The sequence below is a fragment of the Pseudomonas sp. 1D4 genome (genome assembly GCF_001728925.1).
Lineage (GTDB): Bacteria > Pseudomonadota > Gammaproteobacteria > Pseudomonadales > Pseudomonadaceae > Metapseudomonas > Metapseudomonas otitidis.
In genome coordinates this window covers 1-44,308 of sequence record NZ_LXJQ01000050.1, presented here as the reverse complement: position 1 = coordinate 44,308, position 44,308 = coordinate 1, and the positions used below count along the sequence as shown (strand labels likewise).

Genomic DNA, 44,308 nt, shown 5'->3' with positions numbered 1-44,308 from the left:
GAGCAAGTCACAGATCTATCGGCTCATCCGTAGCGGCGAGTTCCCGGCCCCGGTACGGCTTGGCCCGAATTCGGTCGCCTGGCCTGTCGAGCATGTCCAGGCTTGGATCGCAGACAAGATTCTCGCCTCAGCCGGGCAAATGCCTTGATGAATCGTATTGAGGAGCGCATTCGCGAGATTCGTCGCGGAGTTGGTAGCTCGGCCAAATCGACGCCGTTAGCATCACTCGCGCGCCAGGAGAAATCTCGCGGGGAAAGGGGCAAAGCCACTTCCCAGAGCATGTTCTTGCCCGGCTTTGCCCTCGGAGCCTTTCCCAACCACCTCAACCGGTCGAGCCTGATCGCCCCGATAGCTCGCAATAAGCGGAAAGAACACTCGAAGACCAGGATGGTGACACGCCGAGATTGCGTCCTGGAGTACAGGGGAGAGCAGCTGGATGAGGCGGATGGAGACTTAATCATGGCGTTGATCGCGTTCGCCCAGCCGTTCCCGCTTGGCGACCCCGTTCTGCTGAATCGCAAACAACTGCTCAGGAAGATCAAACGTGGAGTCATCGGCAGCTCGCAATACGAGTGGCTTTATCGAAGCATGAAGCGTTTACGCCAGGCCACGTTGTTCCTCGAGGCGCTCAAACCAGATGGGTCTACCCGATACACGGTTGGGATGATGGAGTCATTCAACATTCTTAAGAGCCTCAGCTATGACAACGAGACCTACTGCTACACGCTCGACCCGCATTGGATTCTGATGTTCGGAAATCGGGAGTACAGCCTGATTGACTGGGGAAAGCGTTTACAGATCCGCCGCGGGCTGGACATGGCCAAAACGCTACAGCGACTGATCGCCACGTCCTCTGACCGAGTGCAACGTTACGCCCTTGAGGGGCTCAGAGCCCAAATGGCATATGGTGGGCGCCTAAGAGACTTCCGTGACAGCCTTGGTCGAGCTGTATGCGAGCTGGAGCGTCTGGAGATCATCGTAAGGGGCTGCATTCAGGACAGCAGCCGGGGCAAGCCACAGTTGGTTCTATGGCTGCCTCCCGAGCGTTTTGACGCAGTGGCATAGCGCCGCGCTTCTGATGGCATAGCGTCGTTCCAGGGTGGCATAGCGTCGCGCAGCAGTGGCATAGCATCGCAGAGAGCGCTTATAACAATTTGATTTTATTAATAAAAAAAGAGAAAAACTGGCTACTACCTTTTATCTACCTTACTTCTACGCACAGAGCCTGTGGATAATCTCCTCCTCCTTCGGCTCACTTGCCCAAGACGCCATGAAAGGCCTCGAAGCACGCGTTTATTCGCGTCGAACCTTGTCCAGCAAAGCCACGACCTGCTCTTCAGTCATGTCTGCCAGGGCTGCTACACCGGCACGGACAACATCCGAACGAGAGGCCCGGAATCCACGCGGAATCAGACTGAGGCGATCAATTTCCTCACTAATTTGGTCTGTCAGCGAGAAGGTGACGCGCTTAAAGACTGCTGCGCTCTGTGTTGGGGTATTCGGTTTGACCATCGTGTTGCCCTGATTGTTATTTAAGAGCAGCAACTTACGTAAGTGAGGTGCGCTTTTCAACCTGTGAAGGCCTTAGCTCGGTTGATCGCACCGCAACAGACTGGCTTCAGGCCAAGCGGGTAGCATGTTGAAAACAACAAGCTTACGTAAGTTGCTTAAGTTAAGCGGATCACCTATGATTCCTCTATAGCAGGTCGCCCCATGTCTGCTCGCCGGAATCTGCCAGCCAGGAGGCGCATCATGGTTGTTGCTGAGTTCACGCTTGATGCAGGGCTCGTCGTGTCTAACGAGTTGCCGATCCTGGATGAAGGTGAGTCGATCATGTTCCGTAGGTGCAGCTACAAGGGTCGGACCTCAATGCTCATCGAGGTACTGAGCGATGGGCGCGTAGCAGACTCAATTGTCTTTCCGGGACTGGTCGCCGGCCGGTTTCCGATAGAGCTGTCTCAGTTGTAGGCGCGTTGGCTAAGTGGAGCGGACGGTGGCCCTGAATTCGCAGTTTCACGACATCTACCTGTCCATGCCAATGGACGCCACCCTGCTGCCCGAGCTCCAAGGCCTTTCGTACTGGGGGCGGACAGTCCACGAGATTCTTCAAGAGGTTAATCCGCGCCGCATGGGTCAACTGGCAGAAGGCCAGGGGTTGCGGACATATATCGAGCGGAAGCAGGGCTATCTCCAGATTGAGGCTGCTCGGCTTGAACGGCTGTGGCGGCGGCTGCACCCGCTGAGTGCTGATGCCGGCTACTTGGCTCGCGCCAATTGGCAGCGACACTGCAAGCTGGCTGTGCGGGAAATGCTGATCGATGAGCTCGCCAAGAGCCTGAGCGGCAGCACAGCCGATATGTAGGAATCGATCGTTCAAATCCATTGATGGCAAAGGAGTTGCGGCTATGTCGGCAGTCAGATCTTTCCTTGGGGCGGTTTGGTCGTATGGCGTTTCACTGCCGCTGTACGTGATGTGGAGCCTCATCGTCAGTTCCGTGAGAGCAGCCTTCGATTTCTTCTACCCGCGTGGCTACAGGCCTTGCAATGAGCTGGCGGATGCGTTCGTCGAGGAGTGCGCCAATCGCCCTGCCGGGCAGTCCGTCCGTTTGCCTTGGGTGGATAGCTCGGCAACCCACTCGGTGGTGATGAACAACACGGGGCGCCTGCTCTCCTATGTGGCTATCGCCAGCGGCTGGTTTGGGGTGGCAGTGAAGAATTCCGGTAACCAGTACCAGCCCAAGCGTACCTATCGCTACTACTACCGCCGCAGCCTGACCGGCAACTGGTTTGCCGAAATCTGGTCAGTGCCGAAGTCCAGCTTCATTGCTGCCGCGCTGGCCATTCCGTTCGTGGACATGGCACGGGACGTGATGCGGGGGCGCACTTTCGTCAAGCAGGACTCCTTCTCCATTGGAGAGTGGGTACCGCTGCCTGGATATGAGGGGCCGATGCTGCTGATGGCCGGGTTGCTGCTGGTGATCTGCTTCCTGCCTCGTGCCATCCTGGGGCGAGGCACACACTTCGCGGCGATAGCGCCGATCAACGGCGGTGCCTTTGGTGGTTATGGCTGTGCCCAGGTCATCAACTGGACGGCGGCAATGGCGGGGCTTTCCTACCTGTGGCTGGCGATGGGCGCAGAGTGGGATGTGAGGGCAGTGGTGAGCTTCATCATCAGTGGCTTCTCGGCCTTCGCGAGCGAGCTCATGGCAAGCATGGTCGATCCGGGACCGCAGGTTCTGTTGATGATCCCCGTCGTGATTGCAGTGGGAATCCTGTTTGGCATGGCCTGGACGGTGATCCCGGCAGCAGCTTTCTGGTACGTCTCCCTGCGCTTTATCGCTGCGCGCAACACCAAGGCACAGCTTGAGGCTCTGCCGTTCAACTCGACCCAGGCTGCCATGTACCTGGGTAGCGACTTCGAAAAGCTCGCCGAGCTGCGTGCGCCACAGGTAACTCTCGGCTACTGGGTATACATGGGCCTGATGGTCGGCATCATCCTCTATCCCATCCAGACTTGGATGCGGTCCCTTTTCTGATCTCTCCAGACGCGCTATGCGATGAAAGCCCCACACAGTGGGGCATTTACCGGGCTCACAGGTTCGGAAAATCAGCACCTTAGCCGGCCCCAGCTACTGGTCCGAAGCTATCCAACCGGTTAAGGTGCGGCATCAATCAAACATAGCTCGCAGGGAAGTGACGCGGCGCCGCCTTCCCCGCACCCGTGGAAGGAATACAGCGTGAACCAGCAAAACCTCGCCGACTTCATCTGGAACGTGGCCGACGTGCTGCGCGGCGATTTCAGACAGTCCATCTACGGTCGCATCATCCTGCCTTTCACCCTGCTGCGCCGGCTGGAGTGCGTGCTGGAGCCGACCCGCGACAAGGTGCGCAGCCAGTACGAGAGCATGAAGGCCAGTGGCGTGGACATGGACCTGATCCTGCCGACCACTGCAGGTGCCACCTTCTACAATGTCTCGCAGTTCTCGTTGGCGAGTGTGGGCTCCACCAGTACCCGCGCCAACCTGGAGGACTACGTCGCCAAGTTCTCCGCCAACGCCCGCCAGGTGTTCGAGCACTTCGCCTTCTCCGATTGGCTGGTTCAGCTCGACAAGGCCAACCTGCTATATCTGGTGACGCAGAAGTTCGCCAGCATCGACCTGCACCCGGAAACCATCAGCAACCACGAGATGGGCCTGGTGTTCGAGCACCTGATCCGCAAGTTCGCCGAATCCGCCAACGATACCGCCGGGGAGTTCTTCACCCCGCGTGACGTGGTACGCCTGGCCACCACCCTGGTGTTCGCCCCGGATCATCAGGCGCTCAATGGCGAAGGCGTGGTGCGCACCGTGTACGACTGCGCCGCCGGCACCGGCGGCTTCCTGTCCTCGGCCATCGAGCAGGTGGCCGAGTGGAACCCCAATGCCCGCCTGGTGCCTTACGCCCAGGAACTGAACCCCGAGACCTACGCCATCTCGGTGGCGGACAAGCTGATCCAGGGCTTCGAGACCCGCAACATCACGCTCGGCAACACCCTGTCCAACGACCAGCTGCCCCATGAGCAGTTCGACTACTGCCTGGCCAACCCGCCGTTCGGCGTGAAGTGGGAGAAGGTGCAGAAGCAGGTGCAGGGCGAGCACAGCCAGCAAGGCTACGCCGGCCGCTTCGGCCCCGGCCTGCCGCGCGTGGGCGATGGTTCGCTGCTATTCCTCATGCACCTGCTGTCCAAGCGCAAACCCATCGAGCTGGGCGGCAGCCGCATCGGCATCGTGCTGTCCGGCTCGCCGCTGTTCAATGGTGGCGCAGGCTCCGGCGAGTCGGAGATCCGTCGCTGGATTCTGGAGAACGACTGGCTGGAAGCGATCATCGCCCTGCCCACCGACCTGTTCTACAACACCGGCATCGGCACCTATATCTGGGTGCTGTCCAACCACAAGGACGCGCTGCGCAAGGGCAAGGTGCAGCTGATCGACGCATCCAGCATGCATGCCCCTATGCGCAAGAGCCTCGGTAGCAAGCGCAAGTACCTGTCGGACGAGCAGATTGCCGATATCGCCAAGCTGCACGAGGCCTTCGAGGAAGGCCCGAACTCGAAGATCTTCGCCACCACCGACTTCGGCTACCGCCGCATCACCGTCGAGCGTCCGCTACGCCTGCGTTTTTCGGTGACGCCGGACAAGCTTGCCGTTTACCGGGACACCAAGGGCGCCGATCAAGTCGAAGCCTTTGCCGCCGTGCAGGGCGAGTTCGACAACCTGCCGGCCTTCCTCAAGGCCGCCGGTATCAAAAAGCTCGGCAAGGGCGCACTGAAAGCCGCGCTGGCCTGCTTTGGCGAGCGCGACGCCAACGCCCAGTCGGTGCTGGACGACAAGGGTAATCTGCAGGCCGACTCCGACCTGCGCGAGTTCGAGAATGTGCCGCTCAGCCAGAACATTGACGACTACTTCGCCCGCGAAGTGCTGCCCCATGTGCCGGATGCCTGGATCGACACCGGCAAGACGGACGAGAAGGACGGTCTGGTCGGCATCGTCGGCTACGAGATCAACTTCAACCGCTACTTCTACGTCTACCAGCCGCCGCGCCCGCTGGCCGAGATCGATGCCGACCTCAAAGCCGTGGAAGCCGAGATCGCCGCACTGCTGGGCGAGGTCACGGCATGAGTCATTACAAGCCCTATCCGGCCTACAAGGACTCCGGAGTGGAGTGGTTGGGGCGGGTTCCGGAGCATTGGCAGATCAAGCGCCTCAAGCACATTGCCAATGTGCAAACTGGCGTAGCCAAGGGCAAAGATAACGAAGGCAAAGACACCATCGAGGTTCCCTATCTGCGCGTCGCCAACGTGCAGGATGGATATTTGTCGCTGGATGACGTGGCCACCATCGAGATTCCTCGGGAAGACCTGACGCGCTACAGCCTGCAGCCCGGCGATGTGCTGATGAACGAGGGAGGCGACTTCGACAAGCTGGGGCGTGGCAGTGTCTGGCAGGGAGAGATCGAGCCCTGCATCCACCAGAACCATGTTTTTGCTGTAAGACCTACTGCTGTGTCATCGGCCTGGTTGAACGCCTTCACCGGATCACTAGCTGCTCAGTTCTACTTCATGGGACGCGCCAAGCAGAGCACCAATCTGGCCTCCATTTCCTCCAGCAATATCATGGAGCTGCCGGTGGCAATACCGCCTGCAAATGAAGTTAATCTGCTGCTTGCCCACCTCGACCGCGAAACCGTCCGCATCGATGCGCTGATCGAAAAGAAAACCCGCTTTATCGAACTGCTGCGTGAAAAGCGCCAGGCGCTTATCACCCATGCCGTCACCAAGGGCCTCGACCCCAGCGTGAAGATGAAAAACTCCGGCGTGGAGTGGCTGGGGGAGGTGCCGGAGCATTGGCAAACGATGAGTCTGGCACGGGTCACAGTTGCTCGATGTGACGGGCCTTTTGGCAGCGCAATCAAGAGTGAAAACTATACGGACTCTGGTGTTCGGGTCATCCGACTACAGAACATTGGTATTGGTGAGTTCAAAGATGGTGATCAGGCGTTTCTTTCTCCTGAATACCGCTCCCAAGTTATTGGCAACAGCCATGACGTTGAGCTGGGGGATCTGCTGATTGCAGGGTTGGGCGACGAGAACAATCCGTTGGGGCGAACCTGTGTTGCTCCCGATTCGCTCGGGGATGCAATCGTCAAGGCAGACTGCTACCGCTTCCGGCTAGACAGGAGCAAGGCTCTTCCTTCTTTCCTTGCCTTACAGTTGACAGCGACTGCCCGAGTTGAGTGTGGATTTATCTCTACCGGATCTACCAGGGAGCGCTTGAATCTCGGACTGGCTGCGAGCCGAGTCATCGCATTGCCACCTTCAATCGAAGAGCAGTCAGCCATCGTTGAGCAGACGGCCATGGCCACCGTGAGACTGGATGCTCTGCTCAGTAAAACCGGGCGCAGCGTCGAACTCTTGAAAGAGCGCCGCTCCGCCCTGATCACCGCCGCCGTCACCGGCCAGATTGATCTGCGAGACGCCGCATGCCACTAGCCTGCGATGAGGATGGATCGCGCGATGAACTGCTGTGCTGCGATTTCATCGCCTGCTACGACTGTCTGTATCAAGGCGTGCCCGCCGATATCCGCCACTGGGCGGATGGCGGACAGACGGCGCTCTGCCCGCAGTGCGGGCTGGACTTCGTGCTGGGTTTTGACGGGACAGTGGATCGTGACCTGCTGATCGAGGCCAACAAGGCTCGATTCCCATGGCGCTGGAAGGATGCCCCATGAATTATTTGTCCATGCCAACCCGGCCAGTGAAGATGGAGGTAGCAAGATGAGCCAGGGCCGCAGCCTGCGCCTATTTCTGGTGGATGGCACGCCCAATGGCCTGCTCACCGCCGAGATCATGAACTGGACCGGCCATGTGCTGACCGGTCCGCGTTCCAGGCTGGCCGAACTGGTGCAGCGCCCCGAGTGCGCGCGCACCGGCGTGTACTTTCTGGTCGGCCCTGACCCGGACAACAGCCTGCGTTCGAAGGTGTATATCGGCGAGTCAGACGATGTGGCCAAGCGCCTGAAGAGCCATAACCGCCCGGAGGATGCCGGCGGCAAGGACTTCTGGGAGCGCGTCTGCCTGGTCACCAGCAAGGACCAGAACCTGACCAAGGCCCATGTGAAGTACCTGGAAAGCCTGCTGATCGGCATCGCCGGCAACCTCGGCCGCTGCGAGCTCGTCAACGGCACCGCCCATGAGTACGTCAGCCTGCCTGAGTCCGACCGCGCCGATATGGCCTTCTTTCTGGAGCAGATCCGCACCGTGCTGCCGGTGCTGGGCTTCGACTTTTTGCGTGAGCTGACCAAGCCTTCCGCGCCGGCTGCGACCAGCACGGCCGCACCGGTCAGCCGCTCGCCGCGCTTCAGCCTGGAGGTGCCACGCTATCGTCTCAGCGCCCAGGGCCAGGAAATCGACGGCGAATTCTTCGTGCTCAAAGGCTCCAAGGCCCGCGCCGAATGGGTGGGCACCGAGCGCGGCTACCAGGGCTTGTTCAAACAACTGGTCGACGAGGGTGTTCTGGTCGCCGATGGCGGTGAGCACCTGACCTTCAGCGACGACTACGCCTTTAGTAGTCCCAGCGCGGCAGCGGCGGTGGTCTGTGGTCGTTCTGCCAATGGTCGAACCGCCTGGGTGGTGGAAGGCACAGGGCAAACTTATGCCGCCTGGCAAGATGTGCAGGTGGGTGAAATTGAGACCAGTGCCAGCAGTGAATAGCCAGGTAGTGACTTTATTGATCGGAGTCTTGGCTTTGATACCAAGCTTGAGAGGCAACGCATGACGTTGGAACGAAACGCCGACTATCTCATCAGCCTGGTGCGTGAGCTATGCAAGCTCCCGGCTGAAACCTCATGGCTGGAGTTCAAGCGCAATAATGCCGACCCGCAGGAGATCGGTGAGTATCTGGCGGCCCTGTCCAATGCGGCTGCACTGGACGGTAAGAGCAATGCCTATCTGGTCTGGGGCGTAGATGACAAGACCCACGAAATCGTGGGCACGACCTTTGTACCGCAGGCCGCCAAGAAAGGTAACGAAGAGCTGGAAAGCTGGCTGCTGCGCCTGCTAAGTCCGCGTCTGCATTTTCGTTTCCATGCGTTTGAGGTAGATGAAAAGCCTTTGGTGCTGCTGGAGATTCCCGGCGCCCACAGTAAACCCACGAGTTTTGAAGGGCGCGAGCTGATCCGCATCGGGTCGAACAAGAAGCCCTTGAAAGACTTCCCCGAGCAGGAACGGGCGCTCTGGCGTGTATTTGACCGGACGCCCTTTGAGGAACTATCGGCAGCCAGTGATCTGGATGCTGCTGAAGCCCTTGCGCTGCTGGACTACCCCGCGTATTTCGATCTGCTCGGTTTGCCACTGCCGACTGACCAAGCAGGGATTCTCAGCCGCCTGCAAGAGGACGGCATGCTGCGCTGTGATCAGGCCAGGCGCTGGGAGGTTACCAATCTCGGTGCGATTCTCTTCGCCCGTGAGCTGAAGAAGTTCAAGGGCCTGGCGCGCAAGGCCGTGCGCTTGATCGTGTATGAAGGAAAGGGGCGGCTGAAGACTTTGCGTGAGCAGGTGGGGCACAAAGGCTATGCCAGTGGCTTCGAGGGGCTGATCGAGTACCTCAGCGCGTTGTTGCCGCGTAATGAGGTGATTGGCAAGGCGCTGCGCAAGGAGGTGCCGATGTACCCGGATCTGGCAGTGCGCGAGCTGATTGCCAATGCCCTCATTCATCAGGATTTCTCGGTCTCGGGTGCGGGGCCGATGGTGGAGATCTTCGATGATCGACTAGAGATCACCAATCCGGGGGAGCCGCTGGTCGACGTGGACCGCTTTCTCGACAGCCCTCCGCGCTCACGCAATGAGGCACTGGCCTCCTTCATGCGAAGGGTCGGTATCTGTGAGGAACGTGGCAGCGGAGTGGACAAGGTGGTGGTTGAATCCGAGATCTTTCAGCTGCCGCCACCGCGCTGGGAGCGACCAGATGGTTCGCTGCGCGTGGTGCTTTTTGCCCACCGGGCGCTTAAGGAGATGGACAAGCAGGAGCGCGCCCATGCCTGCTACCTGCATGCCTGCTTGCGATATGTCCTTCGCGATCCGATGACCAACACTTCGTTGCGCGAGCGCTTTGGCATCGATGCGAAGAATAGTGCGATGGCCTCGCGCATCATCAAGGATGCCCGGGAGGCGAAGCTGATCAAGCCCTATGAAGAGGGGCAGGCCAACAAGAATTCGCGCTACCTGCCTTATTGGGCCTGATGATTTATTTGACGGGTATTTGATCGGAGACCTGCCGCAAGGTGCATTGCTCCAGCGTAAGCCCTCTGTCTCGCGGGTTTGCGGTCTTGGCAGGAGCTGTTTTTTATTTGATGGGTATTTGACTGGCCGCCCGGCAGCTTCGATTACGCTGCTTTGTCAGGTCGGTAATACCCCGCAGTCCAAAGGAATGACCATGAGCCACATCCACCACGAATGCGAACTGGAACGCCATATCGTCGAGCAGCTTGAGGCTGCCGGCTGGCGGGTGGGCAAGTCTGCCGACTATGACCAGGGAAGGGCGCTATTTCCCGAGGATGTGCTGGGTTGGCTGGAAGACAGCCAGCCGCAGGCTATGGCCAAGATCCTTGCCATGAATGGCGTCGGAACTCGTGATGTGGTGCTGGATCGCCTGGCCAAGCAGCTGGAGAACAAGGTCGATGGCGGCACGGTGAATGTGCTGCGTTATGGCTTTGCCGTGGCGGGTGGCGGCACTCTGGCTATGAGCCAAGCACTGCCTGAGGACGAGCGCAACGACACTGTCATTGCCCGCTATGCGGCCAACCGCCTGCGTGTGGTGCCGCAGCTGCGCTACTCGCTGGATAAGGCTGACGAGATCGACCTGGCCTTTTTTATCAACGGCATCCCGGTGGCTACGGTGGAGCTGAAGACCGATTTCACCCAGTCGGTGCAGGCCGCTATGCAGCAGTACCGCATGGATCGCCGACCTGAGCGCAAGAGTGGCGGCCTGGAGCCGCTGCTGACTTTCAAGCGAGGCGCGGTGGTGCACTTCGCCATGAGCGACAGCGACATCCGCATGACCACCAGGCTGGCCGGGGATTCGACCTTCTTCCTGCCGTTCAACCGGGGTAACGATGGCGCTGCTGGCAACCCGCCGGGCGAGAACGGCCACTACCCGGTGAGCTATTTCTGGGAGCGGGTGCTGCAAAAGGACAACTGGCTGCACATCTTCCACCGCTTCGTGCTGCAGGAGCGCAAGGAAGCCCAGGACGTCAACGGCAAGACCTATTTCAAGGAAGGCCTGATCTTTCCGCGCTTCCATCAGTGGGAAGGCGTGACCAAGATGATCGACGCGGTGCGGGTTGAGGGGGCCGGGCAACCGTACCTGATCCAGCACAGTGCCGGCTCGGGTAAGACCAATACCATCGCCTGGACCGCGCATTCGCTGATTCGCGTGCGCCGCCCGGATGGCGAGCCGTATTTCCACAGCGTGATTGTGGTGACCGATCGGCAGGTGCTGGACCAGCAGCTGCAGGACGCCATCCAGCAGATCGAGCACCAGGCCGGCGTGGTCTGCGCCATCGACCGCCAGCAATCGAGCCTGCCCAAGAGCCAGCAACTCGCCAAGGCCATGCTGGATGGCGTGCCGATCATCGTCTGTACCCTGCAGACCTTCCCTTATGCGCAGAAGGCCATCCTTGGCGAACAGAGCCTGCGTAACCGCCGCTTCGCCATCATCATCGACGAGGCGCACAGCTCTACCGGGGGCAGCACAGCGGACGATCTGCGCTATGTGCTAACCGGGCAGAGCGAGGCGGAGTGGGAGAAGCTTTCCAAGGAGGAGCGACTGTCCGTATGGCAGAGCTCGCGTTCGCGTCCCGAAAATGCCAGCTATTTCGCCTTCACCGCCACGCCCAAGCATTCGACGCTGAGCCTGTTCGGCCGCCCGCGCAATCCGGCGCAGCCCGTCAGCACAGAAAACCCGCCGGCACCGTTTCACCTCTACACCATGCAGCAGGCCATCGATGAAGGCTTCATCCTCGATGTGCTGAAGAACTACACCAGCTACGAGGTGGCGTTCAAAATCGGCAGCGAGATGGTTGATGACAAGCGCGTGGATGAGAAGAGCGCCGGGCGCAAGCTGGCCAAGTGGCTCTCGCTCAACCCGGTGAATGTGGGGCAGAAGGTCGAGCTGGTCGTCGAGCATTTCCGCAAGAACGTGGCGCACCTGCTCGGTGGCCAGGCCAAGGCCATGGTGGTGACCAGCTCGCGTGCGGCGGCTGTGAAGTACCACCTGGCGCTGGAGGATTACTGCAAGCGCAAGGGCTACGACAACGTGCAGGCGATGGTGGCCTTCTCCGGTGAGGTGCCCAACACGGATGTGCAAGCACCTAGTCTGCCGGCGGATCACCAGTTCAGTGAAACCAACCTGAACCCCGGCCTGCATGGCCGCGATATGCGCAAGGTGTTCGACACCCCGGATTACCGGGTGATGATCGTTGCCAACAAGTACCAGACTGGCTTCGACCAGCCCAAGCTGGTGGCCATGTACCTGGATAAGAAGATATCCGGCGTGGAGGCGGTGCAGACGCTGTCGCGCCTGAACCGCACCTTCCCCGGCAAGGACAAGACCTTCGTCATCGACTTCGCCAACAAAGCCGAAGAGATTCTCGCGTCGTTCAAGACCTTTTACCGCGATGCCCAGGTGGCGGACATCCAGGATCCGAACATCGTCTACGACATCAAGCAGCGTCTGGATGGCATGTTCATCTACGAGCAGGCCGAAGTGGAGGCCTTCGGCGATGCCATCGTCGATCCGAAGGTGACGCACCAGAAGCTGTTCTCGCTGACCCAGGCACCCACCGACCGCTTCAACGGAAAGCTGAAGACGCTCAACGACGCCATCGACCAGTGGGAAAAGGCCTGGGAGAAGGCCCACGACGAGGGCAACGACAAGGACATGGAGTACGCCGACGTCCAGCGCTCGGAGTACTGCAAGGCCCGCGACGAGCTGATGATCTTCAGCGAGAGCCTGACCAAGTTCGTGCGCAGCTACGAATACATCGCCCAGCTCATCGATTTCGGCGACCCGAGCCTGGAGGCCTTCGCCAGCTATGCCCGCCTGCTGCGTAAGCGGCTCAGGGGCATTACGGCGGAGCAGGTGGATCTCGGCGACCTCAAGCTCAGCCACTACAAGATCAAGAAGGGCGGCAACCTCAGTGGCGTTGGTGTGCAGGCGGAAACGCCTGGACTCTACGGTATGACCGACAACGGCCTGCGCGATGCCCGTGACCGCGAGAAGAAGTACCTCACCGAGTTGATCGAGAAGCTCAACAACGCCTTCGGCAAGGACATCACCGACACCGACCAGGTGGCGTTTGCCGTGCACGTTTCCGAGAAGCTACGCGCCGACAGCGTGGTGATGGCCCAGGTGCAGAACAACACCATGGAGCAGGCCATGAAGGCCGACCTGCCCACGAAAGCCATCTCCGCCATCGCCGCCGCCATGAACAGCCACACCAGCATGGCGACCAAGCTGCTCAGCGACGAGTCGATGCGGGATGTGTTCTTGACGGTTGTCTACGAGTTGCTGAAGAAGGATGCGGGAACGGATTTGCTGGGTGCTGCGCGAGATTGATTGCGTACGCACTCGCTCTGCTAGGGAAGGATGGCTCTTCGTTCTTGAGAGATCAGCTCACCCATGACATCTGTGTCCGCAAGCCTACTGTCACGCGCTGTGTGAATCAGTCTCTCGCGGCCTGTACTTGCCCACCCCTTAGCGTCGTCATCGATAGCTAGGTGGTACTCCGTCGAACTCGGGGATCAGCAGTCGCTTCAAGAATGAGGTAATGCACGGCGGGATCTCATAGTGTTACGGAGATAACCTGCCAATCATTGCCATTTAATGGCAATGATTGGCAGGTTATGGCGCAATTGTGGATCTTCAGGAAGTAATTAGATGGCAATCATTGGCAATGATTGGCTTTCATTGCCAATGATTGCCATCAATTCGGCTGCCAGCAGCTGTCTTGCTCGCGCCTGAGCGCGGCTCTTCGCTTACCAGGGCTGCTCTGTCGATAAATGTCTTCGAGGCTGGCCGAATTACCGTGTTTAGGCGGCATAAATGCCGCTGTATCACAGGCTGAACGCTGTTGGTGTATCACACGTTGCACGCGGTCCCTGTATCACACGCTGCACGCTCAAAAATCAGTGCGAGACTATTACGGGTAGACAAATAGGGTGATACACCGAGACCTGAAAATGGCCGCTCAGCGTAGGAGTGAGATCGGGTTTACGTGTCGATCCCGGCTGTAGAGTTTGTGTTGTCGGCAGTGAAGCGAAATCCGCGTCTTGGTGTGTCATCCATCGATCCACGGCCGGCCGCACTGACTACAAAACGAAACCCTCGGCCAGCTGTGTGAGCAGTTCCTCGACGAGCCAGGCCCCTGCCGTAGATATCAGCATCTGAATTGGCGAGTTGCCGGAGAACCTGTCTTGGGGCTTCGAGAGCCAGCGCTGCGCCTTATCACGAGAGCCAAAAAGGATCTCGGCCACCACGATCGTATGCACGACGCGAAAGAGTCGGTCGCTCTCATCTGCAGACAGTCGATTATCTGGTGAAGCGTCCGGAACCGTAACTCTGTCTGTTGGGCGTTGCTTTTGCCCAAGGGCTGGCGTGACTTGCTCACACGCATGGGCATTGATGTCACCGTTCCTGAGCAGCGTTGCCAAGTGAGCTACAGTGATGTCACCGTTCCTGAGCAGCGTTGCCAAGTGAGCTACAGGGATGCCGTTGATGATGTGCGAATGCACGTCTACATCAGTTGCGTGCTCTGGTAGGCCTAGCAGCCTCGCCCTGCGTTGGCGGTAATCCTCCGCCTGGATTCCTAAAAGCATGGAGCACCTCAGATGGCAGAAATCACGCGTCCTACGTAAGCCAGCTCGTTGAGCTGGATATCAAGAGGCTCGTGCAAATCGGGCAGTAGCGGGTGCAGTAGCAGCTGAGACTCACCCGGATGCTCGACCCTGCCGATATAGGCTGTGCCAGCCTTGTGGCTGAAGTAGCAATGGATCTGATCCCGCCGCTCGTAGAAGTCGTCGACGTTCATCGCGTACACATCGGTGCTGATCAAGAACAGCATCGCCGTGTGATGTACTCGATAACCAGGCCTCAGCCAGAATCCGCGCTTGCGTACGACCTTGCCAGGCGGCACCTCCAGATATTCCGCGAAGCTCGGGACGGCCCCTTGATCCAGATAGGGCCCAATCTGTGTCGCCATCAGCACAGGGCATCCGCTATAGGTGCGCTCTCGGTTTCGCATGAGTCCCTCACTATCGGCGCTTTCGGTGAAAGGCTAAAGCGTTGCTATTCGCTCACAGCTCGGTGTTTTGGTCGCCCCCCAAGCTCCCGTGAACAGTCTGATCACTGGGGACGAGAGACGTTGCTTTCATCCAGGCAATCACGCCACCGATGATGAGGCTGGCGATTGCCGCCAAAGGAAAAGGAATAATCCTGGTGAGCAGAACGAGGGCGAGCGCGCCGGCAGTGCCGCCCCCGGCAATTGCCCCAAGCATAGGGGTTCTGCGAAACGCAGCGATGAGGCAACAAATGCAGTCAACCAAGAGCAGCAGCGCGCCAAGATAGAGCACCTCCAGTTCGGTTTCGATCACGCTTTGCTGGCCTGTTGGCGATACTTGTAGAGGGTGCTTCGGCTGATCCTCAGCGCCTTGCATATCTCGTCGGGCGTACGATTCTGATCACCTGCCAGGGCTTGTATCGCAGCAATCGTTTCTGGCGGCACACCAGGCCGCCCGCCTTGCCGCCCCCTGGCACGTGCCGCTTCGAGGCCGGCAAATGTGCGTTCTCGAATCAGGTTTCTCTCGAACTCCGCCATCGCAGCGAAAACATGGAAAACCAGGCGGCCGGCAGCGCTGGTGGTGTCGATCTGTTCCTTCAGGCTTTCCAGGCCCACGCCAGTGGATTCGAGGTTGGCAGTGAGGCGCAGCAACTCGGACATCGAGCGGCCCAGGCGGTCAAGCCGCCAGACAACCAAAACATCGCCAGATCTTGCAAATGCCAGCGCTTCATCAAGGCCGGGGCGCGATGCTTTGGCACCACTCATCTTGTCGCTGAAGATCCGCTCGCAACCGGCAGCGGTCAGCGCGTCATGCTGAAGATCGAGCTGCTGATCATCCCGTGATACTCGCGCGTACCCAATCTTCATTGTCCGAATTCTCGTCAGCATGGAGGGTTTACGTATTTTGATTTAAAGACGAGTTTAAATCAATCGTAAGCGCTGACTATTGGGCGTCGAGAGAGGTAGCTGTACGTGTCCGTAAAACAACCGTTTAAAAGACTCGAAAGGTTTTGCTAGATTGGTATTGAGGAGGGGGTGAACTGATTGGAGGGGCTACCAGTCACGGTGATTTTTGTGGCGATACTCAGGTCGAGTTGTGCGTAGTGCGTGATTATCCTGAATCGCGACGCCGAATTCCTTGAGTTGTTAACATTAGGCCAGTAGCCTGCGATGACAGGGCGATTGTAGGTGTCACTTTACGTGGTTGGCCTAGTAGGCAAGTACTGTTGTGTGTTAATAGAGTGTTGTTTAACTCATGGGCTGACTTTTGTTGGGCTCACATAATGTATCGCTAAGCTAGCAACATAGCTTATAGTTGATATGAATTGATATTAGGATTTGTGTGGAGGGGTTATGTATGGGATTGTTCGACGGTGAATTAATAGTTCCTGAGCGCGAAGTGATAGGCAATGTCACTCTGTCAGACGAAGAAATAAATAAAAAATACAGGGATGGAGAGATTAGGATCGTGACTGAGCAGGCACGCTATCCACTCAATACCATATCTGCAATGGTTCATAGTGAGCAGTACAAGTTGAATCCGGAGTATCAGCGGCGACATCGCTGGGATAATGCGAAGAGATCGAAACTGATTGAGTCGCTGATAATGAACGTGCCTTTGCCCCCCATTTTTTTGTATGAGTATGAATATTCTAATTACGAAGTGATGGATGGTTTGCAACGCCTAACGGCTATTTCCTCATTCTACGAGGATGAGTTTGCCCTTGAGGGTTTGACTAAGTGGCCTGAGTTGAATGGTAAGAAATACAGTAACTTGCCAATGCTTGTTCAGCAGGGTGTAGATAGGCGCTATATTTCCTCAATTATTTTGTTGCATGAGACTGCAAAGAGTAAAGAGGAAGCCGAAGTTTTAAAACAGATGGTTTTTGACCGAATTAATAGTGGGGGGGAGAAGTTGACTCCTCAAGAGAAAAGGAATGCCAACTACGATGGGAGATTAAATCGTCTTTGCATCAAGCTGTCATCAAACAATTACCTGTGTGATATGTGGGATATTCCGCGGGATGGCAATGGCTTAGACCTTGTCCATTCCGAACGGGCTGGCAATAAGCTATTTAAGACAATGGCTGATGTTGAGTTGGTATTGAGGTTCTTTGCGTATAGGCAAAGAAAGGAGCTTCAAAAGGGGTCTTTGGAGTCTTACTTGGACTTCTTTCTTGAGAGGGGAAACTACTTTCCTGATGAGGTTTTAACTAGGTTCGAGGTGTTGTTTGAAGACACAATAAAGCTTGCATATGACATTTTTGGTGATTCTGCATTTTATTTGTATAGGCAAAGAAAAACAGGGTGGGGGTGGTATGAGAGGCCTACCACGGCAGTCTATGATCCAATGATGATGTCGCTGAGCGAGCGTCTTTCAAGTAAAGATATACTGGTGGGGCGTAGAGAGGAAATTTGCGATGAGCTAATCGAATTTTACAAGGTGAATTACGATAAGTTTGAGGGTAGAAATACCAATCCTTCTGCTCTAGAGGAGAGAGACTCAAAATTTAATGAGTTCTTTGATAGGTTTGTCTAAATGCTGCGCTCATTGGATGACTTTAACTCAAGTGTCGAAAAGCTCCTTGCGCATCTGGCTTACGAAAAGGAAAGCCAGTTGTTTTTCAGGGATGGATTGAGGTTGTGTAAGGGAGGTTCTGAGCTTGAGGTCGAATTCAGAAAATTTGTTGAAGGGGTGGTGGGTGGTTCAGCGCTCAGGACAAAGATTTTCTCTTATCAGAATGCAATCATTTCTATCTATGGTTACTTGGAAAGATTTGTTGAAGAAGTAATTGTTGAGTATTTGAAGCGTGTGTCTGAGGTTTGTCCCGAATATGGCAAGCTACCGGTTGCCGTAAGAAAAAATCACCTTGGACTTTCCATGGACTTGATCAATAAAATTCAAAAAAATAAGGGGTGGTCTGAAGCGGATAGGAAAGCAAGGCTCAGTGATGCTGTGAGTAATATGAATCACTTTTTAAGTGAGCAGGGTGAGTTAAAGGTAAATCATGATGCGTTTACAAGCCATACTTCGAATTTTCGTTATGACACCATACATGAAGTATTTTCACGAATAGGAATTGATGCCATATCAAGGCAATGTCTAAGTAATCGGATTTTGCTGGCTGCTCTTTGTGGTAGGCATGGGCTGGAGGAGGACGCTAGTCACAAGGTTTTAGTCTCACTTCTAACTGCTGAGTTGGATGATTTGGCGCAAAGAAGGAATGAAATCGCACACGGTGTTAGAATTGACGAAATTGAATCATCCGAGCTGACAAACTTTAGGGTTAGATTGATTGCTGCCTACGTTTGGGCTGTCGCTGAAGTTGTTGAGGGGCATCTTTGGCAGTATATTTTTGAGGTCTCGTCGAAGATTCCATTAGGGAAGCCTGATTGTATTTTTCCGAAAATTAAGGTGATTGGTTTTGAGGGTGTTGCTCTGCAGGCTGATTACAGCGGTTCTCGTAGAGTCTCTGTGGGGGATATGCTGTTTGCTGTTAATGAGAAATCTTCGGAGCAGTGTCTCTACGGGCGAATAATTTCATTGCAGTACGATGGTGCTGCTCAAGAGTTCATAGAGCTCCCCTGTGATGGCGATGTTTCCATGAAGGTAGAGCTTGAGCTGTCTGAAAACTTTAAAAAGCGTTCACTGTTCGTTGTCGTGAGAGCGTGAATAAGCATATTTGTGGCTGCTCTTAACCCCTTGCTCTCATTCGATACCAATGGGCTCGTTTTGAATGGCTTCATCCTGGCCTTGTGCTGCATGTGGCTTGCCCATGCCTGTTTTCGCATTGCGAAATGAGCATTTAATTTCGCAATGCGAAATTGGGTGGCGTGTTGTTGGTGAGGCCTTCTATCTCTCTCGCTGAATGCCCAGCGATTTTGCATGCGTTGCGGGGTAAGGCTAGTAGGTGAGTGCCCAAATGAGTACCTTCATCGCTGTAATGAAGGCTAGATTGCCCTAGTCACATGGGTTTTAGCTTTGACATTAGATTCCTGTTTCCGCACCAGCTCAACAAAAAGCCCCGCAATCGCGGGGCTTTTTGCTTTCTGGTGGTGGGGCCTCAGAGGCTGAGCCGCATGGACAGGTCCACCGCCCGGACATCCTTGGTCAGGGTGCCGATGGAGATGTAGTCGACCCCCGTCTCGGCGATGGTGCGCAGGGTGGTGTCGTTGATGCCGCCGGAGGCTTCCAGCTTGGCGCGGCCGGCGGTAAGGGTGACTGCGGTACGCATGTCGTCGAGGCTCAGCTCGTCCAGCATGATGATGTCGGCACCGGCATCCAGCGCCTGTTGCAGTTCGTCCAGATTTTCCACTTCGACTTCAACCGGCTTGCCGGGTGCAATGCGGTGGGCGGCGTCGATGGCCTGGGCGATTCCGCCGCAGGCGGCGATGTGGTTTTCCTTGATCAGGAAGGCGTCGTACAGACCGATGCGGTGGTTATGGCCGCCGCCGCAGGTTACTGCGTACTTCTGTGCGAGGCGCAGGCCGGGCAGAGTCTTGCGGGTGTCCAGCAGCTTCACCGAGGTGCCTTTCACCAGGTCCACATAGTGAGCGACGCGGGTGGCGACGCCGGAGAGGCATTGGAGGAAGTTCAGCGCACTGCGCTCACCACTGAGCAGTGCCCGCGCCGGGCCTTCCAGGTGGAAGAGGGGCTGGTTGGGCTGGACGCGATCACCGTCCGCCACCTGCCAGTGCACGGCCACGCGCGGGTCGAGTTGGCGGAACACCGCGTCGACCCACGCGGTCCCAGCAATCACAGCGGCTTCGCGGGTGATCACCGTGGCATGGGCAAGGCGCTCCTCGGGGATGAGCTGGGCGGTGATGTCGCCGCTGCCGATGTCCTCGGTCAGCGCGCGTCGTACGTTGGCTTCGATTTCCGCGCTCAGGTCGGCAAGGGTCAGGTTGGGCATGGGAGGCTCCGCTGCGAGATGGCGCGATTATAGAGGCCGGCGGACCGCCGGTGCAGCGGCGGTGGTAACGGTCGCTGGCTTTCTGCTAGATATTCAGAACGGCACCGGCTGTCAGTCGCGTGCCTACAAGGGTTGGGTTCTGTGTGACATGCGTCATAACTGCAGGAAGTGTCCCCTTGGTTGCAGAGCGAGTATCCCTATAATGAGTCTGAATTTCTCTATTTGACGCCAGAGGCTTGACGTTGAGGTGATCCTTCGACGTAGCTGAGCAGTCCGAATCCCCTGTCCCAGGTAGTCGGCTGCGGGAGACTCGCTATGCAGACCGACGCGAACGTGGTGCCTCTCAAGGGCGCCTCCGAGCAAACGCCAACTTCGCCGGTAGGAAGGCTGCCCGTGGCACTCATCCAGGTGCGCGACAAGGCTGCACAACAGCTCAAGCAAGCGCTGCAGGCGCTGTTCGACAACGCGGACGACACCCTCTTCCAGATGGCCGACCGCGCGACCAGCAACGCCGAGCAGAATGCATTCTTCGAAGCCATGCGCGACCTGCGCCTCAAGCGCAAGAGCATCGAGCGTGGCTTCCTGCAAAAGGTCTTCGAGACCTTCTCCAACCTCAACCAGTACGAGATCGGACGCGCGCCGCAGCTCGACGCGGTGTCGTTCGAGAGCCTGAGCCTGGTCCAGAACGACGATCTCGAAGAGTCCGTCGCCCAGGACACCATGGTGTCCAAGGTGATGAGCCGTGACGCCGTGGCCCTCGGCCACCTCACTACCCGCATCAATACCCTCGTTACCAAGAAGATCGACGACCGCACCAACCCGCTCGGCCCGCGCGCTCTGTGCGGGGCTTTCCTCGACGCCTGCCGCAGCCTGGGCGTGGAGATCAAGGTCAAGCTGATCATCTTCAAACTGTTCGAAAAGTACGTGCTGACCGAACTGGACCAGCTCTACGCCGAAGCCAACCAGCTGCTGATCGCCGCCGGCGTGCTGCCGGAGCTGAAGTCTGCGCCACCGGCTCGCCGTCCCCAGGGCCGCACCCCGGGTGCCGTGCGTTCCGCCGCTGTCGGCGGGGAGGCTTCCGGTGTCGTGGCCGACATGGCCAGCGAAGAGGTGCAGGAAGTCTTCGGCGCCCTGCAGGCGCTGCTCTCCGAAGTGCGTGGCAGCGGCCTGCCCCGCCGTGAGGTGCCGGTCGACGCTGTGCCCATCACCAGCAACGACCTGATGCGCCTGCTGTCGCACATGCAGCAGCACCTGTCCGCCCAGAAGGTGGACGATATCGACGTGCGCTTCCAACTGGACAGCCTGCTCACCCGCGCCAGCGCCAAGAGCGGTCGCTCCCGTGTGGTCGGCCAGGTGGATGACGACGTCATCAACCTGGTGTCGATGCTCTTCGAATTCATCCTCGACGACCGCTCCCTGCCGGATTCGCTCAAGGCCCTCATCGGCCGTCTGCAGATCCCGATGCTCAAGGTCGCCGTGCTGGACAAGACCTTCTTCAGTCGCGGCAGCCACCCGGCGCGCCGCCTGCTCAACGAGATCGCCTCGGCTGCCATGGGCTGGAGCGAGCAGGACGACCTCCAGCGTGACGTGCTCTACCAGCGCATCGAACAGGTGGTACTGCGCCTGCTGAATGATTTCGTTGACGACCCGGGCATCTTCTCCGAGCTGCTGTCCGACTTCCTCGCCTACACCGGCGACGAGCGTCGCCGCAGCGAGTTGCTGGAGCAGCGCACCCGTGATGCCGAAGAAGGCCGCGCCAAGGCCGAACTGGCCCGCCAGCAGGTGGAACAGGCCCTGAACGAGCGCCTGCTGGGTCGTACGCTGCCCGAAGTGGTGGTGCGCCTGCTGCAGGAAGCCTGGAGCAAGGTGATGCTGCTTACCTGCCTCAAGCACGGTGCCGAGTCCGAAGAATGGCGCGCCACCCTGGCCACCATGGACGACCTGATCTGGAGCGTGGAGCCCCATGAGGCGCCCGAGGCCCGCATGCGCCTGCTGGAGCTGGTACCCGGCCTGCTCAAGTCGTTGCGCGAAGGGCTGACCAGCGCCGCGTTCGACCCGTTCTCCACCAGCGAATTCTTCAGCCAGCTGGAATCCCTGCATGTCCAGGCTTTCCAGCGCTTCAAGCGCCCCGAGCCGGAGCCGGTGGCGGACGACGTCGCCGAGCCCGATGCGCCGGTCGCCGCGGATGCTGCCCTGGTCGTGGACCTGCCCGAACTGGAGCTGGCAGCCACTGTAGAAGCGCCGGCCATGGTCGAAGTGGTGGAAGAGATCATCCTGCTGGCACCCGGCGAAAGCCGCGCCCCCGAGCCGGAAGCCTCGCTGCCCGAGGGCGACGAGGCCCTGGACCAGGTGGACAACCTGCGTGTCGGCAGTTGGGTCGAGTTCCAGGAAGACGAGGACCACAAGGTCCGCTGCAAGCTGGCAGCGATCATCAAGCCCACCGGCAAGTACATCTTCGTCAACCGCACTGGCATGAAGGTGCTGGAGAAGACCCGCATGGGCCTGGCCGTGGAGTTCCGCCGTGGTGCCATCCGCCTGCTGGACGATGCCCTGCTGTTCGACCGGGCTCTGGAGTCGGTGATTGGCAACCTGCGCAAGCTCAAGGGGGCCTGATCCAGGCGCTTCACCCATGACGCCCGGCCCCGGCCAGGCGTCTGCGTTTCCGGGCCTTGGCCCCGGCAGCAGGCTGCTCTAGAGTGTCGGCGGACCAAGGAGCCGCCATGCAACCGGACATCGCCACCGGCTGGTGTGAAGACGCCCGCCATTGCCCCTCGCCCAACTTCAATGCCCGTCCGCACGGGGAAATCTCCCTGCTGGTCATCCACAACATCAGCCTGCCCCCGGGCCAGTTCGGCACCGGCAAGGTGGTGGAGTTCTTCCAGAACCGCCTCGACGCCGACGAGCACCCCTACTTCGCCGGCATCGCCGACATGCAGGTGTCCGCGCACTTCCTCATCGAGCGTGACGGCCGGGTGACCCAGTTTGTCTCCTGCCTCGACCGTGCCTGGCACGCCGGCAAGTCCTGCTTCGAAGGCCGCGAGAACTGCAATGACTTCTCCCTGGGCATCGAACTGGAGGGCACCGACGACCTGCCCTACAGCGATGCCCAGTACGACGCCCTGGGCCGCCTGGCCCGTGGCCTGTTGCTTACCTACCCTGGCATAACCCCCGAGCGCGTCTGTGGCCACAGCGACATCGCCCCTGTTCGCAAGACCGACCCGGGGCCCGCCTTCGACTGGGCGCGGTTGCGCGCCAGCCTGCTGCATAAGGAGATGACCCCATGAGCTTTCTGGTACTGCTGCTGGTGCTGTGGATCGAGAAACTCTCCAACTGGCGCCAGCGCCTGCAACGGGATGCCGCCTGGCTGCGGCAACTGGACGGTGCGGCTGCCAGCCGCCCCCTGGCCGGTCGCCCCTGGCTGGCACTGGGGATCTGGGTGGTGCTGCCGCTGGTGGCCCTGGCGCTGCTGCTGACCCTGTTGCAGCCCCTGGCCTATGGCTGGCTGGCCCTGCCGGTTCACCTGCTGGTGGTGGTGTTCGCCCTCGGCCGTGGCGATGTCCAGGCTGATCTCGGCTCCTTCCGCGACGCCTGGCGCCGGGGGGACATCCAGGGTGCCCTGCACGTCGCCGAGCGCGACCTGGGCCTGCAGGTGGAGGAGGGTGACGACCTGCTGATGCGCGTACAGGAGTACCTGGTGTGGCAGGCCTACCAGAGCTTCTTCGCGGTGATCTTCTGGTACTTCCTGTTGGGCCCGGTGGCGGCTCTGGCTTACCGCCTGCTGGCACTGGCCGAGGAACACGCTGCGTCCCCCGCTATTCGCGAGCAGGCCCGCCAGGTGCGGCACGCCTTCGATTGGGTGCCGGTGCGGGTACTGGCCGCCAGCTTCTCCCTGGTGGGCAATTTCGTCGCCGTCAGCCGTGTCCTGTTGCACGAGCTGCTCAACTGGGAGATGCCCGCCGAGCGCTTCGTGGTGATCGCAGGGCGTGCTGCCGGTGAATTGCCCGAATCCAGCGCAGGCGAGGAGGGCGTGGCCAGCCTGGACGCCTTGTGGCACCTGCTGGTCCGGGCCGCCGTGCTCTGGTATGCGGGTTTTGCCTTGTGGACGCTGTTCCTCTGACGGCGATTCCCGCGTTGATCTGTAGCCGTTCTTAACCTTAAGTTACAGAACACCCCGCCGATATCGGGTACACAGGTCCTGCGTTGAGTGGAGGGCTTTTGTGATGCCCGTCACCCTGATCGCCGGGCGTAGGATGTCCGGAGCGGCCTGCCGCAGGTCGGGCGATGCAGGTGGTCATGCTGTCAGCGTGCCATCCTGACTCCATCCAAGACGCGCATAACAATAAATAAGCAAGCCAGGAGACGTCGTGTGAAGACTCTGCTGTATCCGGCCATCGCGCTGATGAATCGACTCAGCTTCGGCATGAAGTTCAGTCTTATCAGCGTGCTTTTCTTCCTGCCGATGATCGTCACCAACTACTTCCTCGTGCGCGAGTCCTACGGGCAGTTCCTCAGCACCCGCAACGAACTGCAGAGCCTGGACCTGCTGCATGCCAGCCTGGGCCTGCGGCGCAACCTGGAAAGCCTCAACGATCTGGTGCTGATCAACTCCCTGATCGGGCAATCCGGGCAGGCCGGCGACCTCGACAGCCGCATCACCCGTGTGGAGCAGGACGTGCTCGCCGCGCTCAAGGCGCTGCAACCGGTCACCACCGACGCTGACCAGGTCACCGAGTTCAACACCAAGCGCGACGAGATGCTCAACGGCCTTCAGGCAGCGCAGAAGGAAACCTCCCTGCAGAGCAAGAGCGCCATGATCGAGAAGCTCCTCGGCAATGCCCAGGTGTTCATCAAGCTGGTGGCCAGCCAGGCAGGTCTCAGCCAGGACACCCAGCGCGACGTTCGCCAAGTGGCCGAGCTGATCACAACCGTCACCCCCGACATCACGGCCGGCATCAGCCAGGGGCGTGCCATCGGTTCCTACTCCCTCGGCCAGGGCTTCCTCAATTCCGCCGCCAGCACCAAACTCGACGACCTGCTGCTGGACCTGGAGAAGCTCGGCAGCGAGTACGGCCTCAAGCTGCAGGATGCTCTCAGTGGCAACCCGCGTGCCCAGGCCGCCCTCAGCCAGCAGGCCGATGCCAGCCGTGCCACCCTCAAGGAGGCCGCCACCCTGTTCGAGGACCAGGTGATCATGGCCGACACCCTCGACACCCCCTGGGCCACCTTCTACGACCAGGTCAGTGCGCTGATGGACAAGACCTATGCGCTGAACGACACCGCCCTGGAATTCCTGCGCAGCGACCTGAACAAGCGCCTCGGCGAGAAGCGCGTCCAGACTGTCTTGCTGATGGTGGCGCTGGTGGGCGTCTTCCTCGCCATCGTTTACCTCTACAGCGGCTTCTACGTGTCCACCCGCACCACCCTCAAGCGCCTGGGCAAGGTGCTCGACCAGGTGGCCGCCGGCGACATGACCGTAAGCTTCCGGGCCGATAGCCACGACGAACTGGGCGAGCTGGGGCAGGTGTTCAACGCCACCGTGGCCAAGATCCACGACCTGATCCAACTGGTTGGCCAGACCGTCTCGGAAGTGGAGCGCCAGGCCATCCGTGTCCAGCAGGTGTCCGAGGAGAGCAACCTCGCCGTCGCCGGGCAACGCAACCAGATCGAGCAGGTCGCCACCGCCATGAACCAGATGTCTGCCACCGCCCAGGAAGTGGCGCGCAGCGCGGCGGCCGCCGTCGGCAGCGCCCACAGCGTCAACGAAGAGACCGTCAACGGCCGCAGCCTGGTGGAGTCCCAGCTGGGCAGCATCGAGCGCCTGGCCCACGAGATCGAACAGTCGGTGAACGTCATCAACCAGTTGGCGGCTGACAGCGCCTCCATCAGCCGAGTGCTGGAAGTGATCAAGGGCATCGCCGAGCAGACCAACCTGCTCGCCCTCAACGCCGCCATCGAAGCTGCGCGCGCTGGTGAGCAGGGGCGCGGGTTCGCCGTGGTCGCCGACGAGGTGCGCACCCTCGCCAAGCGCACCCAGCAGTCCACCGAGGAGATCGAACAGATGATCGCCCGCCTGCAGGGCGGTGTCGGCGCGGCCGTGAAGGCGATGAACACCAGCCACCAGATGGCCGACGGCACCGTCAACCAGTCCGGCCGCGTGCAGCAGGCACTGGAGAACATCCTCGGCGCCGTGGGCATGATCGTCGATCAGAACCAGCAGATCGCCGCCGCCGCCGAGCAGCAGACCGCCGTCGCCCACGACATCGACCAGAACATCGTCGAGATCAACAGCGCCGGCGAGCGCACCGCCCAAGGCGCCAGCCAGACCGAACAGGCCAGCCGTCAGTTGTCCGACCTGGTCGCGCGGCTCAAGCAACTGATCGGCGCGTTCCGCGTTTAATCGAGGGTGCCACGCCAGAGCCCGCCAACCGGCGGGCTTTTTCGTTTCCTGGGGGCTGGTGTGCTGAAGCGGAGCGCCCTCCGTGCTGTGGATAAGGTGCAGCCGGGCTTCAGCCCGGGAAAGGCGCCCAGCCGAACAGCTCGCAGGCGTTCCGGCTGCTGGCCGCCGCCAGGGCATCCGGCGTCAGCCCCATCAGTTCGGCGAGGTTGGCGCAGATCGCCGGCAGGTATTCCGGGCTGTTGCGCTGGTGCGGGTGCATGGAGGGCGCCATGTCCGGCGCATCGGTCTCCAGCACGATGGCGTCCAGGGGCAGGCGTGGCACCACCTTGTGCAGGCGGTTGGCCTGGGGCCAGGTGGGCGCGCCACCCAGGCCCAGGCGGAAGCCCAGCTTCAGGTATTCGCGGGCTTCCTCGTAGCTGCCGGCGAAGGCGTGGACGATGCCGCCCCGGGCAGGGCGGATGCGCTTGAGGGTGGCGATCACCGCCGCGTGGCTGCGGCGCACGTGCAGCAGGGCCGGCAGGTGCAGATCGACGGCCAGCGCCAGTTGCGCCTCGAACAGCGCCTGCTGGGCGTCGCGGTCGAGTTCGGGGAGGAAGTAGTCGAGGCCGATCTCGCCCACCGCACACAGCTTCGGGTGGCCTGCCAGGGCCTCCAGGCGCTGGCGCAGGGCCGCCAGGTGCTCGGGGCGGTGGTCGGCGAGGTAGATGGGGTGCAGGCCGAAGGCGGCGTACAGGTCCGGTTCGGTCTCGGCCAGGTGCCAGATGCGCGCCCAGTTGGCCTCGAACACCCCCATCAGCACCTGCCGCACCACGCCCAGCGCACGGGCGCGCTGCAGCACGGCCGGGCGGTCGGCGTCGAACTCGGGGAAGTCCAGATGGGTGTGGGTGTCGATCAGCATGGCGGTCGGTCGCCTGGGTGGCTGGCTGTCAGCCTAGCCCAGAGGCGCCGCCAGCGGGCGGCGCCTCCGTGCCGAGGGGGCGAATCAGTGGTGTTCGCGGGTGGCGCGGAATTTCACGTCCGGCCAGCGTTCTTCCATCAGGCTGAGGTTCACGCGGGTCGGCGCCAGGTAGGTGAGGTGGCCACCGCCGTCCACGGCGAGGTTCTCGAAGGCCTTGTCCTGGAATTCCTTGAGCTTCTTCTCGTCCTTGCACTCGATCCAGCGCGCCGACCAGACGTTGATCGCCTCGTAGGCGCACTCCACCTTGTATTCCTCCTTCAGGCGGCTGGCGACCACGTCGAACTGCAGCACGCCCACGGCGCCGAGGATGATGTCGTTGTTGCGCTCGGGGAAGAACACCTGGGTGGCGCCTTCCTCGGCCAGCTCCTGCAGGCCCTGGCGCAGTTGCTTGGACTTCAGCGGGTCTTTCAGGCGCACGCGGCGGAACAGCTCCGGGGCGAAGTGCGGGATGCCGGTGAAGCCCAGGGCCTCGCCTTCGGTGAAGGTGTCGCCGATCTGGATGGTGCCGTGGTTGTGCAGGCCGATGATGTCGCCGGCGAAGGCCTCTTCCAGTTGCTCGCGCTCGCTGGAGAAGAAGGTCAGCGCGTCGGCGATCTTCACGTCCTTGCCCAGGCGCACGTGGCGCATCTTCATGCCCTTCTCGTACTTGCCCGAGCAGATGCGCATGAAGGCGATGCGGTCGCGGTGTTTCGGGTCCATGTTCGCCTGGATCTTGAACACGAAGCCGGAGAATTTCTCCTCGGTGGGCTCGACGCTGCGCTCGTGGGTGGCGCGGGGCAGCGGCTTGGGCGCCCAGTCGACGATGCAATCGAGTACCTGGTCGACACCGAAGTTGCCCAGCGCGGTGCCGAAGAACACCGGGGTCATCTCGCCCTTGAGGAAGGCGTCCTTCTCGAAGACGTGGCAGGCGCCCTGCACCAGCTCCAGCTCTTCGAGGAAATTGTCGTACAGGTCGCCCAGGTGCGCGCGTGCCTCGTCGGAGTCCAGCTTCTCGATGACCTTGGTCTCGATGCGCTCATGACCGTGGCCCGGCACGTAGACGATGATCTTGTCCTCGGCCAGGTGGTACACGCCCTTGAACTCCTTGTAGCAGCCGATCGGCCAGGTGATGGGCGCGGCCTTGATCTTCAGCACCGCCTCGATCTCGTCGAGCAGCTCGATGGGGTCGCGGATGTCACGGTCCAGCTTGTTGATGAAGCTGACGATGGGCGTGTCGCGCAGGCGGCAGACTTCCATCAGCGCAATGGTGCGCGGCTCGACGCCCTTGCCGCCGTCGAGGACCATCAGCGCCGAGTCCACCGCCGTCAGGGTGCGGTAGGTGTCTTCGGAGAAGTCTTCGTGGCCGGGGGTGTCGAGCAGGTTGATCATGTGCTCGCGGTAGGGGAACTGCATCACCGAGGTGGTGATGGAGATGCCGCGCTGCTTCTCCATTTCCATCCAGTCGGAGGTGGCGTGACGGTCGGACTTTCGCGACTTAACGGTGCCGGCGACGGCAATCGCCTTGCCCATCAGCAGCAGCTTCTCGGTGATGGTGGTCTTACCGGCGTCCGGGTGGGAAATGATGGCGAAGGTGCGGCGTTTGGCGACTTCGGCGGCCTGGATGGTCATGGGTGCTTGCCTGGCTGGAAACGAGGGCGGGCAGGGAGCCCGGAAAAGCGCGGGATTATAGCGGATCGCCGGCCTCAGTAGAGGCCGACGGTCCGTTGCAAAGGGCTAGTGTGCTTCGTGTTCGCCGCGAGGCGCCTGGCCGGGGTAGATCCAGCGCACCAGCGAGCCGATCGACAGGCCCTGCACCAGGATCGACACCAGCACCACGATGTAGGTCAGGGTCAGCAGCAGGTCGCGTTCGGGGCCGGCGGGCAGGGCCAGCGCCAGGGCCACCGAGATGCCACCGCGCAGGCCGCACCAGGTGAGGATGCGGACCGCACCCTTGGGGACCTGGCGGCGACCGAGGGCCTTCTGCCGCAGCAGGACGATGGCCGGTGCCAGGGTCAGCAGGCGCGACAGTTGCACCGACGCCCCCAGGGCCAGGGCGGCGGCGACGTGCAGCCAGGTCAGCGGCAGCAACAGCAGCTCCAGGCCGATCAGCGCGAACAGCAGGGCGTTGAGGATCTCGTCGATCAGCTCCCAGAACTTGTCCAGGTAGCGGCGGGTCTCGTCCGACATGGCCAGGGTGCGGCCGTGGTTACCGATGATCAGGCCCGCCACCACCATCGCCAGCGGTGCCGACACATGCAGGTGGTTGGCCAGTGCCGCGCCGCCGATCACCAGCGCCAGGGTCAGCATCACCTCAACCTGGTACTGATCGATGCTGCGCATCATCAGGAACACCCCGTAGCCCAGGGCCGCGCCGAACAGCACGCCGCCCACCGCCTCGTGCAGGAACATCCCGGCCACGCCGGCTACCGTGGGCGCCTCGCCCAGGTTCAGCACGCTCAGCAGGATGGCGAACACCACCACTGCCGTACCGTCGTTGAACAGCGACTCGCCGACGATGGTGGTCGCCAGCGGCTTCGGCGCCCCGGCGGACTTGAGGATGCCCAGCACCGCGATGGGATCGGTGGGGGAGATCAGCGCCCCGAACAGCAGGCAGTAGATGAAGTCCACCTGCCAGCCAAACAGCCCGAAGCTGTAGTACGCCAGCAACGCCACCGCGAGGGTGGACACCAGCACCCCGGCGGTGGCCAGCAGGCCTATGGGCCACTTGTAGCTGTGCAGGTCGCGCAGGTCCACGTGCAGCGCCCCAGCGAATAGCAGCGCGGGGAGGAACCAGGTCATCAGCACCGAGGAGAAGTCGATGCGCCGCAACAGCTCGCGGGACTCCTCATGGAGAATCGGGAAGCCCAGCTCGGACAGGCCGATGGCGATGGCCGAGAACAGCAGCGCCGTGGCCATGATGCCGATGGTCGGTGGCAGTCGGGTGAAGCGGTAGTTGAGGTACGTGATGACGGTGGTGAAGACGATGAAGCTGGCAGCAAGATCGAGCATGCGGTTCCTTCTGGTTGAGTCTGTCCGTTGAGTGGACGGGGAAGGATACGTAAGCGACCTGGCGAGGCCAACGCAAAATCCGTGAAGGGGCTCAAGAATGCGGTTTTGTGCAGCATTCCGGACGCTTCGTTGAGGATAAAAAACAATCAATCATGCAAGCGACAATCGGATGCGAAACGGCGGCATTTTCTGGTTGCCATGTAGGACATGCGGTCCTAAAGTGCGCGCCCGAACGTCCATGCTGGAAACGATCCATCCGGCTCAAGTACTGACGACGAGAGGTTGCCGGCGCCCTTGCCCGGTACCGGTGATGCTCGGCGACATGCCTTGGGAAGTAGGCGAACCAAAGTGGGGAAACTGTCAGGCGTTCGCGGTTTCGTATGTCACGAAGCCACTCCACCTTTTCAGAACCGTTCAGCCATTTGGAGTCCCTAGCATGTCGATCAAGGTCGAAGACTATTTCGCACCCGCCACGTTCCAGCGCATGAAGGCCTTTGCCGATCAGCACGAGACCCCCTTCGTGGTGATCGACAAGCAGACCATCGCCGACTCCTACGACCAACTGGTCAGTTGCTTCCCCTTCGCCAAGATCTACTACGCGGTGAAGGCCAACCCGGCCACCGAGATCACCGAGCTGCTGCGCGAGAAGGGCTCCAACTTCGACATCGCCTCCATCTATGAGCTGGACAAGGTGATGAAGACCGGCGTCGGCCCGGAGCGCATCAGCTACGGCAACACCATCAAGAAAGCCCGCGACATCCGCTACTTCTACGAGAAGGGCGTGCGCCTGTTCGCCACCGACTCCGAGGCCGACCTGCGCAACATCGCCAAGGCCGCCCCGGGGGCCAAGGTCTACGTGCGCATCCTCACCGAGGGTTCCACCTCCGCCGACTGGCCGCTGTCGCGCAAGTTCGGCTGCAACCCGGACATGGCGCTGGACCTGCTGATCCTCGCCAAGCAACTGGGCCTGGACCCCTACGGCGTGTCCTTCCACGTCGGCAGCCAGCAGCGCGACATCGACGTCTGGGACGCCGCCATCGCCAAGGTCAAGGTGATCTTCGAGCGCCTGAAGGAAGAGGACGGCATCACCCTGAAGATGATCAACATGGGCGGCGGCTTCCCGGCCAACTACATCCAGCGCACCAACAGCCTGGAGACCTACGCCGAGGAGATCACCCGCTTCCTCAAGGAAGACTTCGGCGACGAACTGCCGGAGATCATCCTCGAGCCGGGCCGCTCCCTGATCGCCAACGCCGGCATCCTCGTCAGCGAGGTGGTGCTGGTGGCGCGCAAGTCCCGCACCGCCGTCGAGCGCTGGGTCTACACCGATGTGGGCAAGTTCTCCGGCCTGATCGAAACCATGGACGAGTCCATCAAGTTCCCCATCTGGACCGAGAAGAAGGGCGAGATGGAAGAAGTGGTCATCGCCGGCCCCACCTGCGACAGCGCCGACATCATGTACGAGAACTACAAGTACGGCCTGCCGCTGAACCTGGCCAGCGGTGACCGCCTCTACTGGCTCTCCACCGGGGCCTACACCACCAGCTACAGCGCAGTGGAGTTCAACGGCTTCCCGCCGCTGAAGTCTTACTACCTGTAAGGGCTTCACCCCCGACAAGGCCCGCCTTCGCGGCGGGCCTTGTCGTTTTCGTGTAGGTGGAATCCGTTTGCCGCAAGGGCATTTCCCAAGCGTGCTTTTGCGGATGTTCATGAGAATCCTTATCAAATGGGTTGCCTCCCCCTCACCACCGGGAGCACCTTCCATGAAACGCCTTGCCTTGCGCCCGCAACCGGGCCCACGCACCCTGCTCGCCGTCGGCATCGGCCTGGCCGCCGGCCCCCTCGTCGCCGCCGAGCCATCGCGCAGCAGCACCAGCCTGGAGCTGGAGACGCTGCACGTCGAGGAGCGGCGCAGCGAAAGCTACCGCACCGAACGCTCCGCTTCGGCGAAGAACGCCGTGCCCCTGCTCGACACCCCCCAGACCATCACCGTGGTGCCCGCCGAGGTGATGCGTGACCAGCAGGCCCTGAGCCTGCGCGAGGTGCTCTCCAACGTCTCCGGCATCACCTTCAACGCCGGGGAGGGCGGCGGCGGCTCGGGGGGCAACCTCAACATCCGTGGCTTCTCCGCCAGCACCAACCTGCAGATCGACGGGCTGCGCGACAGCGCCCAGAACAACCGCACCGACACCTTCAACATCGAGCAGGTGGAAGTCATCAAGGGCCCCAACTCGGTGTTCGGCGGCGCCGGCACCACCGGCGGCAGCGTCAACCAGATCAGCAAGCAGCCAGGCTTCGAAGCCTTCAGCCGGCTCGGCCTGGGCCTGGGCAGCGACCACTACCGGCGCCTTACCCTGGACACCAATCAGCCGCTGCAGGACCTGGGCAGCGGCAGCGCCTTCCGCCTCAACCTCATGGCCCACGACGACGAGATCCCCGGCCGCAAGCGCCTGGAGCGCGAGCGCTGGGGCATCGCCCCCTCGCTGCTGCTGGGCCTGGGCGAGGACACCAGCCTGACACTCAGCTACTTCCACCAGCGTGACGACAACGACCCGGACTACGGCGTCCCGGCCTTCGACGGCAAGCGTGTCGCCGGGGTCAAGCGCAACGCCTACTTCGGCTGGCGCAACCTCGATCGCGAGCGCATCGACAGCGACGCCTTCACCGTGCGCCTGGAGCACCGCTTCAACGACCAGTTGAGCCTGCAGAACCTCACCCGCTACAGCGAGGTCGAGCGTGACACGGTGATCTCCGCCGCCCACATCAACCTCGACCGCCGCCGCAGCAGTGGCCAACCCCCGGGCCCCGTCCTCGCTCCCGGCCAGTACCTGCCCGCCGGCCCCCAGGCCTAAGGCCGCGACGTCACCAGCCGCATGTGGATCAACCAGACCAACCTCACCGCCGAGTTCGACACCCTCGGCATCGGCCACACCCTGGTGACCGGCGCAGAGTTCTCCCGCGAGACCTACCACCGCACCACCTATGACTACGGCCTGAAGTTCCCTGACGAGGGCTACCCGCTGGCCGATCCGCCCGGCTACTGGAGCGGGCCGGCCCAGCGAAGCAACTCCGGCTACCTCGCCACCCGCCTTTACGACCGCGCGCTCTATGCCTTCGACACCCTGGCCCTGAGCCCGCAGTGGGACCTCAACCTCGGCCTGCGCTACGACTGGCTCGACGGCGACGCAGACGACTACAGGCTCACCAAGGGCAACTGGGTGGCCACCGACAATCGCTCCAGCGACGAGCACCTCAGCGGCCGTGCCGGGCTGGTCTACAAGCCGGTTGAGAACGGGTGCTTCTACCTGGCCTACGGCACCTCCTTCAACCCCAGTGCGGAGAACATTGCCACCAGCGGCGGCGGCCTCAGCGCCGACACCGAGAAGCTCGACCCGGAGAAGAACCGCACCTGGGAACTGGGCACCAAGTGGGAGCTGCTGGAGCGGCGCTTGCAGTTGGACGCCGCGCTGTTCCGGGTGGAGAAGCTCAATGCCCGCACCAAGCTTGTCGACGGCACCACTGTCCTGGCCGGCAACCAGCGCGTGCAGGGGCTGGAACTGGGGCTGACCGGCGAGCTCAGCGAGCGCTGGAAAGTGTTCAGCACCTTCACCTTCATGGACAGCGAGACCCTCAAGGTCGTCAACGAGCGCGTCGGCGTCTCGGCCAAGGGCCAGGCCCTGGCCAACACCCCGCCGCAGTCGTTCAACCTCTGGTCCACCTACGACTTCGACGGTGGCTGGCGCGTCGGCTACGGCGCGCGCTACGCCAGCCAGCGCAACCTCACTGCCGGCAATGACGGCGTCAAGCTCGCCGCCTACTGGGTCCACAGCGCCATGCTCGGCTACCGGGTCAGCGACTCCTTCGACCTGCAACTGAACCTGGACAACCTGTTCGACCGCCAATACGTCGAGCGCGTCCGCACCCAGCTCGGCACCCAGCAGGGCACGGGTAGCCAGGGCGCCCGCTCCTCTGCCATCGAGTACGGCGACGCCCGCGCCGCCACCCTCAACGCCACCCTGTCGTTCTGACGGCTCCGCCGCGCCTGCGGGCGCGGCGCTTTGTCCCGGTTCCTTGGCTGCCGGCAGGCGAGTAAGATGAGCGCCTCATTTGCGAACGCTTATCAGCAGCCTTTGTTCGGCCCGGGAGGGTAGCCCGCGTGATGTTCCATATCCCCGACGTCCTCACCGCCGACGAAGTGCGCCAGTGCCGCGAAGCCCTGGAGCGCGCCGCTTGGGTGGACGGACGCAGCACCGCCGGACACATGGCCGTGCGCAGCAAGGACAACCAGCAACTGGCCCCGGACGACCCCCTCGCACAGCAGATCGGCGACTTCATCGTCGACCGCCTTGGCAGCCACCCGCAGTTCATCGCCGCCGCCCTGCCACTCAAGGTGCTGCCGCCGCGCTTCAACCGCTACAGCGGCGGCGGCACCTACGGCAACCACATCGACAACGCCATCTTCAGCGTCCCCGGCACCCACCACCGGGTGCGCAGCGACCTGTCCGCCACCCTGTTCTTCTGCGACCCGGACGACTACGAGGGCGGCGAACTGGTGGTGGAAGACACCTACGGCAGCCACCGGGTCAAGCTGCCCGCCGGCCACCTGGTGCTCTACCCCGGCAGCAGCCTGCACCGTGTCGAACCGGTCACCCGTGGCGCGCGGCTGGCCGCCTTCTTCTGGATCCAGAGCCTGGTGCGCGAGGACAACCAGCGCGCCATGCTGCTGGAGCTGGACGGCGCCATCCAGCAGCTCGGCCAGAGCGTGCCCGAGCACCCTGCGCTGGTGCAGCTTTCCGGCGTCTACCACAACCTGTTGCGGCACTGGTCGACCACCTGAGACCTGAGGAACGCCCCATGAGCCTGCCGCCGTTGCCGCGGATTCCCGCCGAGATCGTCGCCGTCGGCGACTACGAGGCCTTTGCCCGTGAGCGCATGAGCCCCGCCGCCTGGGCCTACCTCAGCGGCGGCGCGGCGGACGAGCAGACTCTGGCCGACAACCTCGCCGCCTTCCGCCGCGTGCGCCTGCTCAACCGGGTGCTGGAAGACCTGGGCAGCGGCGACACCCGCGTGCAGATCGGCGACCTGACGCTGGACTACCCCATCCTGCTCGCCCCGGTGGCCTTCCAGCGCCTGGCCCACCCGGACGGCGAACTGGCCAGCGCCCTGGGCGCCTCGGCCATGGGCGCTGCCCTGGTGGTCAGCACCCAGGCCAGCGTCAGCCTCGAAGCCATCGCCCGGGCCGCCCAGGCGCCCCTCTGGTTCCAGCTCTACATCCAGCCGGACCGCGACTTCACCCGCGAGCTGGTGCGGCGCGCCGAAGCTGCGGGCTACCGCGGCCTGATGGTCACCGTGGACGCCCCGGTCAACGGCCTGCGCAACCGCGAGCAGCGTGCCGGCTTCCAACTGCCCGACGGCATCGAGGCGGTGAACCTGCGGGGCATGCGCACATTGCCCCCCAGCGTGGCCCAGCCCGGCGCCAGCCCGCTGTTCGGCAGCGCCCTGCTGCAGCACGCGCCCACCTGGCGTGACCTGGAATGGCTGCAATCCCTGACGCACCTGCCGGTGTGGGTGAAAGGCGTGATGAACCCCCTCGACGCCGTGCGCGCGGTGGAGCAGGGCGTGGCCGGCATCGTCGTGTCCAACCATGGCGGGCGCACCCTCGACGGCCTGCCGGCGACGCTGGACGTGCTGCCGGCCATCGCCGACGCCGTGGGCGGGCGCGTGCCGCTGATCCTCGATGGCGGCATACGGCGCGGCAGCGACGTGTTCAAGGCCCTGGCCCTGGGCGCCCGCGCGGTCATGGTGGGGCGGCCCTACGTCCAGGCCCTGGCCACGGCCGGGGCATCCGGCGTCGCCCATGTGCTGCACCTGCTGCGCACCGAGCTGGAGGTGACCATGGCGCTCACCGGCTGCTCCCACCTGGCCGCCATCGACCTTTCGCGGCTCTGGCAAAACTCCTGACATTCGCCCACTCCGTTGCCGTTTCGTGACCGGACGCCCAGGTGGTTTGGCGTGGATGGCGTGCGTTCGATCTCTTTGTTATTGATTTTTGCAATGATGTGGGTGCGGTTTGATCTATAGGTCTTTTCCGATATTTTTAAAGATTGTGTAAAGATTGTGTAAAGATGGGTGGGTAAATATTTACTGATAAACATTCGCAAATAGAATCGCGCCCCATCTTCAGTGGGGAGTGATTCTTATGAGCAACAAGAACGGCCTACCGCAACGCGCGCTGCTGGCTTCCGCCATCGGCCTGGTTTCCGCCTCGGCCAGCGGCCTGGCCCTGGCGGCTGATACGAATAAACTCGAACTCGGCACCGTCAACGTCGACGGCAAGGCCGAGAAGACCTACAAGGTCACCGAGTCGGCCTCCGCCAAGTACACCGCACCGCTGCTGGACACCCCGCAGACCGTCACCGTCGTCCCCAAGGAGATCATCCAGGAGCAGCAGGCCCTGAGCCTGCGCCAGGTGCTCTCCAACGTCTCCGGCATCACCTTCAACGCCGGCGAGGGCGGTGGTGGCTCCGGTGACAGCATCAACATCCGTGGCTTCTCCGCCAACAGCAACATCCAGATCGACGGCCTGCGCGACAGCGCCCAGACCAGCCGCACCGACACCTTCAACATCGAGCAGGTCGAGGTCATCAAGGGCCCGAACTCGGTGTTCGGCGGCGCCGGCACCACCGGCGGCAGCATCAACCTCATCAGCAAGCAGCCCATGGGCCGTGCCTTCACCCGCATCGGCGCGGGCCTGGGCACCGACAACTACCACCGCCTGACCCTGGACACCAACCAGCCGCTGGAAGACCTCGGCACCGACAGCGCCTTCCGCCTGAACCTGATGGCCCACGAGAACGACGTCCCCGGCCGCGACCAGATCGACCGCGAGCGCTGGGGTGTCGCCCCGTCCCTGCGCCTGGGCTTCAGCGACGCCACCCGCCTGACCCTCAGCGCCTTCCACCAGACCGACGACAACCTGCCCGACTACGGCGTACCGGCCCTGGACGGCAAGAAGCTGGCCGGCGTCGACCGCAACGACTACTTCGGCTGGAAGAACCTGGACAAGGAAGAAATCGAGCAGAACGCGTTCACCGCCAACCTCGAACACGACTTCAACGAAAACCTGCGCCTGCAGAACCTGACCCGCTACAGCCGCGTGGACCGCGACACCGTGGTGTCCGCCTCCCACGTCAACCTGACTGGCGTACCCGCCGGCAACTACAAGCCCGCCGGCCCGCAGGCCTACGGCCGTGATGCCACCACCGAGCTGTGGATCAACCAGACCAACCTGCGCATCAGTGCCGACACCGCCGGCCTGCACCACGAGATCGTCACCGGCGCGGAAATCTCCCGCGAGGAGTACGCGCTCAAGACCTATAACCATGGCCTGGGCACCGCTGCCGCTCCGTATCCGAACACCGGCTTCGGCGTCTCCAACCCGCCTGGCTACTGGAGCGGTCCGGTCGCCAAGGCCACCACCGGCTACACCGAGAACACGCTGGACAACAAGGCCGTGTACGTCTTCGACACCATCGCCCTGAACGAGCAGTGGGACCTGAACATGGGCCTGCGCTACGACTGGTTCGACGGCAAGAGGAAGACCTTCTCCGGCGCCAAGGCGCAGACCGGCAGCTTCTCCTCCAACGACAAGAAGCTCAGCAGCCGCGCCGGCCTGGTCTACAAACCGGTGGAGAACGGCCGCTTCTACGTCGCCTGGGGCAACTCCTTCAACCCGAGTGCCGAAAGCATCGCCTCCAGCGGTGGCGGCCTGACCGCACTGACCGAGAACCTGGACCCGGAGAAGAACGAGACCTGGGAGCTGGGCACCAAGTGGGAACTGCTGGCCGGTCGCCTCGAACTGGACGGCGCGCTGTTCCGCGTCGACAAGACCAACGCCCGCGAAACCATGGCCGACGGTTCCACCCAACTGGCCGGCAAGCAGCGCGTGCAGGGTGTCGAACTGGGTGTGACCGGCCACATCAGCGAGCGCTGGGACGTCTTCGCCAACTACACCTTCCTCGACAGCGAGACCCTCAAGGCTGCCGACACCGCCGCCGGCATCGCCCGTGAAGGCCAGGCGCTGGGCAACACCCCGCCGCGTTCGCTGAACCTGTGGACCACCTACGAGCTGCCCGCCGGCTGGACCCTGGGCTACGGCGCCCGCTACGTCAGCGAGCGCAACGTCAGCTCCAGCACCACCGCCAAGCTGGACGCCTACTGGGTGCACAACGCCATGCTCGGCTACAAGGTCAACGAGAACCTCGACTTGCAGCTGAACGTCAACAACCTGTTCGACAAGGACTACGTGGAGCGTGTGCGCCAGCAGAACGGCACCAACGCCCGCTCGTCCGCCATCGAATACGGCGACGCCCGCTCGGCGATCCTCTCTGCCACCTACTCGTTCTGATAGGGGGGCCGTGAGCCGCGCACCAGAGCGGCTCACGGCCTGGCTGTAAATAAAAGGTAAAACTTCGGAAACGCGATCTAATGCGTCACGTTCTCAAATAGAATCGCCGCGTTCCGGCATGGTTGCCGTTCCGATCCAGCGATACGGCAGGCCGCCCGGCCTGCTTCCGAGGACTGACACGTGTTCAAGAAGATCCTGTTCCAGTTGCACTGGCTGCTCGGCATCAGTGCAGGGCTGGTGCTCTCAATCATGGGCGTCACCGGGGCGGCCTACAGCTTCCAGGAGGAGATCCTCGAGCTGTTCAACCGCGACACCCTCCAGGTCGAGGTGCGCGAGGGCGGCGTGTTGCCCCCTGCCGAGCTGGTCAGCCGCATCGAAGCCGTCGCAGGCAAAACGGTCGCCGGCCTCTGGGTACGCACCGAAGGCGGCGAAGCCGCACGGGTCTTCTTCACCCCGCCACCGGGCGAACGCCGTGGCCCCATGCGCTGGTTCGACCCCTACACCGGCGAACTGCTGGGCGAACCTTCCGGCGAGGCGTTCTTCGGCCTGATGCTGCAACTGCACCGCTTCCTCGCCATGGGCGAAACCGGCAAGCAGATCACCGCCGCCAGCACCCTGGCCCTCATCTTCTTCTGCCTCTCCGGCCTTTACCTGCGCTGGCCGCGCCAGGCCGCGAGCTGGCGTGCCTGGCTGACCCTGGACTGGTCGCGCAAGGGCCGCAGCTTCAACTGGGACCTGCACGCCGTGGCCGGCACCTGGTGCCTGCTGCTGTACCTCCTGGCCGCGCTGACCGGCCTGTTCTGGTCCTACGAGTGGTACCGCGAAGGCCTCAACCGCCTGCTCGCCGACGCCCCCGCCGGGCAGCAGGGCAAGCCGGGCGAGCGCCGGGGCGAAGGCCGTGGTCGTCCCGGCAGCATGCAGGCCCCCGCCGGCCCGCCGCTGGTGGTGGACTACGACGCCGTGTGGGCGAGCATCCGCGACGCCGCAGGCCCGGAGCTGAGCGCCTACAACCTGCGCCTGCCCCCGGTGGGCGGCCAGCCGGCCACCGTCTTCTTCCTGCTCAAGGACGCCGCCCACCCGCGTGCCCTCAACCAGATCACCCTCGACCCGGCCACCGGCACCGTCAGCCGTGTGGAGCGCTACACCGACAAGAGCTTCAAGGCCCAGTTGCTCACCAGCGTCTATGCCCTGCACGTGGGCGAGTACTTCGGCCTGCCGGGGCGCATCCTGATGATGCTGGCGAGCCTGGCCATGCCACTGTTCTTCATCACCGGCTGGCTGCTCTACCTTGACCGCCGCCGCAAGAAGCGCGCGGTACGGGCCGCCCGTGGCGACCTGGGCGGGCAGGGCGGGGCCGATGCCTGGCTGGTGGGGTTCGCCAGCCAGAGCGGCTTCGCCGAACAACTGGCCTGGCAAACCGCCGGCCAACTGCAGGCTGCCGGCGTGCCGGTGCGCGTGAAATCCCTGGGCGAACTGGACGCCGGACAACTGGCCCAGGCCCGCAATGCCCTGTTCGTGGTCAGCACCTTTGGTGATGGCGAGGCGCCCGACAGCGCCCGCGGTTTCGAGCGCCGCGTGCTCGGCCAGGCCTCGGCCCTGGGCGAGCTGCGCTACGCCGTGCTGGCCCTGGGAGATCGCCAGTACCAGCACTTCTGCGGTTTCGCCCACCGCCTGCAGGGCTGGCTCGCTGACCAGGGCGCGCTGACCCTGTTCGACACCGTCGAGGTGGACAACGGCGACGGCCAGGCCATCCAGGCTTGGCAGCGGCACCTGGCGACGCTCTCCGGCAGCGACGTGGTGCCCACCTGGGAAGAGGCGCCCTTCGAGACCTGGACCCTGAGCGCCCGCGAGCACCTCAACCCCGGCAGCCAGGGCGCTTCCACCTGGCGACTGAGCCTGAGCGCCCCGGCAGGGGCTGCGGCCCAGTGGGATGCGGGCGACCTGGTGGACATCCTGCCCTGCCAGGGTGAACCGGTGGTGGCCGCCTGGCTGGCCCGCCACGGCCTGGACGGCGAAGCGGCGGTGCAGCTCGACGGCCGCACCCTGCCGCTGCGCCAGGCGCTGGAAGGGCGCGCACTGCCGGACAGCTTCGAACACCTGGTCGGGCTGCACGCCCAGGCCCTGGTGGATGCCCTGGTACCGCTCGCCCAGCGCCAGTACTCCATCGCCTCGCTGCCGGCCAACGGCACCCTGGAGCTGATCGTGCGTCAGGAAAGCCGCGCCGACGGCGCCCTCGGCATAGCCTCCGGCTGGCTCACCCACTACCTGCCGGTGGGCGCCAGCGTGCCGCTGCGCCTGCGCCGCAACGCCCGCTTCCACCTCGCCGAAGCCGACACGCCGGCCATCTTTATCGGCAACGGCACCGGCCTGGCCGGCCTGCGCAGCCTGCTGCAGGCCTCCATCCGCGCGGGCCGCCGCCGTAACTGGCTGTTGTTCGGCGAGCGCAACCAGGCCCACGACTTCTACTGCCGCGAAGAGATCGAAGGCTGGCTCGCGCAAGGTGAGCTGGAGCGCCTGGACCTGGCCTTCTCCCGCGACCAGGCGCAGAAGGTCTACGTGCAGGACCGCCTGCGCGAGGCCGCCGACCAAGTGCGCGCCTGGGTCGAGGCGGGTGCCGTGTTCTACATCTGCGGCAGCCTGGAGGGCATGGCCGGCGGCGTGGATACCGTGCTGCGCGAGATCCTCGGCGACGAGGGCCTGGAGCGCCTGGCCAGCGAAGGGCGCTACCGCCGCGACGTGTACTGATCGCCAGGCCGGTTCCGCTGTCCGTACCCGGGCAGCGGAACCCCGGACTGAAGTCCGGGCCACGGCGCTCCGCTGTGGATAACTGCACAAACGCCACCTCGCGTGGGGCGCACTCTGTCGCCATAATCACGCGATGAAAAATCGAATCCTGCTGAACTGCGACATGGGCGAAAGCTTCGGCGCCTGGACCCTGGGCGACGACGAGCACGCCATGCCCATGGTGGACCAGGCCAACCTGGCCTGCGGTTTCCACGCCTCCGATCCCCTCACCATGCTCAACACCGTCGAACTGGCGGTGGACCATGGCGTCACCATCGGCGCCCACCCGGCCTACCCGGACCTGGTGGGCTTCGGCCGGCGGCGCATGGAGCTGTCCCCCGAGGAGGTGCGCGCCGTAGTGCTGTACCAGATCGGCGCGCTGGACGCCTTCTGCCGCGCCGCCGGCACCCAGGTCGCCTACGTCAAGCCCCACGGCGCCCTGTACAACGACCTGGTGCGCAACGACGCCCTGCTCGAAGCGGTGCTCGATGCCTGCGCCAGCTACCGCAAGGGCCTGCCGCTGATGGTGCTGGCCCTTGCCGATAACCGCCGCGAGCTGCAACTGGCCGATGCCGCCGACGTGCCGCTGATGTTCGAAGCCTTCGCCGACCGCGCCTACCTCTCCGACGGCCAGCTCGCCCCCCGGCGCCTGCCCGATGCGGTGCACCGCGACCCCGAACAGATCATCGACCAGGCGGTGGCCATCGCCCGGGGCGAGTCCTTCCCCGACATCGACGGCAAGCCGCTGCAACTGGTGGCCGACAGCCTCTGCGTACACGGCGACAACCCCGAGTCCCTGGCGGTGCTGCGGCGCCTGCGAGCCCACCTGGACGCCTCATGATCCGCCTTGAGCCGGTCGGCGCCGAAGCCCTGTTGCTGGTGCTGGCCGACACACCGGACGCCTACCTGCCGCAGCGCATCGCCTGCCTTGCCGAAGCCATCCACCAGCGGCTCGGCCCGCAGCTCCGGGAGCTGGTGCCGGGCTGGACCACCCTGCTGCTGCACTACGACCTGCTGCTGACCGACCCCACCCGGCTGGCCGCCGACCTGGCACCGCTGCTGGAGCATTGGCAGTCGGCTCCGCCGCCCGACGAGCAAGGGCGCCTGCACCGCCTGCCGGCCTGGTACGGCGGTGAGGACCTGGGCGCGGTGGCAGAGGCCTGCGGGCTGCGCCCCGACCAGGTGATCGAGCTGCACTGCGCGGTGGAATACCGCGTCGGTGCCATCGGCTTCGCCCCCGGCTTTGCCTACCTGGGCGAACTCGACGCCCGGCTCGCCCTGCCGCGCCGGGCCACCCCGCGCACCGGCGTTCCCGCCGGCAGCCTGGCCATCGCCGAACGGCAGACGGCCATTTATCCACAGGCCTCCCCGGGCGGCTGGCACCTGCTGGGCCTGTGCCCGCAGCGCCTGTTCGACCCCGCCCAGGCGCCGCCTTGCCCGCTGGCGCTGGGGGATCGGGTGCGCTTCGAACCCATCGACGAGGCCACCTACCGCCGCGCGTGCGTAGCGCCATGAGCGGCCTGCGCGTCATCAAGGCCGGCCCGCTGAGCCTGCTGCAGGACGGCGGCCGGCACGGCTGGCAGCACCTGGGCGTGTCCCCCTCGGGCCCCATGGACCGCCATGCCGCCGCCTGGGCCAACCGCCTGCTGGAAAACGCACAGACGGCACCGCTGCTGGAGATCGCCCTGGGCGGCGTCGAGCTGGAAAGCCTCGGCGACACCTGGCTGGCCCTCTGCGGGGCGGAGCTGCCCATCCACCTGGACGGCGTGGTGCGGCCGAACTGGTCGCGCTTTCGCGTGCGCGCCGGGCAGCGCCTCAGGCTCGGTTTCGCCCGCAGCGGCCAGCGGGCCTACCTGGCCATTGCCGGTGGCTTTCGCGTCGAACCGGTGCTGGGCAGCGTCGCCTGCCAGGCCCGCGAAGGCCTGGGCGGGCTGGACGGCCGAGGCACGCGCCTGGCCGACGGCGACCTGTTGCCGGGCGGGGGCGGGCAGTTCGCCCGTGGCGCCAGCGTCCCCTGGCCCTGGCAGCCGGACTACCGCGCCGAACGCCCGCTGCGGGTGATGCTGGGCGGTGATGCCCCGCTGTTCACGCCCTCCGAGGTGCAGGCCTTCTTCGCCCAGCCCTGGCAGCTCAGCCCGCAGTCCGACCGCATGGGTGCCCGCCTCAAGGGCGCGCCGCTGAGCCCGCCCAAGCGCCAGTGGTCCCTTGGCGTGGTGCGCGGCACCGTGCAGGTGCCGCCGGACGGGCAGCCGATCATCCTCCAGGCTGACCACCAGACCATGGGCGGCTACCCCATCCTCGGCTGGCTTCACCCCCGCGATTGTGATCGCCTGGCCCAATGCAGCGCCCACCAGACGCTGCGCTTCGAGCCTGTGGATATCCCCACCGCCCAGGCCGACCTGCCCCAGTTCCGCCGCTTCTTCGAACCCGCAAAGCCGTAGTGTGGGTCGGGCGGCGTTCCGCTTCAGCCCACCGCCCCCCGCGCCGGGCACCGCCCGTAGGATGCGGTGAGCTCGGCGAACCGCATCAATCCCGGCCACCCACGCAACGATAGGCTTCGCACAGCTCAGCCCATCCTACGGTTGCCGCCGCCGAACCCGTTGAGTAGCGATTCATAGCCGTAGCCCGGACTTCAGTCCGGGGAGGGGATTCCCGGGCTGAAGCCCGGGCTACAAGGCTGTGCTACAGAGCCGTAGGGTGGGCTTCAGCCCACCGCCTCCGCGCTGGGCGCCGCCCGTAGGATGCGGTGAGCTCGGCGAACCGCATCAGTCCCGGCCGCCCACGCAACGATGGGCTTCTCACAGCTCAGCCCATCCTACGGTTGCCGCCGCCGTACCCGTTGAGCACCGATTCGTAGCCGTACCCCGGACTTCAGTCCGGGGAGGGGATTCCCGGGCTGAAGCCCGGGCTACAAGGCTGTGCTACAGAGCCGTAGGGTGGGCTTCAGCCCACCGCCCCCCGCGCCGGGCACCGCCCGTAGGATGCGGTGG

34 protein-coding genes and 2 pseudogenes are annotated in these 44,308 nt (G+C 62.7%); 27 read left to right on the top strand and 9 right to left on the bottom strand.

What is annotated here, in order from left to right; translation table 11 throughout:
• Positions 1-13: 13 nt before the first annotated feature.
• Entirely contained in the window at positions 14-148 is a 135-nt protein-coding gene (locus A7D27_RS27440) for an AlpA family transcriptional regulator (protein WP_165679105.1), read from the top strand.
• 311 nt (positions 149-459) lie between these two features.
• Entirely contained in the window at positions 460-1,065 is a 606-nt protein-coding gene (locus A7D27_RS21605) for a hypothetical protein (RefSeq protein ID WP_256557196.1), read from the top strand.
• 228 nt (positions 1,066-1,293) lie between these two features.
• Here A7D27_RS21605 and A7D27_RS28100 read toward each other — a convergent pair whose 3' ends face one another.
• Positions 1,294-1,572 (bottom strand): hypothetical protein, encoded by a 279-nt coding sequence (locus tag A7D27_RS28100; RefSeq protein ID WP_139134158.1) that lies wholly within the window; start codon positions 1,570-1,572, stop codon positions 1,294-1,296.
• Between the two features lie 180 nt (positions 1,573-1,752).
• On the opposite strand from A7D27_RS28100, the gene A7D27_RS21600 reads away from it, so the two are divergent.
• The 9 genes from A7D27_RS21600 to A7D27_RS21560 all read left to right on the top strand — a co-directional run bounded on the left by A7D27_RS21600 (position 1,753) and on the right by A7D27_RS21560 (position 13,151).
• Positions 1,753-1,968: a hypothetical protein gene (locus A7D27_RS21600; protein WP_069566053.1), complete on the top strand. Its 216-nt coding sequence runs from the start codon at positions 1,753-1,755 to the stop codon at positions 1,966-1,968.
• A 25-nt stretch (positions 1,969-1,993) separates the two neighbouring features.
• On the top strand, positions 1,994-2,362 hold the full coding sequence (locus A7D27_RS21595; protein WP_069566052.1) for a hypothetical protein: 369 nt from the start codon (positions 1,994-1,996) through the stop codon (positions 2,360-2,362).
• Between the two features lie 43 nt (positions 2,363-2,405).
• Positions 2,406-3,536, top strand: coding sequence for a hypothetical protein (locus tag A7D27_RS21590; protein WP_069566051.1), 1,131 nt, complete (start codon positions 2,406-2,408; stop codon positions 3,534-3,536).
• Positions 3,537-3,737: 201 nt separating this feature from the next.
• Complete coding sequence (locus A7D27_RS21585) at positions 3,738-5,657, top strand: class I SAM-dependent DNA methyltransferase (RefSeq protein ID WP_069566050.1); 1,920 nt, start codon at positions 3,738-3,740, stop codon at positions 5,655-5,657.
• A complete protein-coding gene (locus A7D27_RS28485) occupies positions 5,654-7,027 on the top strand; it encodes a hypothetical protein (protein ID WP_177343742.1) in 1,374 nt (457 codons plus the stop codon). Before A7D27_RS21585 ends, A7D27_RS28485 begins: the two co-directional genes overlap by 4 nt.
• Entirely contained in the window at positions 7,018-7,266 is a 249-nt protein-coding gene (locus A7D27_RS21575) for a hypothetical protein (protein WP_069566048.1), read from the top strand. Before A7D27_RS28485 ends, A7D27_RS21575 begins: the two co-directional genes overlap by 10 nt.
• A gap of 46 nt (positions 7,267-7,312) precedes the next feature.
• A complete protein-coding gene (locus A7D27_RS21570; RefSeq protein WP_069566047.1) occupies positions 7,313-8,248 on the top strand; it encodes a GIY-YIG nuclease family protein in 936 nt (311 codons plus the stop codon).
• A 60-nt stretch (positions 8,249-8,308) separates the two neighbouring features.
• The gene (locus tag A7D27_RS21565) at positions 8,309-9,775 is read left to right on the top strand and encodes an ATP-binding protein (RefSeq protein ID WP_069566046.1); all 1,467 of its coding nucleotides are present in this window, start codon (positions 8,309-8,311) and stop codon (positions 9,773-9,775) included.
• Positions 9,776-9,968: 193 nt separating this feature from the next.
• Positions 9,969-13,151, top strand: coding sequence for a type I restriction endonuclease subunit R (locus A7D27_RS21560; protein WP_069566045.1), 3,183 nt, complete (start codon positions 9,969-9,971; stop codon positions 13,149-13,151).
• Positions 13,152-13,903: 752 nt separating this feature from the next.
• Here the strand turns inward: A7D27_RS21560 and A7D27_RS21555 are convergent.
• The 4 genes from A7D27_RS21555 to A7D27_RS21540 form a co-directional block, all read right to left on the bottom strand.
• Complete coding sequence (locus A7D27_RS21555; protein WP_240923004.1) at positions 13,904-14,326, bottom strand: antitoxin Xre/MbcA/ParS toxin-binding domain-containing protein; 423 nt, start codon at positions 14,324-14,326, stop codon at positions 13,904-13,906.
• A 92-nt stretch (positions 14,327-14,418) separates the two neighbouring features.
• Positions 14,419-14,793 carry a hypothetical protein gene (locus A7D27_RS21550; protein WP_240923003.1) on the bottom strand — a complete coding sequence of 125 codons (375 nt, stop codon included), beginning with the start codon at positions 14,791-14,793 and terminating at the stop codon, positions 14,419-14,421.
• Positions 14,794-14,887: 94 nt separating this feature from the next.
• Positions 14,888-15,184 (bottom strand): hypothetical protein, encoded by a 297-nt coding sequence (locus tag A7D27_RS21545; protein WP_069566042.1) that lies wholly within the window; start codon positions 15,182-15,184, stop codon positions 14,888-14,890.
• Positions 15,181-15,738, bottom strand: coding sequence for a recombinase family protein (locus A7D27_RS21540; RefSeq protein ID WP_069566041.1), 558 nt, complete (start codon positions 15,736-15,738; stop codon positions 15,181-15,183). The genes A7D27_RS21545 and A7D27_RS21540 overlap by 4 nt, the downstream gene beginning before the upstream one ends.
• Positions 15,739-16,228: 490 nt before the next feature.
• On the opposite strand from A7D27_RS21540, the gene A7D27_RS21535 reads away from it, so the two are divergent.
• Together A7D27_RS21535 and A7D27_RS28090 are read left to right on the top strand one after the other, a co-directional pair.
• On the top strand, positions 16,229-17,410 hold the full coding sequence (locus A7D27_RS21535) for a DUF262 domain-containing protein (RefSeq protein ID WP_069566040.1): 1,182 nt from the start codon (positions 16,229-16,231) through the stop codon (positions 17,408-17,410).
• Complete coding sequence (locus A7D27_RS28090) at positions 17,411-18,544, top strand: MAE_28990/MAE_18760 family HEPN-like nuclease (protein ID WP_139134157.1); 1,134 nt, start codon at positions 17,411-17,413, stop codon at positions 18,542-18,544.
• 391 nt (positions 18,545-18,935) lie between these two features.
• Here A7D27_RS28090 and nadC read toward each other — a convergent pair whose 3' ends face one another.
• Positions 18,936-19,784, bottom strand: coding sequence for a carboxylating nicotinate-nucleotide diphosphorylase (nadC, locus tag A7D27_RS21530; RefSeq protein ID WP_069559812.1), 849 nt, complete (start codon positions 19,782-19,784; stop codon positions 18,936-18,938).
• Between the two features lie 315 nt (positions 19,785-20,099).
• Here nadC and A7D27_RS21525 point away from each other — a divergent pair, with 315 nt between their 5' ends.
• The 5 genes and pseudogenes from A7D27_RS21525 to A7D27_RS29230 all read left to right on the top strand — a co-directional run bounded on the left by A7D27_RS21525 (position 20,100) and on the right by A7D27_RS29230 (position 26,181).
• The gene (locus A7D27_RS21525) at positions 20,100-22,397 is read left to right on the top strand and encodes a DUF1631 domain-containing protein (protein ID WP_069566039.1); all 2,298 of its coding nucleotides are present in this window, start codon (positions 20,100-20,102) and stop codon (positions 22,395-22,397) included.
• Positions 22,398-22,504: 107 nt separating this feature from the next.
• Positions 22,505-23,068, top strand: coding sequence for a 1,6-anhydro-N-acetylmuramyl-L-alanine amidase AmpD (gene ampD, locus A7D27_RS21520; protein WP_069559810.1), 564 nt, complete (start codon positions 22,505-22,507; stop codon positions 23,066-23,068).
• Positions 23,065-23,901 carry a regulatory signaling modulator protein AmpE gene (gene ampE, locus A7D27_RS21515; protein ID WP_069559809.1) on the top strand — a complete coding sequence of 279 codons (837 nt, stop codon included), beginning with the start codon at positions 23,065-23,067 and terminating at the stop codon, positions 23,899-23,901. Before ampD ends, ampE begins: the two co-directional genes overlap by 4 nt.
• Before the next feature lie 282 nt (positions 23,902-24,183).
• Positions 24,184-25,323: pseudogene (locus tag A7D27_RS29235) on the top strand (HAMP domain-containing protein); the annotation flags it as partial.
• Between the two features lie 144 nt (positions 25,324-25,467).
• Entirely contained in the window at positions 25,468-26,181 is a 714-nt protein-coding gene (locus A7D27_RS29230; protein WP_371914828.1) for a methyl-accepting chemotaxis protein, read from the top strand.
• 109 nt (positions 26,182-26,290) lie between these two features.
• On the opposite strand, the gene A7D27_RS21505 is transcribed toward A7D27_RS29230, so the two are convergent.
• The 3 genes from A7D27_RS21505 to A7D27_RS21495 form a co-directional block, all read right to left on the bottom strand.
• Positions 26,291-27,079, bottom strand: coding sequence for a TatD family hydrolase (locus A7D27_RS21505; protein WP_069566037.1), 789 nt, complete (start codon positions 27,077-27,079; stop codon positions 26,291-26,293).
• 84 nt (positions 27,080-27,163) lie between these two features.
• The gene (locus tag A7D27_RS21500; RefSeq protein ID WP_069559806.1) at positions 27,164-28,747 is read right to left on the bottom strand and encodes a peptide chain release factor 3; all 1,584 of its coding nucleotides are present in this window, start codon (positions 28,745-28,747) and stop codon (positions 27,164-27,166) included.
• 105 nt (positions 28,748-28,852) lie between these two features.
• Positions 28,853-30,127 carry a sodium:proton antiporter gene (locus tag A7D27_RS21495; protein ID WP_069566036.1) on the bottom strand — a complete coding sequence of 425 codons (1,275 nt, stop codon included), beginning with the start codon at positions 30,125-30,127 and terminating at the stop codon, positions 28,853-28,855.
• 436 nt (positions 30,128-30,563) lie between these two features.
• Between A7D27_RS21495 and A7D27_RS21490 the strand changes: the two genes are divergently transcribed.
• The 9 genes and pseudogenes from A7D27_RS21490 (at position 30,564) to A7D27_RS21450 (ending at position 43,759) form a co-directional block, all read left to right on the top strand.
• Entirely contained in the window at positions 30,564-31,727 is a 1,164-nt protein-coding gene (locus A7D27_RS21490) for a type III PLP-dependent enzyme (RefSeq protein ID WP_069559804.1), read from the top strand.
• 163 nt (positions 31,728-31,890) lie between these two features.
• Positions 31,891-34,155 (top strand): annotated as a pseudogene (locus A7D27_RS21485) (TonB-dependent receptor).
• Positions 34,156-34,283: 128 nt separating this feature from the next.
• Complete coding sequence (locus tag A7D27_RS21480) at positions 34,284-34,964, top strand: Fe2+-dependent dioxygenase (RefSeq protein WP_044406907.1); 681 nt, start codon at positions 34,284-34,286, stop codon at positions 34,962-34,964.
• A 17-nt stretch (positions 34,965-34,981) separates the two neighbouring features.
• A complete protein-coding gene (locus A7D27_RS21475; protein WP_069566035.1) occupies positions 34,982-36,088 on the top strand; it encodes an alpha-hydroxy acid oxidase in 1,107 nt (368 codons plus the stop codon).
• A 238-nt stretch (positions 36,089-36,326) separates the two neighbouring features.
• Positions 36,327-38,534 carry a TonB-dependent siderophore receptor gene (locus A7D27_RS21470; RefSeq protein WP_069566034.1) on the top strand — a complete coding sequence of 736 codons (2,208 nt, stop codon included), beginning with the start codon at positions 36,327-36,329 and terminating at the stop codon, positions 38,532-38,534.
• 180 nt (positions 38,535-38,714) lie between these two features.
• Positions 38,715-41,279: a sulfite reductase flavoprotein subunit alpha gene (locus A7D27_RS21465; protein ID WP_069566033.1), complete on the top strand. Its 2,565-nt coding sequence runs from the start codon at positions 38,715-38,717 to the stop codon at positions 41,277-41,279.
• Positions 41,280-41,412: 133 nt separating this feature from the next.
• Complete coding sequence (locus A7D27_RS21460) at positions 41,413-42,159, top strand: 5-oxoprolinase subunit PxpA (RefSeq protein ID WP_069566032.1); 747 nt, start codon at positions 41,413-41,415, stop codon at positions 42,157-42,159.
• The gene (gene pxpB / locus A7D27_RS21455; protein WP_069566031.1) at positions 42,156-42,833 is read left to right on the top strand and encodes a 5-oxoprolinase subunit PxpB; all 678 of its coding nucleotides are present in this window, start codon (positions 42,156-42,158) and stop codon (positions 42,831-42,833) included. Before A7D27_RS21460 ends, pxpB begins: the two co-directional genes overlap by 4 nt.
• Positions 42,830-43,759 carry a biotin-dependent carboxyltransferase family protein gene (locus tag A7D27_RS21450; protein ID WP_069566030.1) on the top strand — a complete coding sequence of 310 codons (930 nt, stop codon included), beginning with the start codon at positions 42,830-42,832 and terminating at the stop codon, positions 43,757-43,759. Before pxpB ends, A7D27_RS21450 begins: the two co-directional genes overlap by 4 nt.
• The last annotated feature ends 549 nt before the right edge of the window (positions 43,760-44,308 follow it).

Excerpts from the sequence above, each read along its gene's own strand:
- A7D27_RS21535 (WP_069566040.1), top strand. The coding sequence starts at position 16,229 with ATGGGATTGTTCGACGGTGAATTAATAGTTCCTGAGCGCGAAGTGATA.
- A7D27_RS21505 (WP_069566037.1), bottom strand. The coding sequence starts at position 27,079 with ATGCTGATCGACACCCACACCCATCTGGACTTCCCCGAGTTCGACGCC.
- A7D27_RS21570 (WP_069566047.1), top strand. The coding sequence starts at position 7,313 with ATGAGCCAGGGCCGCAGCCTGCGCCTATTTCTGGTGGATGGCACGCCC.
- A7D27_RS21560 (WP_069566045.1), top strand. The coding sequence starts at position 9,969 with ATGAGCCACATCCACCACGAATGCGAACTGGAACGCCATATCGTCGAG.
- A7D27_RS21590 (WP_069566051.1), top strand. The coding sequence starts at position 2,406 with ATGTCGGCAGTCAGATCTTTCCTTGGGGCGGTTTGGTCGTATGGCGTT.
- A7D27_RS21550 (WP_240923003.1), bottom strand. The coding sequence starts at position 14,793 with ATGGCGACACAGATTGGGCCCTATCTGGATCAAGGGGCCGTCCCGAGC.
- A7D27_RS21525 (WP_069566039.1), top strand. The coding sequence starts at position 20,100 with ATGCAGACCGACGCGAACGTGGTGCCTCTCAAGGGCGCCTCCGAGCAA.
- pxpB (WP_069566031.1), top strand. The coding sequence starts at position 42,156 with ATGATCCGCCTTGAGCCGGTCGGCGCCGAAGCCCTGTTGCTGGTGCTG.
- A7D27_RS21495 (WP_069566036.1), bottom strand. The coding sequence starts at position 30,127 with ATGCTCGATCTTGCTGCCAGCTTCATCGTCTTCACCACCGTCATCACG.
- A7D27_RS21490 (WP_069559804.1), top strand. The coding sequence starts at position 30,564 with ATGTCGATCAAGGTCGAAGACTATTTCGCACCCGCCACGTTCCAGCGC.
- ampD (WP_069559810.1), top strand. The coding sequence starts at position 22,505 with ATGCAACCGGACATCGCCACCGGCTGGTGTGAAGACGCCCGCCATTGC.
- A7D27_RS29230 (WP_371914828.1), top strand. The coding sequence starts at position 25,468 with ATGAACCAGATGTCTGCCACCGCCCAGGAAGTGGCGCGCAGCGCGGCG.
- A7D27_RS21500 (WP_069559806.1), bottom strand. The coding sequence starts at position 28,747 with ATGACCATCCAGGCCGCCGAAGTCGCCAAACGCCGCACCTTCGCCATC.
- nadC (WP_069559812.1), bottom strand. The coding sequence starts at position 19,784 with ATGCCCAACCTGACCCTTGCCGACCTGAGCGCGGAAATCGAAGCCAAC.
- A7D27_RS21600 (WP_069566053.1), top strand. The coding sequence starts at position 1,753 with ATGGTTGTTGCTGAGTTCACGCTTGATGCAGGGCTCGTCGTGTCTAAC.
- A7D27_RS21575 (WP_069566048.1), top strand. The coding sequence starts at position 7,018 with ATGCCACTAGCCTGCGATGAGGATGGATCGCGCGATGAACTGCTGTGC.
- A7D27_RS28485 (WP_177343742.1), top strand. The coding sequence starts at position 5,654 with ATGAGTCATTACAAGCCCTATCCGGCCTACAAGGACTCCGGAGTGGAG.
- A7D27_RS21565 (WP_069566046.1), top strand. The coding sequence starts at position 8,309 with ATGACGTTGGAACGAAACGCCGACTATCTCATCAGCCTGGTGCGTGAG.
- A7D27_RS21460 (WP_069566032.1), top strand. The coding sequence starts at position 41,413 with ATGAAAAATCGAATCCTGCTGAACTGCGACATGGGCGAAAGCTTCGGC.
- A7D27_RS28090 (WP_139134157.1), top strand. The coding sequence starts at position 17,411 with ATGCTGCGCTCATTGGATGACTTTAACTCAAGTGTCGAAAAGCTCCTT.
- A7D27_RS21470 (WP_069566034.1), top strand. The coding sequence starts at position 36,327 with ATGAGCAACAAGAACGGCCTACCGCAACGCGCGCTGCTGGCTTCCGCC.
- A7D27_RS21605 (WP_256557196.1), top strand. The coding sequence starts at position 460 with ATGGCGTTGATCGCGTTCGCCCAGCCGTTCCCGCTTGGCGACCCCGTT.
- A7D27_RS21475 (WP_069566035.1), top strand. The coding sequence starts at position 34,982 with ATGAGCCTGCCGCCGTTGCCGCGGATTCCCGCCGAGATCGTCGCCGTC.
- A7D27_RS21450 (WP_069566030.1), top strand. The coding sequence starts at position 42,830 with ATGAGCGGCCTGCGCGTCATCAAGGCCGGCCCGCTGAGCCTGCTGCAG.
- ampE (WP_069559809.1), top strand. The coding sequence starts at position 23,065 with ATGAGCTTTCTGGTACTGCTGCTGGTGCTGTGGATCGAGAAACTCTCC.
- A7D27_RS21540 (WP_069566041.1), bottom strand. The coding sequence starts at position 15,738 with ATGAAGATTGGGTACGCGCGAGTATCACGGGATGATCAGCAGCTCGAT.